A 57,671-nucleotide genomic window follows, 5' to 3' on the forward strand; every position below is an offset into this window, starting at 1 on the left:
GAAAAAGAATGGTTAGAAGCAAGGATTTGGAAAACTAACTGGGAGTATTATGAAGAATTAAAGAAAGTAAATCAACAATCAGCCGATCAATTTCAACATCTCGCCTATTTTTTCGATGAAGCCACATATGGAGAGCGAGAAGTACAAAAAGAGGACTACGTTCAATTTCAGAAGGAAGTAATGAAATACCTAAGTGAAGCGGATGAATAAGCAAAGTGTTCAGGAGAAAGGAGGAAGGAAGATAGATTGCAGAACCCAATAGCGAATAAAAAAATATGGGTATGGCTAGTAATTCTTTTGACTGTGCTACTGTTTTCACGGTATATCTTAATCCAAGGACAACTAAAAGAGTATCCAATGTATGCTTCTGATTCTCCTTCTCCTACAGGTGTGAAGGCATTTTATACATACGCACTGAATCATCAGGATGTTGTCAAAAGATGGTCCGATTCTCCAAGCCAATTACCAAACAAGCCAGCAAATCAACTACTCATTATGATCGAACCATACTTTACACCGAACAGTGCAGAACTGGACAGCTACAACCGCTTTATGGAAGCAGGAAATACAATCCTGTTATTCAAAGAAAATCCGAAAGGGATGTTTGGACTAGAAACAGAAGTCGTGGAAACTGACGCAGTAAATCTGTTTGACCCAGCAGGCGCTAGTTATCGTACTAGAACTGACGTGACTAGCCAAGTGAGGCTTCTAGAAAATGCTCAAGACGAAATCTTACTATCTGATGATGCAGGCACAATTGCGTTAAAGCGAGTAGTTGGTGAGGGTCAATTGATTGTAACTAATTCTCCGAAATGGATTATGAACGGAGAAATAGTAACGGATGATCATCTTGCACTCATTTTAGCACTTCTAAAAGACGTGGATAGCAAAGTCATTTTATTTGATGAATACATCCATGATGTGAAAAATGCCACAACCATTTTGAACATCTATCCACGCTGGTTTTTGTTATTAATGATTCAAGGTGCCCTTTTGACAATTCTTTGGCTGTGGCACCATGGAAAGCGATTCGGACCTATTTTCATTTCAAGACAAGAAACAGTTCGCTTCAGTGATGAAGGGATTAAAGCTTTAGCTGCCTGGTATATTAGAGGGCATCGTTATCATGATTCGTTAGTTATTCAAGCTAATTATGTCATGACTTTGCTACAAGAACATTGGAGAATTCCTTATCATCAGGAATGGAAGGATCTCACCGCACAATTCGAACGAAAGTGGCCACATTTGGAAAAAGGAGAGATTCACTCCCTATTAAGTGGTTTGGCAGATATGTTAGAAAAGAGCACAGTGAGCAAGCAGGAATACTTGTTATGGTCTAAAAGACTAGAGAAGATCAGGAAAGAGGTTGAAGAAGGATGAGAGCACAAGTTTTAACCTTATTAGAAAAATATGAAGAACGTATTTTAGGTCAAAGCACTAACCTCAAGCTTCTATTATCTGCAATTTTATCAGGAGGACATGTTCTACTCGAAGGAGTTCCGGGTACTGGAAAAACACAAATGGTTAGATCGCTCGCAGAACTTCTTGGCGGAAGTTTTCGCCGAATCCAGTTTACACCAGACTTACTTCCAAGTGATATTACCGGAAGTATGATCTACAATATGAAAGAAGGCACGTTTGAAACGCTAAAAGGACCTGTATTTACCAACATCCTTTTGGCAGATGAAATTAACCGAACGCCAGCAAAAACGCAAGCAGCACTTTTAGAAGCGATGGAAGAACAACAAGTTACCATTCAAGGAAACACGTATCCATTACCAGATGTGTTTTTTGTTGTGGCGACACAAAACCCGATTGAATTCGAAGGAACGTATCCCTTGCCCGAAGCTCAGCAAGATCGTTTCCTATTTAAGTTAAAAATTGATTTCCCTTCATTTGCAGAAGAAAAAAATGTACTTAAACAAGTGATTGAAAAAACTTTTGATACAAGCCTGGTTACTCCCGTACTAGATATGGAGGCTTTCTTGACAATTAGAGAAGAAATTCAGCGTGTGACGATTGAGGATGGCGTGCTAGATTACATTATGCAGATTGTCAGAAAGACCCGGGAAACAGATTCAATCCGCTTTGGTGCGAGTACAAGAGCAGCGATTTCGATTGGTAAGGCATGCCAAGCATGGGCCTACTTAGCGGGTCGAGACTATGTGACGCCAGATGATATTAAAATAGTAGCGAAACCTTCATTAAGGCATCGGATTCAATTAGCGCCACATGTAGAAATGGAGGGAGCGGCCGTTGACCAAATCATTGAAGAACTTGTGGGCTCGGTTCCTGTTCCAAGGTAGAGGAATTTTACCGACGAAACGATTACTCAGTGCTTACCTAGTCTTTTCGTTGCTTGTCATTTTACTTGGAAGCCTACTCGAGATTACTTGGTCCTTGATCATTACCTTGAACGTCGGTGTTATTTTAGTAAGTTTACTGGATTTAATTTATTCACCTAAGAAAAGTCAACTGAGCTTTCGGCGTACAATCACTACAGAGCTAGAGCGTAATCTCAGCTATACAGTAGAGATTGAAGTAAGTAATACTTCCGAATTTGATCTTCGCTTTTTCTTAGTGGATGATATTCCCCAGTCATTTAAGCGGCCTTTTCCGCTCCGTGGGGAGGCTCCGAGGGTATCCGCAAGTATAGTTACTTACGAAACAAATGCACCCGTTAGAGGTAAGTATGACATTGAGCGGCTTTACTTTCGTTATACAAGTCGTTTTGGGTTGTGGGCAAAGCAACAGACGATTGAATTAGTCGATTCTGTAAAAGTGATCCCCGATTTAACAGAGACGAAACACTATTTAGGGAACGCTCAGCGTTTTTTATTATATGATGGCTCGAAAATTCGTAAGCAACAACGCGGTGTAGGAGATTTCGCACAGATTAGAAACTATGCTGTAGGTGATGATCCACGGATGATCAACTGGCGGCAAACTGCAAAGCTTCAAGAAGTGATGACTAATGAATATGAACCTGAGCATGGAAAGTATGTAACCATTTTAATTGATTGCGGGCGAATGATGGGCTCGGAACTAGCGATAGGCAATCGCCTTGAGAAAGCGCTGGAAGCCGCATTAACAGTGACCGCGGCGGCTTTACAAAAAGGAGATTATGTCTCTATAGTAGCATTTTCAAAAGAAGTGAAAGTATTTATACCACCCGCAAAAGGCATGACACATTTACAGACAATCCTTCAGGCAGTCTACAACCTTAAAGTCGATACAGCAGAGTCAAATTATGCGGCTGTGCTCACTTATTTGGAAACGATGCAAAAGAAACGAAGCTTGCTACTCTTATTTAGTGATGTACGCACATTTCTTCATGAGGAAAGCGCGCTAGTATATTTACAGCGTCTAAGACAAAGACATGTGTTTTTGATGATCGGAATTGAAGATGTGGCGATATTGAAGAAAGCCAATGAGGTACCCGTAGACGTTCGAAGCGCGATGGAAAAAAGCATTGCCCAGCAGCAAGTTTTGATCAAGAAAAAAGAAAAATTAAAATGGGAAAAGCAAGGCCTACAAATGATTGAGGCCCGCGAGGACAAACTTGCAGTAGCTGCAGTTTCCCATTATATCGATATTATGAATCGTAATCTTATATAAGCTGTCTTTTTGCTAGTAATACCCTGCCAATCACTATATACAGAACTAAGCCAAACACGGTTATGCATGCAACACTATACTTCGCTGCCAAGGGAATCGCTGCTGGGGTGATGAAACCTTCGATCAATCCAGCAATTACAAATAAAGGAATTGTCCCTATCAAAAGTTGGACAGAACGTTGTGCCTGTTTCTTTAACTGATAGCCTCTGGAAAATTGTCCTGGAACAAAGAGCTTATAGCCCATTAACAGACCGGCACCACCTGCGATAAAAATAGCTGTAAGCTCAATCATTCCATGGGGAACGATGTATGCCCAAAACTCATATGATTTCCCATAATGAAAGAACAAGCCAGCGAGGGCCCCCACTACAATACCATTATAAATGAGTACATAGACTGTTAATAAACCAAATGTGACCCCGCCGGCAAATGCCAAGATCGCCACATTAATATTATTTGTCATGATACTGGCGGACATCACCGAAGAATTAACCTGACCATCTGCACTACCTAGTTGTTGAGGATTCACACCTTGAGCTATTTCTGCTGGTAAGATCCCATGCATCGTTTGCGGATCATTGACAACCGCGAAAAAGCTTCCTACCCCACCTAATGTAAACAACAGCATTGCAGCAACGATAAACTTCCATTGTTCTAAAAATAGGCGAATAAATGTTGTGCTCAAAAAATGCCCAATTTGTTTCATACTCGATATTTGGTCTTTATATAAGAGATTATGCGATTTCGAAACAAGTCCATTTAAGTAAAGTGTTACTTCGTCCTCGGGAAAATACGTTTGTGAATAGGATAGATTCTGGGTTGCCTTTTGATAGAACCGATAAAATTTATCAATCGTGGCACCCGTCATACCGGATTTCCTTTTATGCATGATTGATACTAGATCTTCAAGCTGATTCCAATCATCACGATGCAACTTTACAAATTGCTTTATATTCATCTAGTCACCTTCTTGTTTTTTATTGATTGAAAGAGTTTCCAAAATACCTCTGTCTAGTTATGTTGAACTAATGATTCTATATAATCTCCAGCGTATGCGCCTCATAGGGGTAGCCTAGCGTTGTTGAGGGGATTCTTTATATCAACATATATAGTTAGTAACAAATGTATATAAATACAAGTATAGCAGATGAACTTGAACAACTTGTAATAAAATGAAAACTCCACCAGAAATGAGGAAATCATTGTGAAACAAGAGCAAGTAGGAATTAAAACGCCGGAATTCGTATCTCTTCAATTTCAGCTTGCGGGTCTTGGTAGTAGAGCCACAGGGTTTATAATCGACCAACTTATTCTACTCGTCGTGAATGCGTTAATCATTATTTCTCTTATTATCCTTTTTACTGGCGAGATGGACCTATTGGCTTATGCAGGTACAGACTCCCTTCTATTAGGACTTACAATCGTTGGCCTCTTTATTATTAACTCAGGGTATTTTATCGCTCTCGAATACTTTTCAGGCGGGAGAACAATTGGAAAGCGAATCGTCGGGATTCGAGCCATTCAGGAAAATGGCCATAGTCTGACACTCTTATCTAGTTTTATTCGTAACTTTCTTCGGATTGTTGATAATTTACCGGCAGGTTACTTTCTGGGCATCATAATGATTTACTTCCATCCAACACATAAAAGAATTGGGGACCTTGTGGCAGGGACAATCGTCGTCCATGAGAGAAAAGCGAAACGAAAGAAGAAGCTTTCACCGATTGAAAAAGAAATCATAGAAAAAGGCCTAACGAAAGACGATTTCACCATTGATGAGTGGGCTTTACAATCACTCAGCCAGAAAGATTGGAACCTCATTAACACCTATAGTAATCGTCTTATGCAGTTGCCAACAAACGAAAGATCTGAACTTACCCTACAAATGGCCGGATTATTATTCCCTAAATTAGGATTAGAAATAGCAGGAAAAAGCCACCTTGATTTAGAAAACACTTTGCTTGTCTTATATTTGATCTTGAAAGAGGAATGGGCGTACGAATTGTGACCAGCTTCGCGGTTGATGTTAGGGTTATCACCGACGTGAGACGAGTTATCACCGACTCCAACGAGGTTATCACCGCCATGGGACACTTTACCACCGACTCAAACAAGTTTATCACCGTCATGGCCAAAATAACTCAAAATGAAAAAGCGCACTTGAATTAGGTGCGCTTTTCACATTTCAATCTGAGATTCATCGAGTAACTTCGATTTCGATTCGCCCCTTCCGTTTGTAAATTCATGCTGTTTAAAATCCGATTAGCTGTTTGTTGGCGATCAATGTGTAAAAATTCCCGGCAGTCTTTGTTTTTCATTGCCCCTCCGAATAAAAGAAACCAATCACGGATTGCTTTTTTATGGGCATCTGGACTTGTCCCATCACATGCTGTACAACGCCAACCTTTCATATATTTTTTCATTCCAAAAAGACCGCATGATGGGCATGCAACGCCTGTTATAATTTTGTTCTGAATATCAGGGTAGGTGAAGCTGATTGGGGGTGGAATAAATTCGCGATGGCTGGCAACAAGTTCATGCCCTAGCCTTTTGAAGCTTGCATCGTCCAACAGTGGGGGTTCTGCGGAAAGACTGCGAATGTAAGTGGGAACTGCCTTTGGGAATAGGAATGGAATTTCCGTGTCAAATAGTTCAATACGTTGTGTTGAATAAGCCAAAACGATTGCACCGTAAATCGGTAAATAGACATCGCGTGCTTGAAACCAGTCCCGCAGTAGCTCACAATTACTCTGCACTTGGGTAATAGGGCTGTTGAAACCCTTCACTTCCCCGTTGTCCAGTGTACGGATTAATTGTGGTGGATTATTAATTACTTTAAGTTTTCCAGCAATGTTCTTTACTTCAAAAATTATTGCATACGACGGTGTGATGAATAATGTATCCATTTGAAAATGAGTACTCGATGTAAGAGATAAATCGTACAGGACTTGGTGTTTCATTGGAAAAGAATAGCTTTCAAATATCCTGTCTAGTTGCTGTTCTCCGCCGAACCCAGCTTTTACTGATGCGTATCTAGCCTTCAATAGAGGAAGAATTGTTCCTTGTTCTGGCGCTATACGCTCGATAGCCGCGTTTAACCCCTCAAGTAGCAATGGTTCCTTTCTTCGCTTACTAATGAATTTTCTCAACCTCCTCGCTAGTTTTTGACGTCTGCTTAAGGAAATCGTACCATATTCTGATCACAGAAACCATAATTAGAAAGAGTATTCAATTTATTATCTTTTTTTGACCAGCAAGTGGCATGCTATGCTCGCCTTCCCATTACTTGCACCTTCCCATCGCCTAGTTGAATTGCTGGTTTTATCACCGCCTTAAAGCATTTTATCACCGGCATGAACTTGGTTATCACCGCCTTGAAGCACTTTATCACCGGCATGAACTTGGTTATCACCGCCTTGAAGCACTTTATCACCGACTCGAACGGATTTATCACCGCCTATCTCGATATCGTAATTTACAAGACACAAAAAAAGCATCCCGAATAACCGGAATGCCCTTGCTTATTTATCACATATCTCAAGTACGGAACGAACTGATTCAACCGACTTGTCTAGCGCGGCCTTCTCTTCAATCGTTAACGGAAGCTCAATAATGCTCTCTATACCGTTCCCGCCAATCACAGCCGGGACACCTAAATATAAATCAGTATAGCCGTACTCTCCCTCTAGATAAGCAATTGACGGTAAAATCCTTTTCTTATCACGAATAATCGATTCGGCCATTTCGACAAGTGAAGCAGCTGGCGCATAGTATGCACTTCCGTTTCCAAGTAAGGAAACAATTTCACCGCCGCCTTTTCTCGTTCGCTCTACGATTTGATCCATGCGATCTTGAGGAATGATTTTCTCAAGGGGTATCCCACCTGCGTAGGAATACCTAACAAGAGGAACCATATCATCCCCGTGCCCCCCTAAAACAAACCCGGAAATATCCTCCACTGAAATATTCAACTCTTCAGCGACAAATGTATTAAAGCGGGCTGTATCAAGTACACCCGATTGACCAATGACTCTATTTTTAGGGAACCCCGTCGTTTTATAACAGACATATGTCATTGCATCTACAGGATTACTTAAAATTAAAATAGTGCTTTCGGGTGCATATTTTTTCACTTGCTCCGATACAGCACGCATAATTTTTGCATTCGTATTGACAAGATCATCTCTACTCATACCAGGTTTTCTTGCAATACCTGCAGTAATGATGACCATATCCGCGTCTTGAATATGCTCGTAATTGGAAGTCCCCATTACTTTTGCATTGAAACCTTGAACAGGACCTGTTTGTAGTATATCAAGCGCTTTCCCTTTTACAGGGTTTTCTTGTTCAGGGATATCGAGCAATACAATATCACCCAACTCTTTTTGCGCTAGCATTAAAGCTACTGTGGCACCGGTATAACCCGCACCAATTACGGCGATTTTATTTCTCCGAAAAGCCAAATATGCTCACCCTTCCATAACCATTAACTATCAGTCTTTTTTGTTACCTGCTCTTTAGTAGTAGGTGCAGGTGTAAGTTTCACTTGTTTTTTCTGTTGTTCAAACTCATTATAGTCAAGGGGTTTAACCATTTTATAAACAGATTCGTCTGGACGCGGAATAACGTGAGCTCCTAAAAGTTCACCTACACGCTTCGCAGCTTCACGGCCGGCGTCGACAGCTGCTTGCACAGCGCCAACATCACCTTGAACAATAACCGTCACGATTCCTCCGTCAATAAATTCTTGTTTTATCAATCTAACGTTAGCCGCTTTAATCATTGCATCTGCCGCTTCCATGGAACCGACTAATCCTTTTGTTTCAATCATTCCGATTGCTTGACTCATCGATTTCACCTCTCTTCACTTCTGTTGAATCGATTATTCCAATCACAACCGCATCAATTGGAATGGGGTTATCTTTATCTATAAAACGCGATGAACCGCCACTTGTTACAATGACTTGATCACCAATTCCGGCGCCAAGTCGATCTGCGGCAACAAAATGTGTTCTCACCGGGTTACCATACGCATCTTCAGGTTGGATGATCAGTAATTTCACACCTTGTAATCCTTCTTCTTTGCGTGTTGCCCAAACGTTTCCAATCACTTTTCCTAAACGCATGACTATCACCTTTTTCTATTTTCTAACGGAAATAGATTTACCTAAATCTCTTGCTGTATCACGCGCAAGTGCTGTGACGATTGTTCCTTTTTCAACGATAATCTCAGTTGCCGTAATTTCTCTGACATCATCATTTGACAGCAATTTCTTTTTAAAATCATGCTGGTTTTTAACAATAATCTCTGACGTTTTATTGTCGACAAGTACGCTTGAACGAACTTCGCCAGAGCGAATAACATGCCCAACCGTTCCCTGCGTGATTAAACCCGCATTTGCCTCATCTGTATCGATATGCATTTCTAAACGATACCGCTCAGAAACTCTAATCTTCACGTTACGATAAGCAATCGGTCGTATTCCAGCTACTTCTACCGTTACATACTCGCCATTTTGTACGCCCAATTGCATTGCGTCCTCGGGCTGCATATGAATATGAGCTTGGGCAATGATTAACCCTTCATCGAGATATAGACTTGCTTTTGTCCCGATTAACGTAAATGCTCCTGAACCTGCAATATTACCTGATTCACGAAGTGGCGGCTTAACGCCAAGCTTCATAGCATCTGTCCAGCTGACTTCTGCTTGCGTCAACGAGCGCGCAGGGCCAAGTACACGAACACGTTCAATGCTCCCTCTTGGACCTGCAATGACTACTGTCTCATTCGCTGCAAATTGATTTGGTTGGGATAAATCAGCTTTCTTCGTTAATTCATACCCTTTACCAAATAGTATCTCAACATGTTCTTGCGACAAATGGACGTGACGAGCAGAAACAGCGATTGGTATTGTATTTGGAGGAAGTACAGGTGCTTGTTTTGGTTCAATTTCTGCTTTTGTTAATTGGCCAAGTACTTCCCCCACAATTTTTTCAATCAATTGCTGATCCATGTCGTTACCGCCTTCCTGTTAAAAACATGCGAGTATTAGTTATCTGATTTAGGTAATAGCATTTCAAGCTCATCATGCGGTCTTGGAATTACATGAACAGATAGCAATTCGCCTACACGTTGTGCCGCTGCAGCTCCTGCATCTGTCGCCGCTTTAACTGCACCTACATCTCCACGTACTAAAACAGTTACAATTCCTCCACCTACGTGTACTTTACCAACTAGATGTACGCTTGCTGCTTTCACCATTGCGTCTGCTGCTTCGATTGCACCGATTAATCCTTTTGTTTCTACCATTCCTAATGCTGTACCTTCTCTATTCATGTCTGTTTCCTCCTAGTAATTTTTAGTTTGGTATGTTGAAATGAAGCATTTCATTGAATCCGCTGCGGCGCTTGGGGATGCCTCTTTTAAGGCGCCTTCGCTAGTTTGCAGAGGTATTGAAGTATTCTTATTTAGATAATTGTTTCACGATTTCGTTGACTAAGTCTTTCACCATTTCAGGATTGACATTGTCACTTGAACTCATAGATTTCAATACTTGTGAGACTACTTGTTCTGTTACGTCTTCACTTGAATCAGCTGTATTTTTCGGAAGCTGTACTTCTTTAATGCCATAAGCCATTCGTTTAATGTTTAACAAATGCTTAGCTGTTACATTGTCGGATGTAATATTCCCCCCGAATGTCCCACAACCTAATGTCATCGAAGGCATTAAACCTGTTGTGCCCCCAACCGCTCCAACGGATGACATCGTGTTTACTAAAATACGTGAGACAGGCATATCCATCGCAAATTCACGTGCGATAGCGTCTGTTTCTGTATGAATGGACAGCGAATGCCCACGGCCGCCTAGGTTTAATAATGATAAACAAAGGTCTTTTGCATGATTCAGATCAGATGCTACATACATTGCGAAAACAGGGGATAACTTTTCAAGCGAGAAAGGAATTTCTTTTCCTACTTTTGTTTCCATCCCAACGATGACACGTGTCCCTTCGGGTAGTGTAATGCCTGCCAATTTCGCAATGACTTGCGGGCTTTTTCCAACAATTTTAGGATTCACTTTTCCCGGAACAGGTGAAACTACTTTTTCCATGATGAGCTTTTCTTCATCTGATAAAATATACGCACCGTTTTTCTTTAATTCGCGGTTAACTAGCTCTAAAATGTTGCGGTCTACCACTATCGCTTGCTCTGTTGCACAGATTGTTCCATAATCGAACGATTTACTGTCGATGATATCTTTAACTGCTTTCTCGATTTTGGCAGAACGTTCAATATAAACGGGAACATTTCCGGGACCGACTCCATATGCAGGTTTCCCTGAACTGTATGCCGCTTTTACCAATGCACTGCCACCCGTTGCAAGAATTAAGTTCACATCGGGATGCTTCATCAATTGTTGTGTTGCATCCATCGAAGCCATCGTTAAGCACTGGATCAACCCTTTTGGTGCTCCCGCCGCCACAGCCGCTTCGTCACAAACCTTTAACGCTTCGTTCGTACATTGAATTGCATAGGGATGGGGGCTTACGACAATTGAGTTTCTCGTTTTCAAAGCAATTAATGTTTTAAAAAACGCGGTTGACGTTGGATTTGTTGTTGGAATGATTGCTGCCACAACTCCAAAAGGAGCAGCTATCTCAACAACCTTTTTAACTTTATCCTCACCGACTACACCGACTGTTTTTAAATCTTTAATACTTTCGTAAACATCTCTTGAACCAACTTCATTTTTAATGGTTTTATGAGCCGCTACACCCATTCCTGTTTCTTCTACTGCCATCTTACCTAGTCTTGCAGACTGTTCGTACGCCGCATCAGCAACCGCCTTAACGATACGATCCACTTGCTCTTGTGTAAAACTCATATAAGCTAATTGTGCTTCCTTAGCGATTTGCACTGCTGTACGCATTTCCTGGAGAGCTAATAAATCAGCATCTATTGCTATTACCACTGCACTCTCTCCTTTCCTAATATTCTAAAGGCCTCTTCGCCATATTCAAAATGGCTTCTCTAAACGCATCCGCCGCTGCTTGGCAAGAAGATTGACTGCCTGTTAGTAACCCTCCACCAAAGTTCGTTTCAGAAGGCGGAGCGAAAAATTCACACACACTAACGTCTGCCGCCTTTAACGCCGCATCCAGTCCTACAATTGCTTCGATTGGCGGAGCGATTAAGTAAGCAAGCGATTGGCCGGGTGAAATCCCAGCAACCTCTGCCAAATAACTTCCACAGCTTGAAATTGTATGCGCATATAACGCATGATTTTCATCATCATTGATGGCTTCAAAGTAAGCCGTATTTTCGATTGTGGTACGAATCGAATCAAGGCCGCTTTTCACTTCATCCGGAGATGAACCTGCTATGATGCCGATAAATTCTCCTGAAAGAGGACCCGATGCATGTGCCGATCCTGCGTAAAAACTTTTTGCATAGACCACTTCGACGTCCGAATCTTTCGTTGCCTGATCGGCAGCCGTATAACCCACGTCATCAATCGTTGTTGTAAATAACCCCAAACTCCGTTGGTAAGGCTTTAAATTAAACTTCGTAGCTAGCCCAGCATCTACATTAGGAATAACTTGCATAGACAACACTTCTGCATGAACTTTCTTCATGACATCTACACACCTCCTATCCTTCCTTCTTAACAAGTGAAACGCCACTTGCTTCATACTTCAATATCTTTTGGATAACAGTTCCAAGATACGCTCCTGCTTCCACCGGTGGAATTCCACCTTTGTGAATATTTGAAACGACCATGCGTTCCGCTTCGATCGTTCCAATGCGGGGTTTGTAACAAATATAGGCGCTTAATGATTCTGCCGAGACAAGTCCTGGACGCTCCCCAATTAAAATGATGACGACATCAGGCTGCAGGATTTCACCTATTTCATCCATTAAAGCAACTCTGCCTTTATCAACATAAATAGTGGTACCCATCTCAATATTTAAATTGTTTAACGACTGCTCCAATGATAAGTAGACATCTTCTAAATTCACTTCAAGTGCTTTGGCACTTAGTCCGTTAGAAGCAACAATTTGTACCCTTGGAGCGCGCTGGCATTTTTCCGTAACCATTTTTTTAGAGTCATCCGATAATCTTCTTCCTAAATCAGGTCGTCGGATATACTCTTCTTTGTCCAACACTTTTGAATGCAATTGGAGGAAGCCCAATCGTTCCAATATTTCTTGCGGAACTTCACCGTAAACAGCGTCTACAGCTGCTGCATGGTCAAATCTGAATTGGAGCCAGGTAGCTGTTTTCGGTCTAGTACCTGCTCTTCCCACTACAATCCGTGCAGGTGTTTTCTTACGAAGATCAGCTAAGTACGCTTCCTTATTTGATTCCTCTATTACAGGCTTACTTTTGCTTGCTTGCAGATTTACGCTTTTCGGCTTTTTATCCTCTAGCGCCGTATCGAAGAATTTCACATTTCCATCAGGAGTTGCACGCACTGTTTCCTCTGTAAAATGATTTCCTACTAAAGTCTCTTGAAACAACATAACAGGCATCTGTTTGTTGTCATTATCACGATCATCTGTTTTCAAGTTACTTGTTTGGAGTTTTTCAACGACCATCTTCGTAATCTTTTCAATGAGTTGTTCATTCACAGATGTCATCTCCTAACGTGTAAATATAGTAGGGTCGCCTGCTCGAGCACTTAAGCGACCGTTTTCATAAATCCCCATTTTTTCAAGCCATTTTAAGTATTCCGGCGCCGGTGTTTTACCAAACGTTTGTAAAAGCGTTGCTACATCGTGGAAGCTCATCGACTGGTAATTCAGCATTACATCGTCTCCCATAGGAGTAGCGATGATGAAGTTGACCCCTGCAGCAGATAATAAGACACCTAAATCTTCAATGTCATTTTGGTCTGCTTTTATATGATTTGTGTAACAGATGTCCACACCCATCGGAATGCCGTGCATTTTACCCATGAAGTGATCTTCGAGACCAGCACGTATGACTTGTTTGTTGTTATACAAGTACTCAGGTCCGATAAAACCGACCACCGTATTTACGATGAACGGATCGAAGTGTCTTGCGAATCCGTAATTTCTAGATTCTAGCGTTAATTGATCAATTCCATGATGCGCTTCTGCCGACAGCTCTGACCCTTGACCCGTTTCAAAATACATAACTTGTGGGCCTGAACCCGTTCCCTGTTTCATAGCGAGATCTTTTGCTTCTGCGATCAGTTCTGCAGTAATACCAAATGAGCGATTTGCTACTTCAGTTCCTGCAATACTTTGGAAAATCATATCTGCCGGAGCACCTTGTTCAATTGCTTTCATCTGCGTATTTACATGAGCTAACACACAGTTTTGAGTAGGAATTTCCCATTCTTGCATGAAATCTTTTGTCGCATGCAATAGCCGTTTAACACTTTCAACGGAGTCGTCAACAGGGTTAATCCCAATTACTGCATCGCCAATTCCATATGACAATCCATCTTTCAGAGATGCAATCATTCCATCCACGTTGTCTGTCGGATGATTTGGCTGTAACCGAGATGAAATCGTTCCTTTTTGACCAATCGTAATATTACATGTTGTTAATATTTCAACTTTATTGGCCGCATGTACTAAATCAAGATTAGACATTAACTTCGCAACTGCAGCAATCATTTCGGAAGTTAAGCCCCTGCTAATACGTTTCAGTTCACGGTCGCCCACTTTATTACTTAAAATGTATTCCCGTAATTCAGCGACACTCCAATTTTTTAATTCTGCATAAATCCGTTCATTTATATCGCCTTCAATAATTCTGGAAACTTCGTCCGTTTCGATTGGTATTAAAGGATTGTTACGAATATCACTTAATAAGATTTCACTGAGGACCGTTTTTGCAGCAATTCGTTCTTGTACAGTTTCCGCTGCAACACCCGCCAGCCGATCTCCCGACTTTTCTTCATTTGCTTTTGCCATTACTTCTTTCAGATCGGCGAAATTATAACTTATGCCGCCTAAAGTTGTTTTTAATATCAAAAGTAGACACCCTCCTTCACGATGAGTGAAATGTTAATGTTTTGACGACGACAGGGACAACTCCGGATTCAAGTGCTCTTCCGATGTCCATATAATCACCATGTTCGACAGTAATTTGATCGATACATATAACGCTTTGCCTGACTTGCATAGCAATCAAAGTTTGACCTAACACTTTTGCATGATCAGTTTGTAAAATTAGAACAATCGGTTGATCGGGATCAGGTCGTTGTTCCATCACCTGAATAATGGCGGCCGCTAACTTTTGAATATCTCTAAAGCCCATATAAGGCAGTTCGGAAATGTATAATGCAAAGTTCTGTCCTTCTCTGGCCGCATCATATATATCGATTGCATTTTTAACGGCTATTTCAAAGTTTTCTAATCCAGTTTGGAGATTCTCACCAAACGCATAATTGTAAACTGGTATATTCTTAAGCGGTAATTCATCCGATGCCACCTGGATTGTTGCTCCGCTAATTTCTGTTGTTTGCGTGCCCGCTCCAAGAACTGTTGCCCGTACTGTTTCAACAGGCTCCAACCATGAATAGCTTTGCAATGCTTCATTCCTTTGAAGAGCTTTTGCCAACTGTACACCTATATCATCGTAATTCGATTTCTGCCCCTTATCCGGTTCATGATTATACATGCACTCAGAAATACCACCCGAAAAAACAAGCGTGTCAATCTTTTCGTGCCAGTTGGGATGATGTCCTAGCAAAAGCACTTCATCCTTTTCTTGGACATCATTTTTCAGTATTCTTCCCAACGACTCCGCCATGAAATCGGTTACAAATTTTATATTCCTTGATTCTGAATTATCGCCCACATGTAATAACACATTTTGCTCCGTTAAAAGCTTTTGTACAGGCGGAGAAATAGAATTTACTTTCCCCTCATGAAATTCTATGAGTCGCCCTCCAATATGCAATGTACATGTGCCAAGAAGTACCTTATCTTTGTAAACAGCAATGTTCGCCGTTCCTCCGCCTATATCGATATTGGCAATTACTTTTCCGCTACGACTAGAATAGTCATATGCTCCGGAACCTTTAGCAGCTATAATTCCTTCTAAATCCGGTCCTGCTGTAGCTACTAAGAAATCACCAACTTCACCTGACAAATAGTGAAGCATCTCGCTCGCATTTTGCTTTGTCGCCGTTTCACCGGTAATAATGACTGCACCGGTTGCAATTTGCGAAGCAACGATACCGGCCTTTGCATATTCTGAACGAACAATTTTTTCAATCTCCACAACATTTATCGTCGAAGGATTGGTTAAAGGTGTTCTGAAAATAGGACTCTTGTATAGAACTTCTTTATCTACAATTTCAATTTTGGGAACATGAGTGGTACCTGCTACATTCATCAATGAAAATCGGCTAATAATTAGCTTTGTTGTGCTCGTGCCAATGTCAATCCCCGCACTAATCATCGTCTCCGGTTCGCGATTGGAACCACCCATACTCACACCTCATTTAAGTGATATAAAAGCGCAAGGCGCCTGGACTCTAGACAAAAAATAAAAGCGCCTCTACAGACCCGAAGAAAACTCTCCGAGTAGTAAAGGCGCCTTTGCCGTGTTCATTAACTTTTAATAGTATTAATATATCAAACATTACGTGAAGTGTAAAGGTAGTCGTTGAATAAAAGCTTATCGTCCATAGCGGCGATTACGAAGTTTTTCATTGAATTCATATCATTTAACTTCACTAATTCTTTCAGGTACTCAATGCCAATTCCTTCAACTGATGAAGTAATGACAATGGGCCCACTCGAAACAACAGACTTTATCATGTCAATTGACCGCGCTATGTCTGCATTGGGATGATCACTTTTGGTAATCACTCCAATCGGCAATTTCGTAATCCCCATACTAAATCCAGGCGGAAAAATCATTTTCCCGTTTGTTGCATCCTGCAAGTAAAACACATGGGTTACTTCTAAAGCAGTAGCCATAATGCTTTTATAAAACATTGGATTCTCTGTATATTCACCAGGTGTATCTACAATCCAATCGTAATAGGTCAATGTCTGTGTTTTAAATGCCTCGACAGTTTTTCCTAATAACGCATTCGTTAACGTAGATTTTCCAGCGCCAATTGAACCAATAAGCATCGCCCTGTTTTTCATCTTCTCAAACACGTCCTTACGACTTTGTAATGAGTGCTGGCGTATATCCTAATCTCTCAGATAAAAATCGATTAATTTCACTCATAGCCATGTCGACTTCTGAAACACTACCAACAATAACAAGACTTCCCGTAAATCGATCTAAGAAACCAATCGATACATTCGCTGCTTTTGTTGCCAAATCACCCGCGATTATTACTGTTTCACTTGGTGTGCATGTCATAATTCCTAACGCACCTGCTTGTTGAATACCAAGTTTTTGAAACATATCAGGATTCGGATTAGCGATTAAATGACTTAATGTGATTTGCTTACCGGGTACAAATTCTTGGATAAACCTTTTTTTCTCTTCACTCACTTTATTTGCCCCTTTCTGCTAGATATATATCGAAAATATTTATACATGTAAAACTTAGCTTAGGCGCCTTACAAGGGAATCTTTATTTCAACTTATATAGTTAAAAGGTTAGTACAATCAGGCTTAATCTTACTTCTCGGCTTTTTCATCTTCTAAGTACTCGCCTGGAAGAATGGTTCCATCTGCACGGTCTTTCTCTTCAAGTTTCAGAGCTGTTGGAACAGATAACCAGTACGCTATCCCAATTGCACAGATACCGGCTGTTAATTTACCAATAATTACTGGCAAAATAATATTTGGTTGGAAGTTTGCCGTAAAGGACAAGTGATCTCCTAGCAAGAATGCTGCACAGACTGCAAATGCGATGTTAATGACCTTATCTTTCGGCCTCATGTATCTAACTAGCGAGAACATCGCCAAAATATTAGCCATCGTCGCTAAGATACCAGCACTCCCTGTGGAAGATAGTCCAATCCTACGTCCACCTGCTTCCAATGGTTTCGCTGCATATTTACGTAGTAAGTAAACCATTGGGAATGCCCCTGCTAACATAATACCAATATAACCAGCCGTTTCAAGTGCGCGGAATTGATCTGCTTCATCCGCCATAATTGGATCGAAGCCCCATGCGCCAAAAATGGTTGTGAATAAACCCGTGAATATTTCAACGATCGAGAAGACTAACACTAGTTTGATAGCCGCATCCATTACACGTCCAAAAATCATAAACCCTGCAATCATTCCACGTGGGAAGAACTTCAACCCTGCCGCGATTAAAAGTACAAATATGAGTAACGGTAATAGGTTAATTAGTATTTGTCCATAACTGATGACAAATTCATACGTAGAATCGGATGTTGTGCTTATGACATCACGAATTTCAGTATTAAACAATACGACCAATACAGAAGCAATAAATGCACCGATCGGAATTGTTAGAACACCAGACATTACGCCAAGTGCCATGTATTTATGATCTCTTTTATCAAGCATTGCAAGTCCCATAGGTATCGAGAATACAATTGTTGCCCCCGCCATGTATCCTACAATTAATGCCATTACCCAGCCTTCATAGGAAGTTTTCAATGCATTTGCTAACTGATACCCGCCCATATCCGATGCTAAGATTGTCGTCGCGGCAATTGCCGGATCCGCCCCAATAGCATCAAAAATAGGTCCGATAAACTTACTGATAAACCATGTTAAATAAGGTATGGATGCCATGATACCTGCTGCCGGTACAAAGATATGACCAACCGCATGAAGACCAGACATAAATTCCTTACCAAGCCCATCTTCCGGGTTTTTAATTGCCGCAAACGCCCCCAAAACTGCACAAAACATAATAATATATACAATTACTGTGCCTATCATCGCCATTAGTATTCCCCCTATTATGTAGTAATTTAATAAAAACGTTATCATTTTGTTCTTTATTTAGTAGTCAATTAGCAATCACCCCCCCAAAGAAATACAAAAAGGCCCTTAAAGAACAATCTCTTTAAGCGCCTTTGCTTGTTGTTATTCACTTTTGTTGTGCAATAATTTCCTTAGCCAATGACTCCATTGTCATTTGTCTGGTCATACTAGAATCTCTCATTCGTTTAAACGCTTCTTCTTCCGTTATTTGTTCCATTTGCATTAGAATTCCTTTGGCTCGTTCAATCAGTTTTCTTTTTTCTACTTCTTGTTTCGCGTTTTTAATATCCTCTTTCAGTCTTTTTGCTTTACCCGACTGATGGAGAGCGATTTCAACTGCTGGTATTAAATTTGATTCCGCAATAGGTTTGACCAAATAACCTACAATATTATCCTGTTGTGCTTTCTTGATAAATTCTTTTTGACTATAAGCCGTGATGATTAAAATCGGTAAGTCTAACTGATTGGCAATAATTTGACTGGCTTGTAGTCCGTTAATCTTGGGCATTTTAATATCCATCAAAATTAGGTCCGGTTTATGTAAAAATGCGAGTTCAATCGCTCGATCACCGTCCCCTGCCTCACCGACAACATCGTAGCCATGGTCTTCTAACATCATCTTGATATCCATACGAATTAAGGATTCATCTTCAGCTATCAATATTTTCTTTCTCATAATAAATAATAACCTCCGGACTTACTGGAAACATAATTGCTGCGTGTGTTCCTATGTCTTCCGGCATATAACTAAATTCGCCATTCAAGTCATTCACAACTAAATTACGTACAATTTCTAAACCAAGTGATGACTTCGTTTGTTTAATCCCAACACCGTTGTCGGAAATATGAAGCTCCAAAGAGTCTGCCTTCGAATAAAAGTTAACAATAATCTCACCGCGAGTGTCTCCAGGAAATGCGTGTTTCAAGGAGTTTTGAACGAGTTCATTAACAATTAGTGCAATTGAAACCGCTTTCCTTGATGATGTTAATATTCTATTGCCATTTGACCTAATAATCAAGCCCACTTTTTTATTGGGGCCATTTATTGTCATTGTTGAACAAACCTTTTTTGTAAGCTCAATGATATCCACATCATCATCTTCTGCATCTTCATTAGCCAAAATCAATTCGTAAACGGAGGAAATACTAAATACCCTGTTTAGCGTATCTTCAAAGTAGGATTTACTTTCTTCGGAAATCCCCTTCCTCATTTGTAACCTAAGTAAGCTTGCCACGGTTTGAAGATTATTCTTCACCCGATGGTGAATTTCTTGAATAACAACGGATTTCATCATAAGTTCTTTTTCTTTCGTACGGAGCTCAGTTAAGTCTTGGATAACGAGTAAGGTCCCTCTCATTTCATCCTTTTTCCGCAATCGAATTTTTTTGACAACGAGATTCTTACGGTCTAATGTTAATTCAGATACAAAAACGTCATCTTGCTGATCATATACAGGTTTAAGAAAAGGCAATAACTCTACTAAGTTTACATTTTGTATTTCTTCCGTATGACTCATCTCTGTTATGAATTTAACACCTACTGGATTTGCATAAGTCAACTTATTTTCATGGTCAGTCAACAGGAAAATTTCCATTAATAAGTCCGAAACTATCGGCATTTCACTATTCTTATCCCCCAAGACATAGCCGATTGACTCCTGTCCAAATGGAAGATCTTCAAGATTATTAGTGTAAGGCATGGCATGATAGACTTCTTTCTCTTGTATAAGTACAGCTATTACTTGATGCATATTATTTTTAATAGGAACTACACTTTGCTCCACAGATCTTCCTTCTTGTGTTACCGCCTGACGAATTAGTGACTTCTTCCCTTTACGATAACTATAAAACACACCCGGCTCAAAGGAATCAAACACTATCTTTCCAATAACCGAATTTTCATAAACAGCATTAATAGACTTTGGAAAAGCCTCGGCAACAACAATTGCCTGTTCATTGTCTTTCATCTTACAATCAATGAACATGTAAGCATCCGATAAATCCGCATACATTTGTAATGTAGAAGCAACACTTTTTAATTGTTGAATATCATCAGCTGACAGGTCCGTATATATAGTACACAATTGCTCGAGTGTAGATTCTGCCACTGTTAGTTAATACCCACCTTTATTTGAATTCTTTGAATACATTATAGTATTTATATCCTACAGGGTCAATATTATTCTACACTTCCTACTTTCAATTGACTCCGTTTCAAGGTACACTTTTTTCACTTGCAATGGAATTGGAGGAATTCATAATGAAAATAACACCAATCGGTATCTGGGGTGGATACCCGAAAGCAAATAGTGCCACTTCGTCTTTTTTGATCGAACACGATAACTTCCATTGTCTCATTGATTGCGGCAGTGGCGTACTTTCCTCATTGCAAAATTATTTACCTTTAGAAAAAATTGACGCCGTTGTCATCAGTCATTATCACGCAGACCATATTGCTGATGTCGGGAGTCTCCAATTCAGCAGGATCATTAATTTTTATCTAGGTCATCAAGCTCCTCCATTACCGATTTATGGGCACACTAAAGATCAAGAGAATTTCGCAAAACTCTCGTACCAAGATCAAACAGTAGGCATTGGTATTTCAGAAGATGATGTCATTCAAATAGGTCCATTTAAAGTGAGCTTTTGCCGTACGGTACATCCCGTCTATTGCTTGGCAATGAAATTCAAGGTCGGTGGCCAGTCCATTGTACTCACCGCAGATACAGAATGGCGAGATGAACTGATTGATTTCGCACGCGGGGCTGATCTTTTAATTAGCGAGGCCAATTTATATGAAGAACACGTCGGGAAAGCACCAGGTCATATGGGCGGAAGCGAAGCTGGAAGAATGGCGAAATTGGCGGGAGTAAAACAACTTGTGTTAACCCACTTGCCGTTGCACGGAAATATTGAAGAAATTCTTGATGCGGCTGTTGTTGTATATGATGGACCTACTGAACTTGCTGAAGTTGGGAAAGTATATGAAGTCTAAATTACTTTTCTCCATAAAAATAGGGCTGTTCAGGAACAGCCCTATTACTTCAATCGTTATCTTTATCACTATCTTTTTCAAATTTCAGAACTTCACCTGAAATTGCATCAATATCGAAGTCGTAGTCATATTTTCCATCTCGAATTTCGATTTCATAGACTACTCGGCCATCATCTTCGTCTAATTTCACTTCTGTCACAGTGCCTTTTGCTTGTTTCATCGCAATATTGACAGCAGCCTTTTCTGTTATGAATTTACCATTTTGAACAATCATTTTATCGTCTGAATCGTCGTTATCAAAGTCGTCATCATTATCATTTTCTTTATCTGTGCGCAATACTTTTCCTGTTTTGGCATCGATATCGAGATCATATTCAAAGCCGTTTGATTTAACTTCAACCTCATAAATATCACCCACTAGTTCACGGTCCAATTCAATTCCAGTCACTGTTCCACCTACTGATTTTACAGCAATTGCTTCCGCTTCTTCCATCGTCAATAAACCTTTTGGCGTCGCCGCGAAACTATGTCCCGCGTTCCCAGCCACCGCAACTCCACCTATTACAAGCACGCCAGCCAATGCTGGAATCATCATCCATTTCTTCATCTTGTATCTCCTCCTTTTGTTGTTACCTTCATATTACTCGGCGAACATGAGAGGACATTGTGAGGAGTATTAGAATTTGATGAGAGATTAGTCATCCCATGTGACAGACATTATTTTTCCTGAAATTGCATGAATCTGGAAGGTACCTTCCCGGTCATCAGCTGCTTCGATTTCGATTAGGTAGTAGCCTCCATCGCTTGTTTTTTCATACGAAAAGTCATCTACATCACCTTTTAGTTGAGTTTGCGCAATTGCAATTGCCTGTTCCTTGGTAATAAGCGCATTTTCCCCTGTCGTTTCCTTCACGGTTTCAGTGATTATTTTCCCCGTCATGGCGTCGACTGTCACCTTTGTAAACTTCGGGTCTTTCGACAGCTTCACCTCGTAAATCGGGGTTTCCCCGCCTGTAATCAATGAAATCCGTTCCGTTTCACCGCTATATTTCCCCGCTATAATTTCTTTCACCTTAGACTCAGAAAGCACGTCCGGAATCTCTTCCTTCATTTCACCAGTCTGGGTAAGCGATAAAACACTTCCTGTCATTGCGTCAACTTCAGCCGAATAAACCGCTTCACCTCGACTCATTTCTGCTTGATAAACGCCGTTCGTTATTGAGATGCGGTCAACAGTTCCACCGTACATGCTCTCCAACTGAGTTCGGATCGTATCAGCCGCCATCGGTTCCTGCTTATTGATCAAACTTCCTATATAAAATCCGCCCACCGTTAGAAGTACTAAGGTTAACAGGGACGGAATAAACCATGATTTTTTCAAAAAATGCATACTCCTCGCCTCCTTTCATTCATCATACGATTCCAACATTAAAAATCGGTGAGAATCTGTTTTTTGGGCATGATGATCCGGAAGGTGGTTCCTACGCCAACGCTACTTTCTATATTCAATTCTGCTCCAAGACCATCTGCAAGTTCCTTAGCAATTGCCAGCCCAAGGCCCGTTCCACCTGTTTTACGGTTTCGGTCTTCATGGACTCGATAGAATCGGTCAAAAATGTGCGGCAAGGCTTCTTTAGGGATTCCGTTTCCATAGTCAGTAACAGCAACGGAAATAGAAGTTTCATTTTTCGAAATAGTCGTTTTAATTTCTCGTTCGCTATATTTTCGTGCATTATCAAGGAGGATGAATAATAATTGCCTAAGTTTTTCAGCATCTGTTACCACAACCACAGAACCGTTCCCTTCTAGAATGAAATCTCTTGCGTGTGCATGACGCATTGGTTGTAAGGTCTTTTCAACCAAAGAATTAATATCCGTTTCCTCAAACTTAAACGCAACATGTTCTTGATTTCTTGCAAGATGGAGCATTTGCTCAATCATATCCTTCATCCGAATGGATTCCCCAAGAATTGCTCCGACTGCCTCTTTTGCCACCGAAAGGTCATCAAATCCGCGGCGTGAGAGAAGCCGCGCGTAGCTTTCTATAACAGTGAGCGGCGTTTTTAATTCATGCGAGGCATTGGAAACGAACTGTTCTTGTTTTTTAAAATTGCTCTCGAGTTGCCCCATCATATCGTTGAACTCATGGCCCATCTGCGCCATTTCGTCCTTCCCTTCGGCTGGGACCTCAATCTTCTCGTATGTTCCCGTTTGCCGGCTTTGTGACATCGTTTTAATGAGATTATCAATTGGTTGGATCACGATGCGACCAAGCGCAACGCTTGAGATCGTTATGGGAATCATCGCGATAAGGGTCACTCCGAAGAGGATAAGCTTGAGCAAGCTCAAATTATGTTTTACATCACTTAGCAGTTGAATCGTTTGCAGTTCAACCACTTTTCCGTCTGTCCAAATAACTGGCTCGCGCATCGTAAGTATCGGTGTATTGTCAAATTCACCGATTGAATAGCGTTCGCCTGGTTTTATTTCAGGATGGTAACTTCTAATTCCTTCCGCCGATTCGGACTCCACTTTCAACTTGCCCGTTGGATCCAAAATACGGACCGCACCATTCGGTGGTCTGTAGGCATGGAGAACCGTCGCTGGATTCGTTTTTTCGGTCATCTGGCTGAGCGAAGCAATCAAGTCTTGCGATTGCGTTTTTAGCTGATTATACTCCGTGTCATATGCCAATTTCCCGTACACAAAATAGATGCCCGTGTTCGTCAACGTTAAGATAACGAGCATCAGCAACGTAGAAAAAAGGTGAATCTTTGTTTTAAGCTTCATTAACCTGTTGCTCCTTTAAAACATAACCAACACCCCGTATCGTTTGGATAAGCGTGCTTTTTTCCCCTTGTTCGATTTTCTTCCGGACATATCGAATGTACACATCCACGACGTTTGTATCACCGTAATAGTCGAATCCCCAAACAGCGTCTAGCAACTGTTCACGTGACAACACTTGGTTTGGGTGTTTCAGCAGATGAAGTAAAAGATCGTACTCCCGTGGTGTTAGCTCAATGGAGCGGCCATTTCTTGTTACGTCACGTGTTTGCTCATGAAGAGACAAACCCGCAAATTCAAGGAGATGTTCGTCTTTAGTCTCTACAGACGCCACAGGTTTAGAGAATCTAAGTGCCGAACGAATCCTTGCGAGTAATTCATCGATTTCAAAAGGTTTCGTCACATAATCATTCGCCCCGAGGTCAAGCCCGGCCACCTTATCTTCCACATCACTTTTCGCCGTCAATAATATGACTGGCGTGTCTGCTTCTGTTGCTCGAATCCGTCGTAATACGTCTAACCCATTCAATCCAGGTAACATAAGATCTAATAGAACAAGATCCCATCGTTGTTCACGATATTTGATAAGCCCGTCTGGTCCTGTATGTGCAATGCCCGTTTCATAGCCCTCAAACTCAAGCTCAAGCTGAAGGACACGTGCGATATTTTCTTCGTCTTCGATGATTAAGATTTGCTCTTTCATTCGATTCACCTGCCACTTTTTCTTTCATCTTAACAGATGCAGACAATAAATAGAGACCTTCACTATTTCCGAAGGTCTCCACATTTCAGTTATATTAGCCTGTACATGTTTCCAAACTTTCATTCGTGACATACATGCTCTTCACGAGCGTTTCCAGCATAACAGGCATTTCCACAAAAGCACTGTCGACATGTAAACGCTCCGTCCGTTGATGTGCATCTTTCCCAAACGGACCTACATTGAACACGGGCGCTTTCAACTGGGCCATCTCAGTGAATGGAATGCTATACGTTTCGCCCCATACCGGCGTATTGCTTTCGAATGCAGCCCAGCCATTTGTGTCGTCATCGTAGTTAACATAACTTAGGTCACAGATACCGTTGAAGTAATGAATCTGTTCGACTGTATTATTAAATGTTTCCGCTGTTTTCTTCATCAATTCAATCGACTGGATGACAAGCGGGTTATCCGACGAGTTAATGGCTGGATAGTAAGGTGGTGCATAAAGAAGGACAGTTGCCGGCGCAAGTTCCTGGCATTGGATCATCAAGTTATCGACGATACGAAGCGATTTTTCACGATCATCCCACTCTTCGTTATGGAGTACTTCTTGCTTCAAGCGATCCACTTCTTTTTCCCCTAATTTTAGCAAAGCATGTTCAAGGAGCTGTTCATAACGCAAAACGTTCACTTCCCCTACGCCTTTCACTTGCTCTCGTTCACAAATAACCTTGTAGCTATCGTTGCACGCTGCCATTGCCTCAAGTGCCACTTGTTCGAACAAATCCATCACTTCCGATGCCGTACGCTTCATCAGGAAAACATTATATAATGCTACTGCGCGGTAAGGCGTTTGCGTCGAGTATTGAAGCTTTAAATCTTTTTGTTGCAATGAAACCGGCAACGGCGTACTTTCTCCAAGATCCGTCTCGCGGAATAATTCGTTCCATTCCATCCGTTGTGTCAGATATGAAGCAATATAGTTCGCAGTCATACCTTTCATTGGCTCGCCGACATGCGTTTCTTTGCCATAGAACAATGCAGCGGGCATGATTTTCCCGATGGTACCCGAGTAAACATATTCAGCAATATCCGTTGGGTTTTGGGAAAACGATGGCTCGCTATTTAAAAATAGTTTATACGTTAACCCTTGCTCCTCACGAATACGGACAAGCTCCTTCACTACAGCACGCATCCCTGCTGAGTTAACTTCCTCATCAGGAACGGTAGCTAATAATAGATTGATTGGCCATTTTTCAACACTGGCTTTTTCAATGAGTTGCATATGAAGCGCAAGCCCCATTTTCATATCCATTGTGCCTCGACCAAACAAGTAATTTCCGGTCTCCAAGTCGATGCGTGCATCCTCCGGAAGATCAGCATTATGCTGGGGTTCAGACAACATTTTCGTCAGCATTTCCGGATAAAATGCAAACGGCTCCAACACACCATATTCTTCAGTCCATACGGTATCGAAGTGACTTATAAGAACAATCGTTTCTGTTGCTTCGGGATGCTTGTACAAAGCAGTGACAGCTTGACGACCAAGCCCTGCATCGTGAAGTGCCAACTGATTCGGTTTATTTATGAAATACGCTAGTTCATTTAATTTCGCCTCTAATTTGGGAGCAAATGTATTCTCCCCTTCAGTTAACGTACGGCTGTCCCAGCTAACGAGTTCACATAACAGTGACCGAAGTGTAGAGGGTGTGCCCCATAGTAATTGGTTCATAATAATTCTCCTTTAATTTACAGGTTTCACTTCGGTTTCAACACTAACCTTGTTCTTTTTTTCCAACCTGAATTTATAAAACAGCATACATGCAACTAAAAATCCGACCCCGTAGTATAACCCAATCCGCTGTGTTGGATCGAATGCCAAAAAGACGAGAATAAGAAGACAAAAGGCGATACAAAACAATGGGACATAAGGATAGAAAGGGACTTTATATTTTAAGTCTTCCAATTTTCCGCCCTCTTTCAAATAGTGACGACGGAACATCAATTGAGATGTCGCAATCCCCATCCACGAAATTGTGACAGCTATTCCTGCAATCGACATGAGTAATACGAACACTGCCTCTGCTTCCATCACACTTGTCAATAATGATAAGAGGGAGAACGACATTGTGAAGATAAGTGCATTGAGCGGTACTCTATTTTTCGATAATCGCCCGAACATCTTAGGTGCCATCCCTTCGTTTGACATTGCCCATAGAAGTCGCGTTGACGCATATAAACACGAATTTCCCACTGACAAAATCGCCGTCAAGATAACAAAGTTCATAATACCCGCCGCGTACGGAACGCCGGCAATTTCCATCAATGTCACAAACGGACTGGCAAGTAAACCAAGTTCGGATGCAGGAAAAATAGCCGATAAAACAATAATCGAAGCGATATAGAAAATGACAATTCTAAAAATTATCGTTCGGATTGCTTTTGGTATGTTCTTTTCAGGATTTTCTGTTTCCCCTGCCGCAATTCCAACCAACTCCGAACCTTGATAGGAGAAGATAACGTTCATCATCGTCACAAACACGATCGCGATGCCCGCTGGGAATAACCCTGTAGGAGCTAAATTTGTTAAGAAGGGTGTTGAACGACCTTCCATAGGAATGAAGCCAAAAATCGCCGCAAACCCAATGATAAGGAACAAAATAACTGCAAGGACTTTAATACCCGCAAACCAGAATTCAGCTTCTGCAAATCCTCTCGTCGACAACGCATTCAAAGAGAATAAGAGGACCATAAATATCAAACACCAAATCCAAATCGGAACATTTGGGAACCAATGTTGCATAAGTATTCCAGCAGCAGTGAATTCCACTCCCGCAGTGGCAGCCGAACCTACAAAATACATCCAGCCAAGTGAAAAACCAGCCGAAGGACTAATATAACGCGTTGCATATGTTTGGAAAGACCCTGTCACAGGCATATGGACAGCCAGCTCGCCAAGACAAACCATAACCATATATAAAATCAAACCACCGAATAAGTATCCAAGCAGCGCTCCCCCCGCGCCGGCTTGATTAATTGTATAGCCTGCATTCAGAAACAGACCGGTTCCAATTACTCCTCCGAGAGAGAGCATAAACAAGTGACGGCTTTTCATAGAACGTTTTAATAGATTATCTTGCGGTTGTTCCCCTTTGTTTGACATGATATTCACTCCCCTGTTTTCCCCATTTACTTTTCGATTACGGTTAGAAGCGTAATGACAAACAGCTTAATCCGCCGTCATGCTTCTGAACTTCAGACATTTCCAGTTCGATTGTTTCATAGCCCGCTTCATTAAATTTACGTTTTGTTTCTTCATATCCTGACGGAATAATGACATAATCATTCACACGGATACAGTTGGCTGAATACTCGTCTTCCTTACCTATAACAATTTTTTCATATGAATCAAATGCTCGATGATCCACAAATTCTCCCGCAACGACCATCCGGTTATCTCCTAGGTAAGCAATTCCTGTTTTCAAATGGAAAAACTCTTTTAACGGAATAATCGTAGCTTCATAACCTTGTTGTTCTAATATCCCTTTCAATTGAAGTGCTCCTTCTTCATTCGTCCGTTCAGAAATCCCAATATAGAAATTGTTCTCCGCTTGGAGAATATCGCCACCATCTAGTGTTCCTGGCGATTTTATATAGTAAAATTTCTCATAAAATCCTTTTAGAGTAGCTTCGATTTCCTTGATTTCTCCATTACGTGATTCCGCTCCTGGATTTGTAATAACCGCGAAATCAGATGTCAACACGGCTGCATCTTCTACAAATGTCGAGTCCGGGAATTCTTCACTTGCTGGAAGATGTGTAACAGTCACGCCGCACTTTTCCAACGCTTCAATATACTCTTTATGCTGATCTAGTAACTTTTCAAATACGGGCTTTCCTAAATCAGAAGTCGTCAATCCATTCAAATAGCTTTCCCCAGGTGTTTTTACAATTACGTTTGAATACATATCCATTCCACTCCTCATTTTTAGTTTCTTACTACGGGAGAAGTCAAACACGTTGGCCCCCCCGTCCCTTTTACACTTATTTCTTCACCTTTATATTCATAAACTATAGCTCCAGCATCGAGCAATTGTTTTTTCGTGGAAGCGTTTCCAGAAACAATTACACAAACCCGTGGTGCCAGTGCCAACACGTTGCAACCAAGTGTGTCATATTCATCTTTCGGAACTTCAATTAGCTGGATTTTTCGTTCAATCAACAACTGCCGGAAAAAAACAGGCATTAGTGGTGAATGCACGACTGCCAAATCACGATCGACCATACTGATGAACGACATAAGATGCAGACATTCCGCTTCTCCTTGATCATGTGGTAGTTGAACGACGATGAATTCGTCGACGAAAGACGCTGTCATTTCTTTCAATTGCCGGATTGCTTCATCATTCGTACGGTATCCACGGCCTACAACAAGTGTCTTGTCGTCCAACCAAACAATATCACCGCCATCTGACACTGCGTCTCCAGTCAACTCACCAACAATAGCAATTTCTCTTTCTGCAAGAAACTTTTTATATACTACCGCTTCCGGTTGTCTCAGTTTTTTACCTGATTTCAAAATGATTGCTCCTGCTGGCGTAAACTTCACCGGATCATGTGCATACAACGAATCCATACCAACTTCAGGCGATGCAGGTAAATAATCAATCTGTGGGACATATTTTTCAAGAATCCCTATAAAATTCGAATACTCGCGAACCGCCTCTTTAAAATTCGGTTCCTCAAGGTAATTGAATGTTTTCCATTGATCCGCGAGATGATTTTGATTTTGAAAAGCTTCATTTGGATGCTTTACAATCACCCGTTCTAATGGACTGTACATTGATGAACAATAAGTCAATTTACGTCACCCTTTTCCGCATAGTGGAAAACGTTTCCGAATAACGGAAAGTTTATATATAAAATATATTCTCTTCATGGTACAATGTCAATGTATTTCAAATACTTTTAATTCTTTTTTTCAGAGTAATGAATTTTACTTAGTTATTTATATGATAGGTGGTGCTTTAAATGCAATCAATTGACCGCGCTATGATCGTAGCCAAAACTCTTGCTACACACACTTCAGAAAACGGAGTGTCTATTTCAGACCTTTCCAAGCAATGCGAATTACCACTCAGTACAATGCATAGATTGCTGAAAGCGATGATTAAACAAGGTATGGTGGAGCAGGATGAGCGTACGAAATGCTATCGGCTCGGAACGATTTGGTTAGAATACGGTTTGCAAGTGTATGATTCGATGGATTATGTCACTAAAATAAGGCCAGAGCTAGAACGTTTGAGCCATGAAGTAGATGAAAGTGTCTATCTAAGCCGCCCCGCAGGATTAGAAGCAATTATTTTAGAGAGAATAGATAGTGAAAATAATACAATCCGGATTTATGACCAACTCGGTTTGCGCATTCCAATGAATATCGGTGCGGCTAATAAAGCGATGCTTGCCAATATGCCTTCTTTTAAGTCCACGGACATTTTGAAGAAACTGTTGCCTATCGAACAATTGGCTCCAGTAGAAGTAACGCTAAAACAGATAAAAAAACTAGGATATGCTACGAGTCACGGTGAAAGGACGGAAGGTACTTCTTCTGTCGCGGTGGCCATTGTTGATGGATTAGGAGAAGTTGTCGGGGCAATCAGTATAGGCTTCGTCAGTTTCAATCTGACTGAAAATCGGATGGATTTCCTTATTGAAAAAGTTATGGAAACAGGTAGACGGATTTCGGAAAAACTAGGTTCGAACAGTAATTAATTGCCAATTTATTAGTAGTTCAGATATTTTCAGACTGCATTGCAAAGACAAAAAAACGACTCCCGCGCACCAATGTGCAGGAGTCGTTTCAGATTCTTATAAAAACACAATAACCGCTAGCACAGCTGCTAATATAAGTCGGTAAATTGCGAACGGTACAAGCTTGACGCGTGAGATGAGCTTCAAGAAGAAGCGAATCGAGATAAGCGCAAAGATGAATGCACTGATGAATCCGACGATATAAAACGACAGATTATCCATTGATAAGTACTCCCAGTTTTTCAAAACCGATACAAGACTTGCACCCATCATAATTGGAACAGCCATTATGAACGTGAAATCTGCCGCCGTTCTATGGTTCATGCCGAACAGTACACCACCCGAAATCGTGGCGCCTGAGCGCGAAAATCCTGGCCATAATGACAGACATTGGACAAGACCAACCGAGAATGCCTGTTTGTATGTGATTTGATCCAACGTTTGTACTTTCGGTTTTTTTGGACCAAATTTATCAGCCACAATCATAAGAATAGCCCCTGCCACCAAGGCAAAAATAACCGTTTCCACTCCGAATAAATAATCATCAATCAGATCTTTAAACGCAAATCCAAGAATGACTGCCGGAAGCATACCGATAATGACATGCCCTAAATTGAAACGTGAATTCATCTTTTTACCATCAATCTTATAAAGTCCGACTAGGCTAAAAAGACGTTTCCAAAATACGACGACAACCGCTAAAATCGATCCTAGCTGGATAACAATCTTAAATGTAATCGCGGGATATTTACCTAAAAACTCTTCTGTCTTCAGCCACATATCATCGACAATGATCAAGTGACCCGTCGATGATACAGGTGCGAACTCCGTCATACCTTCAACAAATCCAAGTATTAACGCTTTAATCAAATCAAATAATTCCATAAGTTAGTTACACTCTCTTTCTACGGAAGCGAATATACCAAATGCAAATCGCAATTCCGCCAATTGCTAGCAGTGCGTACGCAACGTTCGAATAGATGTCCATATAATGAACAATCGATTGCCAATTGTCGCCGACTGCTGCGCCGATCATAACAAGTGCCGTATTCCAGATCAGACTACCGATTGTTGTAAGTAAAATGAATAGCGGGAAGTTCATATTCGACATACCTGCTGGAATCGAGATTAGGCTCCGTATTAGTGGAACTAGGCGACAGAGTAGCACTGTCCACGGACCATATTTGTCGAACCATGCATCGGCCTTACGGATATCTTTTCGAGTAAGACGTAAAACGCCACCCCACCGATCAACAATTTTCTCAAGGCGTGCCACATCGAGAAATAACCCGATACTATACAAAATCATCGCCCCAATAATTGATCCGACCGTTGCTGCAATGATTACACCCATTCGAGTCATATCCGAATACGTCGTCATGAATCCACCGAATGTCAAAATAACTTCAGATGGTATTGGTGGAAACACATTCTCAATCATGATTAATAAAAACACACCAAAATAGCCAAACTGGTCCATAAATTCAGTAATCCAATTTTCCACGCTTCGCCCCCACCAACTATTACTTTACTAAATACCGAATGCAAGTGCAAACTGACTTCGTGAAATGAATAGACGTTCCTTTATAAGAAGAAGTTGCCTTTCTTATCAATTATTTTATGCAAAAGAGTCCATTCCTATGATTCTACGTCGGTATTACCCGCTTGAATCATTCTAGAGGATTGTTCATTTTTTGTTGATAACTTCATAAAGTGCCTAGTTATCAACAGTCATCAGTTGATAACTCGAAAAAATGTTTATAGTTTCAGAATTTTCTATCGAAAATCATCTTTTTGGGTTATTAATCAAATTCTAGAGATAGATATCCACAATTTCCTCCCCAGTTAACAATCCTCCCACCATGATCAATGAAGTTATACACTACCCACCAAGCTATATATAATACATAGTCTGGTAAGTTATATTTATACTGAATATCAGGAATACGATTCACTAAAGTACTAACTATCTGGTTGACTATTCAAGTACTAAAACTACACTATATATGTTGCATAAATGCATACGGCATATGCGCTTTACAAAGTCTTTTTTGAGGCCGCTGAAAAGTACTGATACTTGGAATGAAATAGAACTCCTACAAATACCGCTTCGACGCTTTGTGGATGCCTCCCGCGATAAGCCAGAAAGAAGACCGCTTTCAGTCTTATCACTCCGGCTACCACGAAGACGCGCCTTCGCTAGATGGTCTATGTGAGAAAGAGCATTTCATTATCTGTGATGAAGTCTGCAAGCTAAGGCACGTCTTTCTTGAATATAAGTAGTATCAACTAGTAATCACCTTATAACCTCGCAAATACATCTTAAAATCACATTTCTCTCGATAATGAACAAGCCTAGCGCAGGGCATCCGCAAAGCACCAAGCGTTCTACAATCCACACCTCGAATTAAAACTCTCTCCTTATTAAGCGCCACAGTAAATTCAATGGGATTCTTTAATTCAACACATATAGGTTAATTAATCACGTCTGTTGATTAACCATTTCCTCACATAATATTCTTCTAAGGTAGGCGCGATTTTTTTCATTTGGACTAGTACTTTTCCGGCTCGCTTTCGGCTAAAATAATCACGATAGTTTTTCCGTGAGACAGGTGTGGCTAGTTACGACTTATACAAACCGAACCCTTTGCTGTTCGGTTGACTGCCTTTATCCAGGTAACAAGCCCACTATTCTTTCGTCTCAAAAAAGCTTTCGCACTTCATGTACTTGCACCTTTAGAGAGCGACAGATGAACGACCACCATACGATTACCGAAAAAATCTATAGGGATGCGACGAAGTAGCATCCTATAGATTAAGATACCCCGGTAAAGATATAGGAGTCGTTCGATCCAAAGCAATCTAAGCAACTGTACGGGGGATGCTTAGTATTTGATTAAGTTATTTTCTGGTTATTTCTAGTAAATCAACACGTGTGTTAATTTACTATACTGTTCTCATTGCGGAGCTTATTAAGGCCTGAAACGAATCTATATACGTTGAAATGAAAAAAAGACCAAACCAGTGTGGTTACGGCCCCTTTTTGTGTGTTTTACACTTGCTGATAATGTTCCGTCAATTGATTACGTAATGAGGCTTTCAGGAATTTACCGACGGATGTTTTCGGGATTTCATCCAAGAAGACAACATCGTCCGGTACCCATAATTTAGCGAACTGGCCTGCCAAATAGGTTAGCAACCGCTGTTTCATCTCTTCGTCAGCAACCTTCCCTTCTTTCAAGACAACACACGCCAGTGGACGTTCAATCCATTGCTCATGCGGTATTGCTATCACTGCCGCTTCAAAAACATCTTCATGCGTCATCAGCGCATTCTCCAAGTCAACAGACGAAATCCATTCGCCTCCACTCTTGATCAAATCTTTTGTGCGGTCCATCAATTTAAGATAGCCAAACTCTGTCATAACTGCGATATCGCCTGTGAATAGCCAGCCATCACGGAAGGCTTCTGCTGTACGCTCATCATTGTAATATTCGCTTGCAATCCAAGGTCCCCGAATAGCTAATTCGCCCATTGTTTTACCATCCCAAGGCGCATCTCCGGCTTCATTAACAATACGGACTTCAAGACCCGGCATCGGCATCCCTTGAAGTGCACGGACATCGATTTTCTCATCCATTGTTAAATCGGTCATCCCTGACGAATAGACAGATAGACTGACTAGTGGCGATGTTTCAGTCATGCCATAGCCAACGATGAACGGTACACCAAGTTTTTCTTCGAATGCACGGATCAATCCTTTTGGTGAAGCTGAACCACCGCTTACAACGGCTCTAAGTGATGACAAGTCTCTCGGACTCTCCTCCTGCTCCTTCAGCACTGCTAGCCAAATTGTCGGAACTCCCGCTGTTACAGTCACCTTCTCCTGCTCGATCAAGTCCAGCAACAGCTTCGGATTTAAGCCTGGCCCCGGCAGGACTTGTGTTGTACCAAAAAAGACCGCGGCGAATGGCATTCCCCATGCATTGACGTGGAACATTGGCACGACTGGCAGAATTACATCTCTCTCCGATAAGCCCATAGCATCAGCTAGTCCTAGCGCATAACTATGCAGAACAAGTCCGCGATGGGTATAGACGACTCCTTTCGGATTGCCCGTCGTAGCGGATGTATAGCACATGCCAGCTGGCGTATTCTCATCGAGATCCTCTGGGAATACAAAGTCTTCAGATGCTTCAGCTAGAAGTGCTTCATACGAATGGACATTTTCGAGAGATGTTTCAGGTATTTCAGTGCTGTCTCCCATGATGATATAATGTTTCACCGTTTTCAGATAAGGCGCAAGTTTTTCAAGATGCGGAAACAGATTATCATCGACAAGCAGGATTTCATCCCCGGCATGGTTGATAACGTATGCAATATGTTCCGGAGATAATCGTATATTGATCATATGAAGGATGGCACCTGTTCCCGGCACACCGAAATACGCTTCTAAATGTCGATGGTGATTCCAAGCAAACGATCCAACTTTCGTTCCGTGCTCCATCCCGAGTTTCGTCAGGGCATCTGCCAGTTTGCGTGTTCTTTTTGCGAACTCACGATATGGAATCCGGTGAATCGAGTTTTCTCCTGTTCGTGAAATAATTAATTTGTTAGGGAAATATTGCTCTGCTCGTTTAATAAAGGAAGATAATAATAGTGGTGTTTGCATCATACTAATCTCGCCCCTTTTCATGTAGAATATTTTTTACGTAAACAGTGCATTATAATAGTAGGTATACGTCACATATGGTCCCGAAAGATAATATGCCCTACGAAACCAAGTTATTCCTACTTATTTATATAGTTTGCAGTATTGAATACGGTGTACAAACTGAGCGTATGTGCCTTAAAAGGTTAGCCGAGCGCCAAGACAGATTCAATGGCGTTCTTTATATCAACTTATTAAGCAACCCTAATTTCTACAAGCCCATATTCTTCGCGATGATGACTTTCATGATTTCATTCGTCCCTGCGTAAATCGATGCCACAGGGATATCCCTGTAACGTCTCGCAATTTTATATTCTTCCATATAACCGTACCCACCGTGCAACTGCATACATTCTGCAGAAATTTCTCGCGCCGTATCGGTCAGCCAATATTTCGCCATCGATACTTTTGTGACGACATCTTTTCCTGCTAGATGATCTTCGATAAGTGATTCTAGAAACACTTTTCCAATCTCCACTTTCGTTGCAATTTCAGCAAGTTTAAACTGCGTGTTTTGAAACGAACCAATCGGCTTATCAAATGCTTTCCGCGATTTTACATACTCAAGTGTCATTTCTAGCATATCCTCTGATGCCGTTTGTGCGGCAATCGCAACAACAAGCCGTTCCTGCTGTAGTTTCTCCATTAGATAGCTAAATCCTTTTCCTTCTTCGCCAATTAAGTTCGTTACAGGTACACGGCAATCTTCAAAGAACAATTCCGCCGTGTCTTGCGAATGCAGCCCTACTTTATCGAGTTTTCGACCTTTTGTGAAACCTGGCGTACCTTCTTCTATAATAAGCAAACTGACGCCACGATGTTTCGGTTCGGCATATGGGTCAGTTTTTACAGCAACGAGTATAAGATTCCCATTAATACCGTTTGTGATAAACGTCTTTTGACCATTCACGACGTAATGGTCCCCATCTTTAATTGCCGTCGTCCAGATATTAGCCAAGTCCGATCCTGTTCCTGGCTCTGTCATTGCAATAGCGGTAATATTGTTAGCGCTTACACAACCAGGTAGCCAGCGCGCTTTCTGCTCCATTGTGCCGAACGATTCAATATATGGAACAACGATGTCATTGTGCAAGCCTACCCCTGTGAGACCCGCGCCTACACGCTCAAGTTCTTCCCCGATGATTACACTAAAGCTGAAATCCAGACCAAGCCCTCCGTATTTTTCATCCACTTGCGGGCAGAGGAACCCCATCTCCCCAAGTTTTTTCCAAAATGCGATTGGTATAAGCCGGTCTTTTTCCCATTTATCGTAGTGCGGAACTGCTTCTTTTTGAAGAAACTTCCGAAGTGAATCTCGAAACATGACGTGCTCATCCATTTCAAATCTGTATCTCGCCAACGGCCTAGCCCCTCCTTTTGTAACATGTGCTTTGGAACCTGTTTGAGTTGCCATGTTTATCGGCGAACCATTGTTTCCAACTCACTTTGGTTGCATCCGAATCGCACCATCCAACCGAATTACTTCACCGTTGAGCAGTGTATTAGTAAATATATTTTCAACAAGCTTTGCATATTCATCTGGTCGCCCAAGTCGTTTCGGGAACGGTACCATTGAAGCAAGTGAATTACGTGCGGCTTCCGGTAGCCCGTCGAATAACGGCGTTTCTACAAGACCCGGTGCAATTGTCATCACTCGGATACCGAATGCCGCGAGTTCACGTGCAATCGGTAATGTCATTCCAACAACGCCGCCCTTTGAAGCACTGTATGCAACCTGTCCAATTTGTCCCTCGAAAGCAGCAACGGAAGCAGTATTCACAATAACCCCACGTTCCCCTTCTTCGTTTGGCTCATTTCCTTGCATTGCGGCCGCCGCAACACGAATTACATTAAATGTGCCTATCAGGTTTACTCGAATGACTTGTTCAAACTGGTCAAGCACCATCGGACCGCTACGCGACAACACTTTCCCAGGCGTCGCAATACCTGCGCAATTAACAACGGCTGTTACTTCTCCAAACTTCTCCTTTACGGAAGCAACGTTTACTTCCACTTCTTCCGCATCCGCAACATCCGTTTTGAAGAATAAAACACTTTCCTCTCCAAGCTCTCTTGCAAGTGCTTGTCCACGCTCTTCATTCCTGTCGAAGATAGCTGCCTTTCCTCCGGCGTCTACTATCCTCCTTACAGTGGCCTCCCCAAGACCGGATGCTCCACCTGTCACGATTGCCGTTACTTTTTCCATTTCCACACCTAAATCCCCCTAATCGAATACACCTAAATTTCATTTAGCAGGGGTTTGGACCCTCACTGAATGAAATTAAATACGTTCAATAATTGTCGCGTTCGCCATACCCATTCCTTCGCAAATTGCGAGTAGCCCATAACGTCCGCCAGTCCGTTTTAATTCGTGAATCATCGACACCAGTAATCGCGTGCCTGTCGCGCCAAGTGGATGACCGAGTGCGATGGCGCCGCCGTTCGGGTTCAATTTCGTAGAATCAGCACCCGTTTCTTTCAGCCAAGCAAGCGGCACTGGTGCAAATGCTTCGTTCACTTCATACGTATCCATGTCTTCTATTGTAAGACCGGCCTTTTCAAGTACTTTCCGTGTTGCTTCAATTGGACCAGTTAGCATTAACGTCGGATCAGAGCCAACAACAGCTCGTGCAACAATGCGTGCGATCGGCCTCACGCCAAGTTCGTCCGCTTTGTCGCGTGACATAAGGAGTACAGCAGATGCCCCGTCACTCATTTGACTTGCATTACCCGCTGTAATTACGCCATTTTCATCAAAGACCGTCCGTAATCCTGCCAACACTGCTGTTGTCGATTCGGAACGAGGGCCTTCATCTTTAGAAAATAGTTCTGTTGTGCCATCTTCTTTCATGATTTCAACAGAAACAATTTCTTCTTCAAATTTCCCTTCATTAATTGCGTAAATCGCCTTTTGGTGACTTTCGAATGAAAAGCGATCTAGTTCTTCCCGCGACAGTTCCCACTTCTCAGCAATTCGTTCAGCTGATAGTCCTTGATTAATGATTTCATATTTTTCTAGGAGCTTTGTACTTGGTTTTGCATCTCCCATATTGGACATCATTGGTGCACGCGTCATACTTTCAACTCCACCTGCAATGACGATATCCATATCCCCAGACAGAATAGCTTGTGACGCAAAATGAACAGCTTGCTGACTCGATCCGCATTGCCGGTCAATTGTCACACCAGGTACATGTATTGGGAATCCGGCGATGAGCGCTGCTGTCCTAGCAATATTCCCACCTTGTTCACCTGATTGGGTAACACAACCAAGAATGACGTCTTCCACGTCTTCTTTATTTATCCCTGCGCGTTTCATAAGTTCCTCAAATACCACAGCCGCAAGTTCATCAGGTCTGTAGGCCGAAAATCTCCCTTTTCTCCTACCTACCGCAGTTCTAACTCCCTGAACAATAACAACCTCTTTCATACCTACACCCCGTTATCCGAATTAATTAACTTTTCTTATAATAATAGAATACATGAAAACACTTACAAAATCTAGTATGACTTAGATCGAATCAGCCTCAAGTCCTAGGTGAAAATCCGCTTAGCGCCCGTTTGGACGAGCCGGAAATCGTTATAAGATTAAGCTACAAACGAAAGGAGGAACAACAAATGAAAAAACTAGGTCTTGCAGCACTTGGTATTACAGCAGCAATCGTTGCCCTTGCGAATCTCGGATCACTTCTCGCACTTGCATTTTCAGCATTGATTGCATACGCGGGGTTCCATTACTTCAGAAAGAGCACTTCCACAATCTCGAAATTGTTCTGGGGAGGCGTACTTGTCATTGGCTTGTTAACAGCAATAGCAAATGTACCGGCATTCATCGGAATCATTGCTTTAGTCGGTGTTCTGTATGTTTGGCGTAAATGGCATGGCTCAGAAAACAGTAACATCATCAATAACCCTACTGACGATCCATTCGTAAACTTCGAACGTCAGTGGAATGAAATTACAAAATAATGAGGAGGAACTAACTATGAACTCACTTTGGAATAGATTTAAATACTCGGTACAAGCAGATCTTCACACGGTGCTCGACAAAAAGGAAAGCAAAAATCCAATTGCCATGTTAAATCAATACATCCGCGAGGCAGAAAAACAGACCGAATCAATTGGGAAATTGCTTGAACGTCAAAGCAAACTAAAAACAGAACTGCAGAAAGAGTTGGCAGAAGCTGAAAAAATGTCAGAAAAACGTCGTAGTCAGCTTGAACTTGCACAAACTGCTGGTGAAGAAGACTTAATCGCATTTGCCGAGGAGGAAATCGCTGCGTACGATACGCGTGCAGCAGAACTTTCGGAAAGCGTTATGGAAACGGCTTATGAATTAATTTCACTGGAGCGTAAATTCGAGGAAATGAAACATAAAGTGAAAGATATGAAAGTTCGTCAGCTGCAATTGATGGGGAAAGAGAATGTGACCCGCGCCCATCACCGGATGGATCAAATCATCTCTCCTGAAAATGCAGACAGTAAAATGGCATCAGTTGGAGATATGAAAAAGTATATCGAAAACCTTGGCGGAAAGATTGAACGTGAGTACGAAACGTCATCAATGGACCGTCGCCTTGAGACATTAGAGAAAGAATCCGCAAAAGAAGTAGAAATTGTGTAAAATAGACTGTAGGATGCAGGTATGCAACCATCGCCGCAGGAATCGGTGTACTTAGGTTGTGTACCTTTTTTCTTATTTACAGATAATCTGACCTCAAGAAGGGAGAATAACAAAATGAAACGAATCGATACAAGCAAAATCACATTTTGGGGGCTAACTTTCCTGCTACTCATTTTTGTCGAGGCAGCTTTCTTTCATAACGGCAATATCGTGTTCGTCCTTCTTGGTGCCGGACTAATTTATTACGGTTTGCGGAAACGATCGAAGCTGCTATTTTTACCAGGCCTGTTTTTTATCGCAATGGCACTTTTCACTTTGTGGAGTTTACGGATGCTCATTTTCACCGTCATCATCTACGTCCTCGTAAAACTATGGAAGGGCGTACCGTCGGAAGAAATAATGCGTCCTCTCAAAGATCTTCAACGAGAAACGCCCAACGGAATTTGGAAAAACAAACTATTTTCCGTCCAGTCATCCCCCTTTGCGTCTTATGAATGGGAGGACATCCATATCCACGGACTCTTTGGTGATATTCACATCGATGTAACGGATACAGTACTGCCAAAAGGAACTTCTTTAATTTCTGTTAGGCAAGGTATTGGAAAAATAAAAATTGACTTACCTTACGAAATCCCCGTACGCATTCATTACACGACATTAATCGGTGATGCTAAGCTTTTCAATATTTATCGGAAACGGCTCATTAATGAATCGCTCCATATGAAAGATAGCTATGAAGGGAAATCTGCTGATTCCCCTGAACTTATCATTACGCTTTCCACTTGGGGCGGAGATGTCGAGGTGACACGAAAATGAAGGCAGTCATCGGACGCGGACTTGTTTTATCAATTTTATTTATTGCGATTGCAGCGGTGTACATCTATTTCCTTCTTGGTTTGCCAATAGAAGAAAGTTGGTTTGCGTTTTATGAATTGCAATTTGCGAATGTTTCGCTTGGCTTGTGGATTTTGACTACTATTTTCTTGCTTGCCTGGGGAATCGCTATATGGACAGGTTTTTTAGGAAGTTCAAAAGAGAAAGCAATCGAGCAAAGAATAACAGGGTTGATCGACACTGAGCTAGAAACTGATTCAATCGAGAGGTTCTCTCCCCGTATGGACCGGGCAATCGGGACCGTATCAACGGTCATTCATACGCAGCGAAAAAGTCTGCAACGGATCATAGATGAGCGTGCGGAGGAGCAAGACAAACTTATCCAAGAACGAATTATACAAGAACGACAGCGACTCGCGCGCGAGTTACATGATTCTGTATCCCAGCAACTGTTCGCCGCATCGATGCTATTATCCGCTATTACGGAAAATAACGAAGTTGCTATCGCACAAAAACCGGTACTCCAAGTCGAGCGAATCGTCCAACAGGCGCAACTGGAAATGCGCGCCTTGCTACTCCATTTACGACCGGCACCCTTGAATAACAAATCACTTGCCGAAGGACTTGAAGAGCTATTAATTGAATTAAGGGAAAAAGTGCTATTCGATATCCGATTCCGTTTGGAAGAAGTGACATTATCAAAAGGTGCGGAAGATCAGTTATTCCGAATCGCGCAGGAGACGCTGTCCAATACACTGCGCCATGCACAAGCCACGGAAGTCGATGTGCTATTTGTGGAACGAGACGGGCTCGCAATTTTCCGGGTGCAAGATAATGGTATCGGATTCAAAGATAGTGATGGAAAAGGCGGCTCATATGGTCTGCAAAACGTTAAAGAACGTGCAATTGAAATCGGTGGAACATGCAAAATCGTTTCCGTTCCCTCACAAGGGACGATTGTGGAAGTGAAATTACCTGCTCGAAAAGGAGATGGACCGAATGATCAAGATCCTGTTAGTGGATGACCATGAAATGGTGAGAATCGGTGTTTCTGCCTATCTACAGATTCAGCCGGATATGGAAGTCATCGGCGAAGCGGTAAATGGGCGCGAAGCCGTAGGAAAAGCACTTGAGTTACGCCCCGATATTATATTGATGGATATGGTGATGCCGGAAATGAACGGTGCCGAAGCAACTGCTGCCATCATTAAGGAGTGGCCGGAAGCAAAAATCGTTATCGTGACAAGTTTTTTAGATGATGACAAAGTATATCCAGCACTTGAAGCAGGCGCAATCAGCTATATATTAAAAACATCGAATGCGAAGCGAATTGCAGAGGCCATCCGTGAAACATTAAAAGGACAAACAGTATTGGAACCTGAAGTCACAACAAAAATGATGCGCAAAATGCGAGCAGGCAATGAACGGCAGCCCCATGATGAGTTGACGGAACGTGAACTTGAAGTATTATTGCACCTTGCGAAAGGTAAAACGAACCAGGAAATCGCAGATGATTTATTTATTGCACTGAAAACAGTGAAAACACATGTTAGCAATCTATTATCTAAACTAGAAGTGCAAGACCGGACACAAGCAGTCATTTATGCATTTAAGCATGAATTAGTAAATTGAAAAGCAGTCATCTTACGTCAGATTAAAACGGACGTGTGATGACTGCTTTTTTTAATGCAGGAAATTATATAATTATCGGCCCGAGGATAACCTGAGAAAGGCGATATTTCACGCCCAGACTCTAGCGCCTAGAGGCTTACGCTTTTGCTCCAGAATTATTCTGAAGCCAAACGGTTCAAAGCATTAATCATGCCTGCATGAACGCCTTCATGCCACACTGCAAATTGAACGACTGCCTCAACTGTCACCATTGTATGCAAGGGTCCAATTGACATCGGTTCCTGTAACGTATTGCTTAGTTTACCTTCGAGCGCTTTAACGACACGTTCTGGTTGTTCCTCTAATGCCGCGAGGAGCTCGTCTGTTGATGGAGCATTTCCTTCCCAGTCGTTAGGGCCTGATCCCGACACAAAAAGAGAGATCCATTCGGGATGGACAGGTTCATAACCTTCCACCGCTTTTTGAATGAGTGTTTCCATCGTTACAAAAATATGACCCGCATTCCAACGAATCGTGTTATTGAATCCTGTTGGTTGTGCATCCCAAGCTTCTGCTTTTGACTTTACAAGACGGCCAAGTGTATAAATACGTGTGAATTTTAACTGATTCATTGTTTCGATGACAATCATTCCTTTCTTTGCTTCTCTTCTACTCTACCGCATCTTATCTACAAATCAAAACGGTCGCTCCACAAAGGGACGACCGCTACTAAGTTATGGTTTAAATGGATCTTCGTTCGGTTTCTCTTTATTCCATTTTTCGTGTGTTTCTTGATCAAACTTGTTATCTTCTTGATGTTTTTCACCAAAAGGGTATTGTTCGCCCGACCTTGGCTTATTATAACCAGTGTCCGTTTTGTATGTTCCGTATGCTGACTGTTCATTCTCACCAGTCTTGTCCAAGGTGTTTTTTCTAAAGACATCCGATGTATTCGAATCGGATGGATCCGCGAGTGGAAGCTCATCGGAATTAGCTACCCCTTTCACTTTCGGTTCAAGATCTTCTTTGTTTGGGTACTTACCATCTGATTTTGTCATAGTATCTATTGATCCTCCTTCTTCGAATAGTGATTCTATTCCCATATTTTAAACTAATGATACAACACATTTCATTAAACAAGCAAGTAGAATCCCATACTAGACAGCAGGATGGCCACTCCAATTACCACGTCTATCCATCTACTTGTCAGCTAAACTATTCTTCTAAATAACCAAAAGCAATTATTTCTTTGGCAGTCGTAAAGGCGTTTGTACTTAGTGCCTAGTAATCTATTTGCATAAGCTAAATTAGACCATTCATGAAAGGAGTGTTGACAATGGGTCAATACGGAGGATATGAGAGCGGAAGTTCATTTGCGTTAATTATTGTGCTTTTCATCCTGTTAATTATTATCGGTGCTTGCTTCATTGGTTAATTAAGGATGTTGTGCATCTAGTACCAGCATACTTGCTATATATGTTGAAATAAAGAAACCACTGAATTTGCTACTGCGCTAGGGGATGCTGCCAGTCTTATGACTTTGGCTCCCCCTTAAAAGGCGCCTTCGCTCAATTTATATGGGTATTTATTTGGTCAACATATATAGTATTATTTTTTTCTTAGGGAGCGCTTGATAAGCGCTCCCTTTCCATATTTCCATTTTATTAATTTTAATGAAACTTTAGACATTATTTGGTCGTCCAATACTGAATCAATGATTGGAGGATCTACTATGATACGGGGAATTATTTTATCGTTATTCAGCATCACTTTTCTACTGTGGATTGAACAATCAGTAGAAGTTACATACATCTGGAAAACGGCGGCGAAAGTGACTCTATTCCTGCTCGTCCCACTCCTATTATTCCGCAAGACGGGATTCCCATTCTTACGCTTGGTCCAAACTGATCGAAAAAGCATGTTGATTGCGATTGGTTCTGGAGTTGCGATTATGGGGATTATCTTTGCGGCGTTCATCATCTTACAGCCTTTCATAGATATTGCTGCACTTCTAGTTGACCTTGCTAGTGCAGGTATAACGACTACAACATTCCCGTTCATCGCTCTCTATATACTGTTCGGCAATTCGATGTTAGAGGAATTTTACTTCCGCGGTCTGTTGCCAAATCTTGTTGGCAAATCTCGGATTCGGTTTATTTTACCGTCATTCCTCTTTGCCATTTATCATATTTCAATTTTTCTTCCATGGTTCAGCTCAGCTCTTCTTATACTCGCTGTAACAGGGCTCTGGGTTGGTGGAGTTATCTTTCAACTTGCCAATGAAAAAAGCGGAACAATTTTGCCCTCTTGGACGATTCACATGTGTGCAGATATTGGTGTACTACTTATCGGTGTCTATATCATGTACTTCTATTGAATAAGGCCGCATGACAAAAAAAGCTGTACACATTCCCCTTCTATAAGGGCTTTGCATACAGCTTATTATTTGTATATCTATTTGTTAAACCGCCGCCACGACGACCGTTACTTTGAATAAATCCCCATCTACTTCGATTTTCATATTCCCATTATGCAAATCAACGATGGATTGCGCAATCGCAAGACCAAGTCCTGAACCATCTGTATGGCGTGATGTATCCGCCCGTTTAAAGCGTTCATATAATTCGTCAATATTTTCACCGAGCTCATACTTCGTCACATTTTTCACGACGAATTCGGCCGTATCCCCTACTTTTCGAAGCGTAATATAGACACGGGTACCCGGCAATGTGTACTTGATGGCATTAACAATCAAGTTATCCAATACGCGCCACCATCTTTTCCCGTCCACATAGGCAACGAGTGCAGCTTCAGGGAAATTCACCCTAAAATCCAGTCCTGATTTCGAGATTTCTTCTTCGTGCTCTGCAAGGGCTTGTTGGAGTAATTGCGTCATATCAACACGCTGCTTGTTAAGCTCCAAGTTACCACTTGCCATTTTCGATACTTCGAATAAATCCTCGATTAACGTCTTCAAACGCTGTGACTTTTTGTCTAAAATGTCTACATATTTTGTACGTTCTTCAGCTGTAATGTCTTCCTTTTTCAAGAGATCCGTGTAGGTAATAATTGATGTCAATGGAGTCCTGAGATCATGACTGACATTCGTAATTAGTTCTGTTTTCAGTCGTTCGCTTTTCGCCTGTTCAGTCACGGAAATATGGACACCTTCACGAAGATTATTCAAATTCTTTGCGTGTTCCGCTAGTGGTGATTTCCCCTCAATATCAATTTCTTTGTGCAATCGCCCATTCGCCATCGCTTCCGTAGCAACCATAATGCGATTCAAATACGCTGTTCTTCTCACAAAGATATAGAGGAATGGCAATCCAGCAAACAAGACAAGCGGAATATAAATCATAATTAATATAGGTTGGATGAGGACAATGCAAAGTCCGATACCTGCTAGGAAAAAACCAATTAACAGTAGGAACATTTGAATACCAATGGATCGATTCAAGAACATCCCTTGCCACGCAAGTATGAACCTCATACTGTAACTCTCTTTAATATCCTGTATTAGCGCACCCCTAACTTTTACACGCTCTACAAGTAGGACCAATTGGAATACTATCGCCCATAGGAAGACCATTAAAATGACAAGCGTCATTCCGAGAATGACTCCGGATTCTAATCTATAATGAGTAAAAAATGTGACATAGCGCCCTACAGCATTTCCTAATAAAACCCAAAAAACACTAGCTGAAAGCAATAGCAATGCTGCTTTCAGGTCAATTTTCTGCCGTTGGTATCTCTCTACATAATAGCTTGTCGTGACCCATTCCTTGTTGAAACGTATAACTGTCAGCAAAGCCGCTAAAGCAAGTATACCAAGCGTCCAAAGGACATATAAAATTAACTGTTTTTGATTATATTGTTTTACATTTTTACCCAGAGAACCTTTCTGCAATGCACTTTGCGGTACAACTACAGTCCCCTCAAATTTCTTCACAGTTTGTGGCTGAGTAGACTCCAAAGCGGCGTCTTGTGCATGCTCTGACGCAGTCTCTTCTGTTACGGTTGAAACAGTATCTCTGAACGCCGAAACTCCACTTTCATAGGCCTCTGACGAATAACTATCATAATAAAAGTCATCCAACTGATCAGGCGCCGCAAAGAGATAACCTTCCTCCGCACTGAAAGTCTCTTTATAGCCCGTCGTAACATGGATATCTCCTGAAGTGAACTTTTCTCCCGTTTGACTATCCGTTAACTCATAAACAACAGGAAAATAAAGATTTTCCTCGGTGTTCTGAATGCGTCGCTGCAACTCTTCTTCTAGCTGTTTCTCTTTACTTGCACGGATCTTTACTTCTACATGCGCGTCCGATTCAAAGTTCTTCCGAATGTCGTCAATTTTCGCATCGCGCTCTTCTATCAATGTCGCTTTCAGCTTTTCACTTTTCACCGCTTCCGCATCGGTGATTCGTTGCGTATATTGCACTTCAATATTACCAATCTGCTCAGAAAGAGTACCATAGTAATTACGATGCTCTTCGATTTCGGATTTAGTAACTGTAATCCGTTTTTTCTCCGCTTCTATATCAATCGGATTCAAAACAGCTTGAGTAAGATTTCCATAAAAGTTATTCATTTCCCATTGAAAATCATTCGACTCTACATAGCTCTTACCAATATAACGTAAGTTGCCACCTGTCACTGAAAGCAATGCCGTTAAAAATAATACCGCTAATGAAGTCCACACAACAATTTGTATACCATATTTCTTTTTCACCATCATACACTCCCTTTCATCAGCCGTGTGAGATAAGCGATGGCCCGACTAGAACGCTCCACACCATTGCCTACCAAGTCGATGATATAGGAGAAACAGTAACCAATACTCAGTGCCGCTATAACAATTGCAAGAATCGACCAGAAAGTAGTATAATCATTTTTCGATTTTGTAACCAATGCCCCATACCACCTTTACATACCTTGGATTTTTCGGATCTGCTTCGATTTTCTCACGAATTTTACGAATATGAACTGCGACAATATTTTCAGCATTGTACGCCGCCTCGTTCCAAACCCGTTCATAGATTTCACTGATAGAAAACACACGTCCTGCATTCTTCATCAGTAATTCTGTGATTTTGTATTCGATAGGAGTCAGCTTTACTACATCACCATCGACGGTTATTTCCTTCGCCTCTTCATCAAGAACAAGTCCGTCGATTTCTACTTTTTTCTGACCGTCATATGTACCAAATTGAATATATCGACGTAATTGAGACTTCACACGTGCCATCAATTCCATTGGATGGAACGGTTTGGTCACATAGTCATCGGCTCCCACAAACAAACCGTGAATTTTATCTGAATCCTCCGCTTTTGCACTTAACATGATAATCGGGATATTGCGCACTTCCCGAATTTTGAATGTCGCCGTAATACCATCCATATTCGGCATCATAATGTCGAGAATGAGAAGATGGACGTCGTTCGACTCCAATAACTCGATCGCCTCTTTGCCATCCGCCGCCTTTAGTACGTCGTATCCTTCATTTTTTAAATAAATTTCAATCCCGTCACGGATATCCTGATCGTCATCCGCTACCAACACCGTGAACTTCGCCATCTTCCGCACCTCGCTTTTCTTAACTCTATGATACCAATTGTACCCGCCAAATCTTAACATTTACCAATTGTAATTATGAAGAAAGTCTTAAGATGTGTTTTTAGCTTAACTTTCTTTACCAGAAAAAATATGATTGTTAAACTTTCATATTTGAATGAATGCCAATATCGCCTAAGTAACGTAGAGGATATATTATCCATTTGATATACTAGATGGAAGGGGGCGAGTTCATGAAAGAACGATTTTTCTGGGTGGCGCTAAGTTTAATCGGCATAAGCTGGATGTTGAATTCCATTTATGCTTACTCAAAGCAACTCGATGAGCCCATATTCTTGGACCACTATATCGATGCGGAGTATCAGGATGATTTTTATATGACATTTTATTATTTAACGAACAAAAATAACTCATCAGTTGTCTCATCTGTTTCTACCGGCGAACTAATCGGTTATCCAGAAGACTCTTATTTTTTCGATGAACAAGTTCAAAACAACCAGGTATTCAATCACCATGTTTTACGTAGTACCAACGTGAGGTTTAACTTTGACCCAACCACTCATACAGAAAATTATTCTTTTACAGAAATAGATGTCTCATTTTCTGATGGAAATAGGATAACTGTTCCTATTGGTATCGTGACGATTCGACCGCGTGTAATTGAAGAATCCCCTCTCGAACAAGTAAGTTCAAGTGGGGATGGCTATCATTATCGGGCTCTAGAACCACTGACAATCGAAATGATTAAAAGCTCATTTCAAGACGTTTTGCAGGATAATTTCTTTATTAAAATAAATTCGTCCTCCACTCCTTCACTACCTGAACGAACCTATGAAAAGTTTCTTGACCAAGAATGGAGCAGGTTACCCGGACTAGATTTGCAAAATATACAATTCCCACTGAACTTAAAGAAAAGTAAAAGAATAAGTGTCTACAGCCAGTTCGCCGCAGACTTTAAAGCTGTGTTAGATGTGAACATCTATATTTCGGGAACAACCGAGTCAGGTAAGCCTTTTTCTACAGTAGGCGGTCTTATTGTGCGTCCTTATTTGGAACAAAAAGATGTCAATGCAATTATCAAGGAGAAAACAAAGGGGGATACCAATGGATAAAGCATTAAGGTATATGTTCTGGGGGTATCTTTTCATTTTTTTCCGGGTCCATATTGGTTTTGATTGGCTAGCTGACCCTGTCGGATATTATTTGATTTACTCCGGATGCTTCATGCTTATCGATAAATATCCTCATGCAAAAAAAGCAGGAATCGTAGCTGGACTAGGCATAGTCATTTCTTTCCCGGCAATTTTCGTTAATCTTTCTGCGCCTTATCTCGGTATTTGGGAAGTCTATTCACTTGCTTTACTCGTCCTAAAACTGATTGTCGCCTATTTTCTTTTCGCTGTTCTAAAAAGTATTGTCAATGACTATGCTAATCAAGCATTGATAAACCAGACGAAAAGTGTCTATACATTTTATATAGCTATCCACTTATCCGTGCAAATGCTCATGTCATTTTCCATGAATATAGCTGAGGACCAATGGATCACACTTACATTCATGCTGACAATGGGCGCCTTAGTTATGGATATCATGTTTCTTCTACTACTTGCAGCCATTCGGCAAGCACAACCGCGACAGACAGCTCACGACTATTCGGTATGAAAACAGTGGAAATTGGGAGGGATAAGATGTTTAAAAACCAATCAGGTCAAGTAAGGGCTGGCTGGCTTATTTTACTAACCTTTATAGCCATGCTAATTGTTCAACAGTTATTCTCACTTCCTGGGATTCTTTTATTGATGTTCACTGAAGCACCTTTTAGTGAGGGATTTAGTTATCTCGATATGCAAACTGCTTTCGATTCACACCCTTGGATTTCCCTTTTAATGCAAGGCGGTGGTACAGTCGGTGGAATAGTGATTACTTTTTTACTATGGCGTTTTATAAATAAGGGTTCCATGAAAGAGCTCGGCTTTAGAGGTTCGTTGAAAGACTTATGGTTTGGACTGTTTCTTGGTGCATTATCGATTATCTTTATTTTTATTGTATTGATGGCGACCGGCAATGTGACACTCCTTAATTCATTGTCAAACCCTCATTTCTCAATATTTACGATTACTTTTCTAGTTCTATTTATTCTTGTCGGAATCTTTGAAGAGATGTTCTTTAGAGGATATGTCATGTCCACCATGGCAAGTAGGGGAAATAAAAAGTGGGTTATCTACGTAGCATCCGCTTTAATTTTCAGCATCGCCCATGGTGCAAATCCAAATGTAAGTCTTTTAGGATTAATGAATATTGCACTGGTCGGGCTTTTATTCGCTTATATGTTTGACGCCACAAAAAGTTTGTGGCTACCGATTGGTTATCATATTACGTGGAACTACTTCCAAGGGAATATTTTTGGATTTGCGGTAAGCGGTACAGCACCAAATGGCATCTATAGCGTTGAACTAGCCGAGGGACATGATTGGCTGACTGGTGGTGCATTCGGCCTAGAAGGTGGAATCCTAGCAACGATGCTAATCTTGGTCGGTTTTATCGCTACAAAGCTTTATTCCAAATCGAAAAATCAAAAAAATACAGGAAGCCTTTAAAGCTTCCTGTATTTTGAATTTCAAAAACAAAAAGACTGTTCAAACCTTCACTTTCCTACCACTCAACGTCAACACAAGAATTCCACCAAGCAACATCGCAATACCCATCCACGACGTTCCTGTCAGTCGTTCACCTACAACAATCACACTCAATATAGCAGCAGTAAGTGGTTCAGCAAGTGACAGGGTGACTGCTGACGATGAAGGTATCCGTTTCAATCCGGCAGAAAACAGGATATATGCCACACTGGTTGTGACGATCCCAAGATACAACACAACAGAAATTCCACGCCCCGTCATAAGCCCTTCCGTTTCGAATAAAAACAAGAATGGCATGAGCATTATCGCACTCATCGAAAAGATAACCGCAACAGCAGGCACAGGATCTACCTTGTCTAGTACGTCTTTATTGACAAGTGTATAAAAGGCAAACAACAATCCAGCCCCAAGTGACATCGCGATTCCCACTGGATTTACAACGATTCCATCTTTATTTAAAAAGAGCAGTGCACAGCCTATAATTGCAAGTGCTGTCGCCATGATCCACACCCGAGTCGGACGGCGTTTTGCTAGTAACCATTCAATGATTCCAGAAAAAACTGGAGCACTTCCGATTGTGACGACCGTGCCTATAGCAACCCCCGTTAATCTGACAGAAGAAAAAAATAAATACTGAAAAATGGCCATCGAAATAGCTGCATACAGGGTAGATCTCCAAGGCCAATTTCGAAAATCGATTTTACGCATAATGAGCAAAATAACTAGTAACGAAAAACCCCCTATAGCAAGCCTCGATGCCCCAACTGCCAACGGATGAATCGTTTGCGGCATGAATGTTTGGGCTGTGCCAGTCGTCCCCCAAAGTATCGCACCTACCAGCACGACTAGATATGAAATACGTTGTGACAAAGTGATCCCCCCTTACTCTCTCTACAGTAGAAGATACCACATAAATCAAATTTTCCAATACCTTAATTCTACTTAATTGAATCTCTAGGTGATTATACGAACCTAGCTTAAATTGCGTGCAATAAAATCAATCGTATTCTTCGTTCCTTTTTTCCAATGCATCGCGATTTTCTATTATCTCCTCAATATCCCCAAATGTATTTCTATTCACTTCATCAAACCAAGAGAAACATACATTTTTACACGTCTGTTGATTAACCATCTTCTTGCAGAAAGAGCAGGTAAGAAAGGCTTGAAAAATCCTATTTTCACTGGATCATTTCCAACCCGCTTTCGGCAAACTATTCATGGTATCTTTACCGATGAGCAAGTCTGCTACGAATAGTTGCCTGTCGCGTTCCTACAACGTTCAAGTGAAAAATACAGCTACTTTAGAAAAAAGAATAGATGATTTTTTTTATAGGTTATAAGTGCCCGAAGATACAATTTCGGGCACTCAAGTACTTTGTACAAGGTGTTCCTTGCTTACTTTTAGTAAAGATTACTCGTGTTATCATGCGATGGACTATAAGAAAGTGACTCTTTCTTAACTAAAAAAGACAAGCCTATGGAGAAGACATCAGCCGCCAAAATTGTATCTTTGGTGGCTATTATCCAGCTAAGAAGCCCCGCTATTCTTTCGTCCCAAAAAGATTTAGCACTTTGTGTATGTATGGATTTGGAGCGCGACGGATGAATAAGCACCATACGATTACCGAAAAAAAGTGTAGGGATGCGACGAAGTCGCATCCCTACACTTCAAGACATCTCGGTAATCGTATAGAGGTCGTTCAATCCAAAGCAATCCAAAAGTAACTGCACATGAAGCGCCTAGTGTTTGATTAAGTGATTTTCAGGTTGTTTTTGGTTAATCAACACATGTGACATTTTTACTGACTAAAACTCTGTATACACATCATCTCAACTAGCGAGTTAAGATGATGGTATACAAAAAGCCCGAAATGCATGTAGCATCCCGGGCAAGAAATTTCTTATATAAAACGCACAACTTCATCTAAAGGCAAGCGGGAAGACCCGTATGCCGGGGCAGCGGCCTTTCCTAAGGCAATCAGTACAATTGGGAATTGATCACTAGGAAGGTCGAATCTCTCAGCAAATTTCACTTTATCAAAGCCACCTATTGTTGAAGTATCATAGCCTTTTTCTTTGGCAATCAACAGCAATTGCATAGAAACTAGCCCTGCATCGAAAGAAGCGATATTCATTCTTGCCTCTCTTGGAATAGTTGGATAGACCGCATTCGTACTGGCAATCGTACGATCTTTAATCGACTCATCCATATGACCTTCTGCAACATTTTGTGTATAGATTTGCTCCACCTTTTTATACGCATCGATATTACCTAAGACAGCGATAACGGCAGATGAATCCCCCACCTGGACTTGATTGTTAGCGATTACTTGCAGTTCTTTCTTCACCTCGGGGTCTTGGATAACTATAAAACTCCAAGATTGCAGGTTACTAGATGAAGGAGCTATTGTTGCCAGCTTCAGCATTTCTGCAATTTCCTCTTTTGCGATTGTAGCGTTCGGATCGAACACTCTTACCGATTTTCTGTCCTTCATTACACTATATAAATGTGAGTTCAATGTTGTAGTCATTGTATTGCCTCCCTTTCTAAAACTTACTAATAGTAAGTACCTATATTCAACTTACCATTAGTAAGTTTGTTATGTCAACCCTAACGATACATGTTAAGATAGATGAAAGATAAAGCAGAATGGAGGTTCGACTAGTGAATCAACCGAAAAATTGTGGGAATTCATCACATGTCTGCAACAACTTTCACGATACAATTGAATTTATTGGTAAGAGATGGATGGGGGTAATTATTTATACACTAATGTCCGGACCCAAGCGTTTTCATGAAATCACTGAAGGTATTCCAGGGATATCAGATCGACTTTTAACAGAACGGTTGAATGAATTAATCAAAGAAGGCCTCGTTACAAAAAAACAACTTGAGCCTTCTTCTACTATAGTTGGATATGAGCTAACGGACAGCGGGATGGAATTAAAAGAAGTTATTACTGCCATACGGAACTGGATGGCAAAGCGAACAAACCTTTAGATCAGAAAGGTTAGAAAATTCATTAAACTCCCAAAGAAGAGCTATTTCCCCTAGAGGTTGATAGCTCTTTTCCCTCGCCTTGATTAACCACATTCATCATTCCTACACTTTTCTCGATCATTTATACCGAGCTGTTCCATGGCCCAACGAGACTCTGACATCGATATTTATCCTATCCAAATTCTTACTTCTTCATTTTTCACATGTATTGACATGTACGAATCAAAAACACTATGATACACTGGATTGCAGGCTTTTTAACACGTGGTTCGTCAACCATCCCACGCTAAAAAAACTAGGAGGAAATGAATAATGAAAATAAAAACAATGGCCATTAGCGGGATTATCGCCGCTTTATATGTAGCTGTTTCCCTATTAATAGCACCATTAGCATACTCAGCCATCCAATTTAGAATCCCTGAGATGTTCAACCATCTTGTCGTGTTCAATAAAAAGCTCATATTTGGAATTGTGCTTGGTGTATTTGTGACAAACTTATTTTCCCCACTTGGTATGTATGACTTATTTTTTGGGGTAAGCCAATCAATCCTAGCCCTTTCAATTACGATTTTCTCTGCTAAATTCATATCTGGAATATTCAAGCGAATGGTCTTCAACACGCTTGTTTTCACCTTTACAATGTTCATCATTGCTTTCGAGTTGAATCTAGCATTAGAACTGCCTTTCCTACTTACCTGGTTAACAGTCGCAATAGGTGAATTCGTCGTTATGGCTATCGGGATTCCGATTATGATGATTTTAAATAAACGTTTGAAATTCGAAAAACTTATTTAACATAACCCATCCCCACCATTTCACTGTTAGCGATTGAAATAGAGGGATTTTTTAAGGAGATGGATCGATGTACATAACAATCCAAGAAACCGCTGAACATCTAGGTATGCCTGTCGAACAAGTAGAAAAGTACGTGCGGGAAGGTCGCATCCGTTCCGTCCATGATGGTGAAAAATTCCTTATTAACAAAGATCAGTTTGGACTCTATTTAGAACAGCTCGAAATGTTAAAACACCAAATCGATGAATGGCGGAACGAACCTATTCCACCCGATCGTGACATTAAAGATGAAGATTGAAAAACCGGTTGAAAATCTACGGATTTTCAGCCGGTTTTGTTTTATTTAAGATAGGGTATCGTTCCGTTAAAGGTATGGAAATCGCTATAAGAGAAAATACTAAATACATCGATTGGTTGCTTTCAATATGCTTTGCTAGTATAGTAAGAAGCTGTTTCCAAATTACCAGCTCCACGAGGGGGAATTATGAAGAAAATTTCAAATGTCTTTTACATCACAATTGGTCTGATTATTTTGACCGTCGGATATGGCGCGTTTGCACCTGAAAGTTTTGAGGCTGTTACAACGAATGTCCGAAACTTTGTTGCGTCGTCTTTCGGTTGGTACTATATGCTGCTCATGTCATTTATGTTAGCGCTCAGTTTCTTTTTCATCGTCAGTCCATACGGAAAAATCCGGCTTGGAAAAGATACGGACCGTCCGCAGTTTTCAACAGTTACATGGGTTGCCATGCTGTTTTCCGCCGGGATGGGTATCGGCCTAGTCTTTTATGGTGCCGCTGAACCATTATCACACTTTGCAATCAGTCCTGCTTCGGAAGATCCAAATACGGATGCTGCTTTCAAAGAAGCCTTACGTCAATCTTTCTTTCACTGGGGGATTCACATATGGGCCATGTACGGAGTCATTGCGCTATCTTTAGCCTTCTTCCAGTTCCGCAAAGGGGAACCGGGATTAATTTCAGCAACATTGAAGCCGATATTCGGTGAAAAAATGGTTGGACCATGGGGTACTCTCGTCGATGTACTCGCCGTTTTCGCAACAGCATTCGGCGTTGCTACATCACTCGGCTTCGGCGCTGTTCAAATTAATGCAGGCCTAAACTACTTATTTGGTGTTGAGATCAATATCTTTTCACAATTTGTCATCATCGCAATCGTCACGGTCCTGTTCGTTGCATCTGCATGGTCAGGATTAAGTAAGGGCATAAAATATTTATCGAATACAAATTTAGTCCTTGCTCTTGCACTGCTTGGATTTATCGTCGTTCTTGGACCGACATTACTCATTTTCAATATGTTCACTGATTCATTTGGCGGCTACTTTTCAAACCTTGTCCAAATGAGTTTCGGTACAGCACCATTGGACTCTACCGACCGGAAATGGCTTGACGACTGGACAATATTCTACTGGGCATGGTGGATTTCATGGGCACCGTTTGTCAGTATGTTCATTGCCCGTGTTTCAAAAGGCCGTACAATCAGGGAGTTCATGATTGGCGTACTTGCTGCACCTACTTTGCTGGTTACATTCTGGTTCTCAGCGTTTGGAACGACAGCGATTGATATCCAGAAAAAAGGGCTTGTCGACTTGACGCAATCCAGTACAGAACTGACGATTTTCGAAATGTTCAATGTTATGCCAATGTCGTTCATGATATCAGTCTTCGCAATTTTATTGATTGTATCGTTCTTCGTTACTTCAGCCGATTCAGCAACATTTGTCCTTGGCATGCAGTCAACGAATGGTTCGTTGACACCGCCGAATAATGTGAAGCTCATTTGGGGCGTTATCCAATCGACAATTGCGCTCATTTTGCTATCTGTCAACGGCCTCACCGCTTTGCAAAACACGATCATCATCGCTGCATTGCCCTTCTCTTTCGTCATGCTGCTCATGGTTGTCGCGTTGCTCAAAGCGTTGAAAGCCGAATTAAAGTTGATGAAATTAAAATAATAACTAGAAAAAGCGATTCCATAAATGGAATCGCTTTTTCTTAACTATTAACAAGAACCTTTTCACGTTTTCCAATCATTTGAAGGAAGTCTCCGACCATTGCGCTTGCCGTTGGGTACATACCTGCACCCGGACCGACAAGTGTTAAGGCACCGAGATAGTCAGTTTCAACGATGATTGCGTTGTCCACACCTTCGACACCATATAGCGAATGATGAGTTCCGATAAGTACCGGGCCAACACTTCCGTGCAATGTCCCCTTTTCGTCAATCAAAATATCAGCGACATGCCGATAACGAAGCTTAGCCTTAGATGCATCCGCCACATCTTCAATAGTAATCTTGTCGATTCCAACAACCGAAACGTCTTGCCAATTTGGTTGCGTACCGAATGCAAGTGCACTCAAAATCATCAGTTTCCGAAAGGCATCTTTGCCACTTATATCGTCCGTCGGATCCGCTTCCGCATAGCCAAGCGTCTGTGCTTCGTGAAGCGCGGCTTTAAATGGAATTCCCTCTTCCCGCATCTTCGTTAAGATGAAGTTGGAAGTGCCATTCAAAATACCTCTAATTCGTAACACCCGGTCTGTCGGTAACAAGTTTGTCACCGTACGGATAATCGGTATGCCACCCGCCGTCGTTGCTTCATACCCAACGTAAACTCCACGGAACTCCGCATGTTTTAGTAACGCCGGACCATGTTTCGCAAACATGGTCTTATTCGCAGTTATTATATGAAAACCTTTTTCTATTGCATCCGAAAGAAACGTATAAGCGGGTTCTTCTCCAACAATCGCCTCAAATATGAGGTCAATGTCCGGATTTAACAGGATTTCTTGAATGTCATCCGTTATCTTCGTTCCAGGTGTCGCTAGACGTTCTTTCTCCTTATCCCGGACCAAAATGGAAACAATGTCGATTGTACAGCCCATTTCCCGCTTAATCTCTTCTTTCCTTTCATTCAAAATCCTATAAATCCCTTCACCTACAGTGCCGAAGCCAAGTAGAGCGACTTTGATTGACGCCATAACGCCACCTCCATGGACTGTTTGATGATGAGTCCCCATTTTTC

The 57,671-nt window shown here is 41.4% G+C and carries 61 protein-coding genes and 1 riboswitch (2 of these 62 only partly in view); of the genes, 21 read left to right on the plus strand and 40 right to left on the minus strand.

All coding sequences use genetic code 11. The features are described from left to right. The 4 genes in view from ACP8HG_RS15120 to ACP8HG_RS15135 are tightly spaced (at most 36 nt apart) and all read left to right on the plus strand, a layout consistent with a single transcriptional unit that may run on beyond the window. Nucleotides 1-210, plus strand: partial view of a DUF4129 domain-containing protein gene (locus tag ACP8HG_RS15120; protein ID WP_187046113.1) — the end only. It extends 420 nt beyond the left edge of the window; only the last 210 of its 630 coding nucleotides appear in the window; its start codon lies off the left edge, out of view; the stop codon is at nt 208-210. A gap of 36 nt (nt 211-246) precedes the next feature. Then, the gene (locus ACP8HG_RS15125) at nt 247-1,380 is read left to right on the plus strand and encodes a DUF4350 domain-containing protein (RefSeq protein ID WP_438297062.1); all 1,134 of its coding nucleotides are present in this window, start codon (nt 247-249) and stop codon (nt 1,378-1,380) included. Beyond that, complete coding sequence (locus tag ACP8HG_RS15130) at nt 1,377-2,306, plus strand: AAA family ATPase (protein WP_187046115.1); 930 nt, start codon at nt 1,377-1,379, stop codon at nt 2,304-2,306. Before ACP8HG_RS15125 ends, ACP8HG_RS15130 begins: the two co-directional genes overlap by 4 nt. Next, a complete protein-coding gene (locus ACP8HG_RS15135) occupies nt 2,257-3,618 on the plus strand; it encodes a DUF58 domain-containing protein (RefSeq protein ID WP_399629567.1) in 1,362 nt (453 codons plus the stop codon). Before ACP8HG_RS15130 ends, ACP8HG_RS15135 begins: the two co-directional genes overlap by 50 nt. Here ACP8HG_RS15135 and ACP8HG_RS15140 read toward each other — a convergent pair. Then, nucleotides 3,611-4,576 (minus strand): stage II sporulation protein M, encoded by a 966-nt coding sequence (locus tag ACP8HG_RS15140; RefSeq protein WP_438297065.1) that lies wholly within the window; start codon nt 4,574-4,576, stop codon nt 3,611-3,613. The two genes, ACP8HG_RS15135 and ACP8HG_RS15140, sit on opposite strands and share 8 nt — an antisense overlap. A 246-nt stretch (nt 4,577-4,822) precedes the next feature. Here ACP8HG_RS15140 and ACP8HG_RS15145 point away from each other — a divergent pair, with 246 nt between their 5' ends. Beyond that, nucleotides 4,823-5,626 (plus strand): RDD family protein, encoded by an 804-nt coding sequence (locus ACP8HG_RS15145; RefSeq protein ID WP_067213522.1) that lies wholly within the window; start codon nt 4,823-4,825, stop codon nt 5,624-5,626. Between the two features lie 157 nt (nt 5,627-5,783). Here the strand turns inward: ACP8HG_RS15145 and ACP8HG_RS15150 are convergent, their stop codons facing one another. The 17 genes from ACP8HG_RS15150 to ACP8HG_RS15230 all read right to left on the minus strand — a co-directional run bounded on the left by ACP8HG_RS15150 (nt 5,784) and on the right by ACP8HG_RS15230 (nt 20,647). Next, complete coding sequence (locus ACP8HG_RS15150) at nt 5,784-6,767, minus strand: nuclease-related domain-containing protein (protein ID WP_340741039.1); 984 nt, start codon at nt 6,765-6,767, stop codon at nt 5,784-5,786. A gap of 183 nt (nt 6,768-6,950) precedes the next feature. Next, complete coding sequence (locus tag ACP8HG_RS15155; RefSeq protein WP_438297068.1) at nt 6,951-7,106, minus strand: hypothetical protein; 156 nt, start codon at nt 7,104-7,106, stop codon at nt 6,951-6,953. 33 nt (nt 7,107-7,139) lie between these two features. Then, nucleotides 7,140-8,081, minus strand: a complete 942-nt coding sequence (gene mdh / locus ACP8HG_RS15160; protein WP_338654782.1) for a malate dehydrogenase — start codon at nt 8,079-8,081, stop codon at nt 7,140-7,142. A gap of 23 nt (nt 8,082-8,104) precedes the next feature. Continuing rightward, nucleotides 8,105-8,467 (minus strand): BMC domain-containing protein, encoded by a 363-nt coding sequence (locus ACP8HG_RS15165; RefSeq protein ID WP_067213526.1) that lies wholly within the window; start codon nt 8,465-8,467, stop codon nt 8,105-8,107. After that, a complete protein-coding gene (locus ACP8HG_RS15170) occupies nt 8,442-8,744 on the minus strand; it encodes a EutN/CcmL family microcompartment protein (RefSeq protein WP_067213527.1) in 303 nt (100 codons plus the stop codon). Before ACP8HG_RS15170 ends, ACP8HG_RS15165 begins: the two co-directional genes overlap by 26 nt. Nucleotides 8,745-8,759: 15 nt before the next feature. After that, on the minus strand, nt 8,760-9,632 hold the full coding sequence (gene pduL, locus ACP8HG_RS15175; RefSeq protein WP_338654779.1) for a phosphate propanoyltransferase: 873 nt from the start codon (nt 9,630-9,632) through the stop codon (nt 8,760-8,762). 35 nt (nt 9,633-9,667) lie between these two features. After that, nucleotides 9,668-9,955, minus strand: coding sequence for a BMC domain-containing protein (locus ACP8HG_RS15180; protein ID WP_067213529.1), 288 nt, complete (start codon nt 9,953-9,955; stop codon nt 9,668-9,670). 127 nt (nt 9,956-10,082) lie between these two features. Continuing rightward, on the minus strand, nt 10,083-11,585 hold the full coding sequence (locus ACP8HG_RS15185; RefSeq protein WP_438298665.1) for an acetaldehyde dehydrogenase (acetylating): 1,503 nt from the start codon (nt 11,583-11,585) through the stop codon (nt 10,083-10,085). Between the two features lie 22 nt (nt 11,586-11,607). Beyond that, on the minus strand, nt 11,608-12,255 hold the full coding sequence (eutL, locus tag ACP8HG_RS15190; protein ID WP_067213531.1) for an ethanolamine utilization microcompartment protein EutL: 648 nt from the start codon (nt 12,253-12,255) through the stop codon (nt 11,608-11,610). A 16-nt stretch (nt 12,256-12,271) separates the two neighbouring features. Continuing rightward, nucleotides 12,272-13,252, minus strand: a complete 981-nt coding sequence (gene eutC, locus ACP8HG_RS15195; protein ID WP_342539250.1) for an ethanolamine ammonia-lyase subunit EutC — start codon at nt 13,250-13,252, stop codon at nt 12,272-12,274. 12 nt (nt 13,253-13,264) lie between these two features. After that, nucleotides 13,265-14,629 carry an ethanolamine ammonia-lyase subunit EutB gene (locus ACP8HG_RS15200; RefSeq protein WP_067213533.1) on the minus strand — a complete coding sequence of 455 codons (1,365 nt, stop codon included), beginning with the start codon at nt 14,627-14,629 and terminating at the stop codon, nt 13,265-13,267. Between the two features lie 16 nt (nt 14,630-14,645). Beyond that, on the minus strand, nt 14,646-16,094 hold the full coding sequence (locus tag ACP8HG_RS15205) for an ethanolamine ammonia-lyase reactivating factor EutA (protein WP_438297072.1): 1,449 nt from the start codon (nt 16,092-16,094) through the stop codon (nt 14,646-14,648). Nucleotides 16,095-16,240: 146 nt separating this feature from the next. Next, nucleotides 16,241-16,762 carry a EutP/PduV family microcompartment system protein gene (locus ACP8HG_RS15210; RefSeq protein ID WP_067213535.1) on the minus strand — a complete coding sequence of 174 codons (522 nt, stop codon included), beginning with the start codon at nt 16,760-16,762 and terminating at the stop codon, nt 16,241-16,243. Between the two features lie 16 nt (nt 16,763-16,778). After that, nucleotides 16,779-17,120, minus strand: a complete 342-nt coding sequence (gene eutS / locus ACP8HG_RS15215; RefSeq protein ID WP_067213536.1) for an ethanolamine utilization microcompartment protein EutS — start codon at nt 17,118-17,120, stop codon at nt 16,779-16,781. 129 nt (nt 17,121-17,249) lie between these two features. Next, nucleotides 17,250-18,500 carry an ethanolamine utilization protein EutH gene (gene eutH, locus ACP8HG_RS15220; protein ID WP_067213537.1) on the minus strand — a complete coding sequence of 417 codons (1,251 nt, stop codon included), beginning with the start codon at nt 18,498-18,500 and terminating at the stop codon, nt 17,250-17,252. A gap of 145 nt (nt 18,501-18,645) precedes the next feature. Beyond that, entirely contained in the window at nt 18,646-19,215 is a 570-nt protein-coding gene (locus tag ACP8HG_RS15225) for an ANTAR domain-containing response regulator (protein WP_067213538.1), read from the minus strand. After that, a complete protein-coding gene (locus tag ACP8HG_RS15230; protein WP_187046120.1) occupies nt 19,190-20,647 on the minus strand; it encodes a sensor histidine kinase in 1,458 nt (485 codons plus the stop codon). The genes ACP8HG_RS15225 and ACP8HG_RS15230 overlap by 26 nt, the downstream gene beginning before the upstream one ends. A 152-nt stretch (nt 20,648-20,799) precedes the next feature. Between ACP8HG_RS15230 and ACP8HG_RS15235 the strand changes: the two genes are divergently transcribed. After that, a complete protein-coding gene (locus tag ACP8HG_RS15235; RefSeq protein ID WP_067213539.1) occupies nt 20,800-21,534 on the plus strand; it encodes an MBL fold metallo-hydrolase in 735 nt (244 codons plus the stop codon). Between the two features lie 49 nt (nt 21,535-21,583). On the opposite strand, the gene ACP8HG_RS15240 is transcribed toward ACP8HG_RS15235, so the two are convergent. The 8 genes from ACP8HG_RS15240 to ACP8HG_RS15275 all read right to left on the minus strand — a co-directional run bounded on the left by ACP8HG_RS15240 (nt 21,584) and on the right by ACP8HG_RS15275 (nt 29,867). After that, nucleotides 21,584-22,141, minus strand: coding sequence for a PepSY domain-containing protein (locus ACP8HG_RS15240; protein WP_438297076.1), 558 nt, complete (start codon nt 22,139-22,141; stop codon nt 21,584-21,586). A gap of 87 nt (nt 22,142-22,228) precedes the next feature. Beyond that, nucleotides 22,229-22,924 (minus strand): PepSY domain-containing protein, encoded by a 696-nt coding sequence (locus tag ACP8HG_RS15245; RefSeq protein ID WP_187046123.1) that lies wholly within the window; start codon nt 22,922-22,924, stop codon nt 22,229-22,231. A 38-nt stretch (nt 22,925-22,962) separates the two neighbouring features. After that, on the minus strand, nt 22,963-24,324 hold the full coding sequence (locus ACP8HG_RS15250) for an ATP-binding protein (protein WP_438297079.1): 1,362 nt from the start codon (nt 24,322-24,324) through the stop codon (nt 22,963-22,965). Then, complete coding sequence (locus tag ACP8HG_RS15255) at nt 24,314-25,024, minus strand: response regulator transcription factor (RefSeq protein WP_187046125.1); 711 nt, start codon at nt 25,022-25,024, stop codon at nt 24,314-24,316. Before ACP8HG_RS15255 ends, ACP8HG_RS15250 begins: the two co-directional genes overlap by 11 nt. Nucleotides 25,025-25,118: 94 nt before the next feature. Continuing rightward, on the minus strand, nt 25,119-26,756 hold the full coding sequence (locus tag ACP8HG_RS15260) for a M20/M25/M40 family metallo-hydrolase (RefSeq protein ID WP_342539254.1): 1,638 nt from the start codon (nt 26,754-26,756) through the stop codon (nt 25,119-25,121). Nucleotides 26,757-26,768: 12 nt separating this feature from the next. After that, nucleotides 26,769-28,187 carry an amino acid permease gene (locus ACP8HG_RS15265; RefSeq protein ID WP_067213545.1) on the minus strand — a complete coding sequence of 473 codons (1,419 nt, stop codon included), beginning with the start codon at nt 28,185-28,187 and terminating at the stop codon, nt 26,769-26,771. A gap of 43 nt (nt 28,188-28,230) precedes the next feature. Continuing rightward, nucleotides 28,231-28,992: a dimethylarginine dimethylaminohydrolase family protein gene (locus tag ACP8HG_RS15270; RefSeq protein ID WP_438297082.1), complete on the minus strand. Its 762-nt coding sequence runs from the start codon at nt 28,990-28,992 to the stop codon at nt 28,231-28,233. A 20-nt stretch (nt 28,993-29,012) separates the two neighbouring features. Then, nucleotides 29,013-29,867 carry a dimethylarginine dimethylaminohydrolase family protein gene (locus tag ACP8HG_RS15275; RefSeq protein ID WP_438298666.1) on the minus strand — a complete coding sequence of 285 codons (855 nt, stop codon included), beginning with the start codon at nt 29,865-29,867 and terminating at the stop codon, nt 29,013-29,015. Nucleotides 29,868-30,055: 188 nt separating this feature from the next. On the opposite strand from ACP8HG_RS15275, the gene ACP8HG_RS15280 reads away from it, so the two are divergent. Next, a complete protein-coding gene (locus ACP8HG_RS15280; protein WP_067213547.1) occupies nt 30,056-30,796 on the plus strand; it encodes an IclR family transcriptional regulator in 741 nt (246 codons plus the stop codon). 96 nt (nt 30,797-30,892) lie between these two features. On the opposite strand, the gene ACP8HG_RS15285 is transcribed toward ACP8HG_RS15280, so the two are convergent. The 6 genes from ACP8HG_RS15285 to ACP8HG_RS15310 form a co-directional block, all read right to left on the minus strand. Beyond that, entirely contained in the window at nt 30,893-31,720 is an 828-nt protein-coding gene (locus ACP8HG_RS15285; RefSeq protein WP_067213548.1) for an undecaprenyl-diphosphate phosphatase, read from the minus strand. 7 nt (nt 31,721-31,727) lie between these two features. Further along, on the minus strand, nt 31,728-32,339 hold the full coding sequence (locus tag ACP8HG_RS15290) for a DedA family protein (protein ID WP_438297085.1): 612 nt from the start codon (nt 32,337-32,339) through the stop codon (nt 31,728-31,730). Between the two features lie 1,548 nt (nt 32,340-33,887). Further along, nucleotides 33,888-35,510: a long-chain fatty acid--CoA ligase gene (locus tag ACP8HG_RS15295; protein WP_067213550.1), complete on the minus strand. Its 1,623-nt coding sequence runs from the start codon at nt 35,508-35,510 to the stop codon at nt 33,888-33,890. Nucleotides 35,511-35,757: 247 nt separating this feature from the next. Further along, a complete protein-coding gene (locus ACP8HG_RS15300; protein WP_187046128.1) occupies nt 35,758-36,906 on the minus strand; it encodes an acyl-CoA dehydrogenase family protein in 1,149 nt (382 codons plus the stop codon). A gap of 81 nt (nt 36,907-36,987) precedes the next feature. Next, entirely contained in the window at nt 36,988-37,752 is a 765-nt protein-coding gene (locus ACP8HG_RS15305) for a 3-hydroxyacyl-CoA dehydrogenase (RefSeq protein WP_438298667.1), read from the minus strand. A 75-nt stretch (nt 37,753-37,827) separates the two neighbouring features. Next, on the minus strand, nt 37,828-38,976 hold the full coding sequence (locus ACP8HG_RS15310) for a thiolase family protein (RefSeq protein ID WP_438297088.1): 1,149 nt from the start codon (nt 38,974-38,976) through the stop codon (nt 37,828-37,830). 188 nt (nt 38,977-39,164) lie between these two features. Here ACP8HG_RS15310 and ACP8HG_RS15315 point away from each other — a divergent pair, with 188 nt between their 5' ends. From ACP8HG_RS15315 to ACP8HG_RS15335, 5 genes are all read left to right on the plus strand, one after another. Continuing rightward, complete coding sequence (locus ACP8HG_RS15315) at nt 39,165-39,515, plus strand: ABC transporter permease (RefSeq protein WP_187046131.1); 351 nt, start codon at nt 39,165-39,167, stop codon at nt 39,513-39,515. A 16-nt stretch (nt 39,516-39,531) separates the two neighbouring features. Further along, nucleotides 39,532-40,170, plus strand: coding sequence for a PspA/IM30 family protein (locus ACP8HG_RS15320; RefSeq protein WP_067213554.1), 639 nt, complete (start codon nt 39,532-39,534; stop codon nt 40,168-40,170). A gap of 114 nt (nt 40,171-40,284) precedes the next feature. Beyond that, nucleotides 40,285-40,986, plus strand: a complete 702-nt coding sequence (gene liaF, locus ACP8HG_RS15325) for a cell wall-active antibiotics response protein LiaF (protein WP_340741052.1) — start codon at nt 40,285-40,287, stop codon at nt 40,984-40,986. Next, entirely contained in the window at nt 40,983-42,029 is a 1,047-nt protein-coding gene (locus tag ACP8HG_RS15330; protein ID WP_438297091.1) for a sensor histidine kinase, read from the plus strand. Before liaF ends, ACP8HG_RS15330 begins: the two co-directional genes overlap by 4 nt. Continuing rightward, complete coding sequence (locus tag ACP8HG_RS15335; protein ID WP_067213557.1) at nt 42,004-42,636, plus strand: response regulator; 633 nt, start codon at nt 42,004-42,006, stop codon at nt 42,634-42,636. The genes ACP8HG_RS15330 and ACP8HG_RS15335 overlap by 26 nt, the downstream gene beginning before the upstream one ends. A gap of 155 nt (nt 42,637-42,791) precedes the next feature. On the opposite strand, the gene ACP8HG_RS15340 is transcribed toward ACP8HG_RS15335, so the two are convergent. Together ACP8HG_RS15340 and ACP8HG_RS15345 are read right to left on the minus strand one after the other, a co-directional pair. Continuing rightward, nucleotides 42,792-43,247: a DinB family protein gene (locus tag ACP8HG_RS15340; RefSeq protein WP_338654739.1), complete on the minus strand. Its 456-nt coding sequence runs from the start codon at nt 43,245-43,247 to the stop codon at nt 42,792-42,794. Between the two features lie 102 nt (nt 43,248-43,349). After that, nucleotides 43,350-43,673 carry a hypothetical protein gene (locus ACP8HG_RS15345; RefSeq protein WP_067213558.1) on the minus strand — a complete coding sequence of 108 codons (324 nt, stop codon included), beginning with the start codon at nt 43,671-43,673 and terminating at the stop codon, nt 43,350-43,352. A gap of 278 nt (nt 43,674-43,951) precedes the next feature. Between ACP8HG_RS15345 and ACP8HG_RS15350 the strand changes: the two genes are divergently transcribed. Further along, nucleotides 43,952-44,050: a YjcZ family sporulation protein gene (locus tag ACP8HG_RS15350; RefSeq protein WP_156476121.1), complete on the plus strand. Its 99-nt coding sequence runs from the start codon at nt 43,952-43,954 to the stop codon at nt 44,048-44,050. Nucleotides 44,051-44,347: 297 nt separating this feature from the next. Continuing rightward, a complete protein-coding gene (locus ACP8HG_RS15355; protein WP_067213559.1) occupies nt 44,348-44,992 on the plus strand; it encodes a CPBP family intramembrane glutamic endopeptidase in 645 nt (214 codons plus the stop codon). Between the two features lie 84 nt (nt 44,993-45,076). Here ACP8HG_RS15355 and ACP8HG_RS15360 read toward each other — a convergent pair whose 3' ends face one another. Next, nucleotides 45,077-47,350, minus strand: a complete 2,274-nt coding sequence (locus ACP8HG_RS15360) for a sensor histidine kinase (protein ID WP_342539257.1) — start codon at nt 47,348-47,350, stop codon at nt 45,077-45,079. Between the two features lie 156 nt (nt 47,351-47,506). Further along, on the minus strand, nt 47,507-48,196 hold the full coding sequence (locus tag ACP8HG_RS15365; protein ID WP_438297095.1) for a response regulator transcription factor: 690 nt from the start codon (nt 48,194-48,196) through the stop codon (nt 47,507-47,509). Nucleotides 48,197-48,426: 230 nt separating this feature from the next. Between ACP8HG_RS15365 and ACP8HG_RS15370 the strand changes: the two genes are divergently transcribed. The 3 genes from ACP8HG_RS15370 to ACP8HG_RS15380 are packed head-to-tail and all read left to right on the plus strand — an operon-like array spanning nt 48,427 to nt 50,790. After that, nucleotides 48,427-49,305, plus strand: coding sequence for a hypothetical protein (locus tag ACP8HG_RS15370; protein WP_338654735.1), 879 nt, complete (start codon nt 48,427-48,429; stop codon nt 49,303-49,305). Then, the gene (locus ACP8HG_RS15375) at nt 49,298-49,855 is read left to right on the plus strand and encodes a hypothetical protein (RefSeq protein WP_438297098.1); all 558 of its coding nucleotides are present in this window, start codon (nt 49,298-49,300) and stop codon (nt 49,853-49,855) included. Before ACP8HG_RS15370 ends, ACP8HG_RS15375 begins: the two co-directional genes overlap by 8 nt. Nucleotides 49,856-49,881: 26 nt before the next feature. Then, nucleotides 49,882-50,790: a CPBP family intramembrane glutamic endopeptidase gene (locus tag ACP8HG_RS15380; RefSeq protein WP_255428527.1), complete on the plus strand. Its 909-nt coding sequence runs from the start codon at nt 49,882-49,884 to the stop codon at nt 50,788-50,790. A 39-nt stretch (nt 50,791-50,829) separates the two neighbouring features. Here the strand turns inward: ACP8HG_RS15380 and ACP8HG_RS15385 are convergent, their stop codons facing one another. Both ACP8HG_RS15385 and ACP8HG_RS15390 read right to left on the minus strand, forming a co-directional pair. Next, nucleotides 50,830-51,699: a DMT family transporter gene (locus ACP8HG_RS15385; RefSeq protein ID WP_187046137.1), complete on the minus strand. Its 870-nt coding sequence runs from the start codon at nt 51,697-51,699 to the stop codon at nt 50,830-50,832. Between the two features lie 1,031 nt (nt 51,700-52,730). Beyond that, the gene (locus ACP8HG_RS15390) at nt 52,731-53,360 is read right to left on the minus strand and encodes a nitroreductase family protein (protein ID WP_067213568.1); all 630 of its coding nucleotides are present in this window, start codon (nt 53,358-53,360) and stop codon (nt 52,731-52,733) included. Between the two features lie 134 nt (nt 53,361-53,494). Here ACP8HG_RS15390 and ACP8HG_RS15395 point away from each other — a divergent pair, with 134 nt between their 5' ends. The 4 genes from ACP8HG_RS15395 (at nt 53,495) to ACP8HG_RS15410 (ending at nt 56,600) form a co-directional block, all read left to right on the plus strand. After that, a complete protein-coding gene (locus ACP8HG_RS15395; protein WP_231885738.1) occupies nt 53,495-53,830 on the plus strand; it encodes a winged helix-turn-helix transcriptional regulator in 336 nt (111 codons plus the stop codon). Nucleotides 53,831-54,088: 258 nt separating this feature from the next. Then, nucleotides 54,089-54,135: riboswitch (PreQ1 riboswitch) on the plus strand. A 7-nt stretch (nt 54,136-54,142) separates the two neighbouring features. Next, nucleotides 54,143-54,625, plus strand: a complete 483-nt coding sequence (locus ACP8HG_RS15400) for a QueT transporter family protein (RefSeq protein ID WP_067213570.1) — start codon at nt 54,143-54,145, stop codon at nt 54,623-54,625. A gap of 67 nt (nt 54,626-54,692) precedes the next feature. Beyond that, the gene (locus ACP8HG_RS15405) at nt 54,693-54,923 is read left to right on the plus strand and encodes an excisionase family DNA-binding protein (RefSeq protein WP_067213571.1); all 231 of its coding nucleotides are present in this window, start codon (nt 54,693-54,695) and stop codon (nt 54,921-54,923) included. Nucleotides 54,924-55,109: 186 nt separating this feature from the next. Next, nucleotides 55,110-56,600: a BCCT family transporter gene (locus tag ACP8HG_RS15410; RefSeq protein WP_067213572.1), complete on the plus strand. Its 1,491-nt coding sequence runs from the start codon at nt 55,110-55,112 to the stop codon at nt 56,598-56,600. A 40-nt stretch (nt 56,601-56,640) separates the two neighbouring features. On the opposite strand, the gene ACP8HG_RS15415 is transcribed toward ACP8HG_RS15410, so the two are convergent. Both ACP8HG_RS15415 and ACP8HG_RS15420 read right to left on the minus strand, forming a co-directional pair. Then, nucleotides 56,641-57,627, minus strand: a complete 987-nt coding sequence (locus ACP8HG_RS15415) for a homoserine dehydrogenase (protein ID WP_342539264.1) — start codon at nt 57,625-57,627, stop codon at nt 56,641-56,643. Further along, nucleotides 57,585-57,671: the 3' end of a hypothetical protein gene (locus ACP8HG_RS15420; RefSeq protein ID WP_438298668.1), read on the minus strand. 804 nt of this gene lie beyond the right edge of the window; 87 of the gene's 891 nt are visible here — the last part of the coding sequence; the start codon falls outside the window, past its right edge; it ends in the stop codon at nt 57,585-57,587. Before ACP8HG_RS15420 ends, ACP8HG_RS15415 begins: the two co-directional genes overlap by 43 nt.

The organism is Sporosarcina sp. FA15, assembly GCF_051550195.1.
GTDB lineage: Bacteria > Bacillota > Bacilli > Bacillales_A > Planococcaceae > Sporosarcina > Sporosarcina psychrophila.

What these genes read in the sequence shown, in the direction of transcription:
- ACP8HG_RS15130 (WP_187046115.1), top strand. Translation starts at nt 1,377, where the DNA reads ATGAGAGCACAAGTTTTAACCTTATTAGAAAAATATGAAGAACGTATT.
- ACP8HG_RS15140 (WP_438297065.1), bottom strand. Translation starts at nt 4,576, where the DNA reads ATGAATATAAAGCAATTTGTAAAGTTGCATCGTGATGATTGGAATCAG.
- ACP8HG_RS15165 (WP_067213526.1), bottom strand. Translation starts at nt 8,467, where the DNA reads ATGAGTCAAGCAATCGGAATGATTGAAACAAAAGGATTAGTCGGTTCC.
- ACP8HG_RS15170 (WP_067213527.1), bottom strand. Translation starts at nt 8,744, where the DNA reads ATGCGTTTAGGAAAAGTGATTGGAAACGTTTGGGCAACACGCAAAGAA.
- pduL (WP_338654779.1), bottom strand. Translation starts at nt 9,632, where the DNA reads ATGGATCAGCAATTGATTGAAAAAATTGTGGGGGAAGTACTTGGCCAA.
- ACP8HG_RS15180 (WP_067213529.1), bottom strand. Translation starts at nt 9,955, where the DNA reads ATGAATAGAGAAGGTACAGCATTAGGAATGGTAGAAACAAAAGGATTA.
- eutL (WP_067213531.1), bottom strand. Translation starts at nt 12,255, where the DNA reads ATGAAGAAAGTTCATGCAGAAGTGTTGTCTATGCAAGTTATTCCTAAT.
- ACP8HG_RS15205 (WP_438297072.1), bottom strand. Translation starts at nt 16,094, where the DNA reads ATGGGTGGTTCCAATCGCGAACCGGAGACGATGATTAGTGCGGGGATT.
- ACP8HG_RS15210 (WP_067213535.1), bottom strand. Translation starts at nt 16,762, where the DNA reads ATGAAAAACAGGGCGATGCTTATTGGTTCAATTGGCGCTGGAAAATCT.
- eutH (WP_067213537.1), bottom strand. Translation starts at nt 18,500, where the DNA reads ATGGCGATGATAGGCACAGTAATTGTATATATTATTATGTTTTGTGCA.
- ACP8HG_RS15225 (WP_067213538.1), bottom strand. Translation starts at nt 19,215, where the DNA reads ATGAGAAAGAAAATATTGATAGCTGAAGATGAATCCTTAATTCGTATG.
- ACP8HG_RS15235 (WP_067213539.1), top strand. Translation starts at nt 20,800, where the DNA reads ATGAAAATAACACCAATCGGTATCTGGGGTGGATACCCGAAAGCAAAT.
- ACP8HG_RS15240 (WP_438297076.1), bottom strand. Translation starts at nt 22,141, where the DNA reads ATGAAGAAATGGATGATGATTCCAGCATTGGCTGGCGTGCTTGTAATA.
- ACP8HG_RS15245 (WP_187046123.1), bottom strand. Translation starts at nt 22,924, where the DNA reads ATGCATTTTTTGAAAAAATCATGGTTTATTCCGTCCCTGTTAACCTTA.
- ACP8HG_RS15250 (WP_438297079.1), bottom strand. Translation starts at nt 24,324, where the DNA reads ATGAAGCTTAAAACAAAGATTCACCTTTTTTCTACGTTGCTGATGCTC.
- ACP8HG_RS15255 (WP_187046125.1), bottom strand. Translation starts at nt 25,024, where the DNA reads ATGAAAGAGCAAATCTTAATCATCGAAGACGAAGAAAATATCGCACGT.
- ACP8HG_RS15260 (WP_342539254.1), bottom strand. Translation starts at nt 26,756, where the DNA reads ATGAACCAATTACTATGGGGCACACCCTCTACACTTCGGTCACTGTTA.
- ACP8HG_RS15265 (WP_067213545.1), bottom strand. Translation starts at nt 28,187, where the DNA reads ATGTCAAACAAAGGGGAACAACCGCAAGATAATCTATTAAAACGTTCT.
- ACP8HG_RS15270 (WP_438297082.1), bottom strand. Translation starts at nt 28,992, where the DNA reads ATGTATTCAAACGTAATTGTAAAAACACCTGGGGAAAGCTATTTGAAT.
- ACP8HG_RS15275 (WP_438298666.1), bottom strand. Translation starts at nt 29,867, where the DNA reads ATGTACAGTCCATTAGAACGGGTGATTGTAAAGCATCCAAATGAAGCT.
- ACP8HG_RS15280 (WP_067213547.1), top strand. Translation starts at nt 30,056, where the DNA reads ATGCAATCAATTGACCGCGCTATGATCGTAGCCAAAACTCTTGCTACA.
- ACP8HG_RS15285 (WP_067213548.1), bottom strand. Translation starts at nt 31,720, where the DNA reads ATGGAATTATTTGATTTGATTAAAGCGTTAATACTTGGATTTGTTGAA.
- ACP8HG_RS15295 (WP_067213550.1), bottom strand. Translation starts at nt 35,510, where the DNA reads ATGATGCAAACACCACTATTATTATCTTCCTTTATTAAACGAGCAGAG.
- ACP8HG_RS15305 (WP_438298667.1), bottom strand. Translation starts at nt 37,752, where the DNA reads ATGGAAAAAGTAACGGCAATCGTGACAGGTGGAGCATCCGGTCTTGGG.
- ACP8HG_RS15310 (WP_438297088.1), bottom strand. Translation starts at nt 38,976, where the DNA reads ATGAAAGAGGTTGTTATTGTTCAGGGAGTTAGAACTGCGGTAGGTAGG.
- ACP8HG_RS15315 (WP_187046131.1), top strand. Translation starts at nt 39,165, where the DNA reads ATGAAAAAACTAGGTCTTGCAGCACTTGGTATTACAGCAGCAATCGTT.
- ACP8HG_RS15320 (WP_067213554.1), top strand. Translation starts at nt 39,532, where the DNA reads ATGAACTCACTTTGGAATAGATTTAAATACTCGGTACAAGCAGATCTT.
- liaF (WP_340741052.1), top strand. Translation starts at nt 40,285, where the DNA reads ATGAAACGAATCGATACAAGCAAAATCACATTTTGGGGGCTAACTTTC.
- ACP8HG_RS15330 (WP_438297091.1), top strand. Translation starts at nt 40,983, where the DNA reads ATGAAGGCAGTCATCGGACGCGGACTTGTTTTATCAATTTTATTTATT.
- ACP8HG_RS15335 (WP_067213557.1), top strand. Translation starts at nt 42,004, where the DNA reads ATGATCAAGATCCTGTTAGTGGATGACCATGAAATGGTGAGAATCGGT.
- ACP8HG_RS15340 (WP_338654739.1), bottom strand. Translation starts at nt 43,247, where the DNA reads ATGAATCAGTTAAAATTCACACGTATTTATACACTTGGCCGTCTTGTA.
- ACP8HG_RS15345 (WP_067213558.1), bottom strand. Translation starts at nt 43,673, where the DNA reads ATGACAAAATCAGATGGTAAGTACCCAAACAAAGAAGATCTTGAACCG.
- ACP8HG_RS15350 (WP_156476121.1), top strand. Translation starts at nt 43,952, where the DNA reads ATGGGTCAATACGGAGGATATGAGAGCGGAAGTTCATTTGCGTTAATT.
- ACP8HG_RS15355 (WP_067213559.1), top strand. Translation starts at nt 44,348, where the DNA reads ATGATACGGGGAATTATTTTATCGTTATTCAGCATCACTTTTCTACTG.
- ACP8HG_RS15365 (WP_438297095.1), bottom strand. Translation starts at nt 48,196, where the DNA reads ATGGCGAAGTTCACGGTGTTGGTAGCGGATGACGATCAGGATATCCGT.
- ACP8HG_RS15370 (WP_338654735.1), top strand. Translation starts at nt 48,427, where the DNA reads ATGAAAGAACGATTTTTCTGGGTGGCGCTAAGTTTAATCGGCATAAGC.
- ACP8HG_RS15375 (WP_438297098.1), top strand. Translation starts at nt 49,298, where the DNA reads ATGGATAAAGCATTAAGGTATATGTTCTGGGGGTATCTTTTCATTTTT.
- ACP8HG_RS15380 (WP_255428527.1), top strand. Translation starts at nt 49,882, where the DNA reads ATGTTTAAAAACCAATCAGGTCAAGTAAGGGCTGGCTGGCTTATTTTA.
- ACP8HG_RS15390 (WP_067213568.1), bottom strand. Translation starts at nt 53,360, where the DNA reads ATGACTACAACATTGAACTCACATTTATATAGTGTAATGAAGGACAGA.
- ACP8HG_RS15400 (WP_067213570.1), top strand. Translation starts at nt 54,143, where the DNA reads ATGAAAATAAAAACAATGGCCATTAGCGGGATTATCGCCGCTTTATAT.
- ACP8HG_RS15405 (WP_067213571.1), top strand. Translation starts at nt 54,693, where the DNA reads ATGTACATAACAATCCAAGAAACCGCTGAACATCTAGGTATGCCTGTC.
- ACP8HG_RS15410 (WP_067213572.1), top strand. Translation starts at nt 55,110, where the DNA reads ATGAAGAAAATTTCAAATGTCTTTTACATCACAATTGGTCTGATTATT.
- ACP8HG_RS15415 (WP_342539264.1), bottom strand. Translation starts at nt 57,627, where the DNA reads ATGGCGTCAATCAAAGTCGCTCTACTTGGCTTCGGCACTGTAGGTGAA.